Source organism: Collimonas sp. GW821-FHT07E08, from assembly GCF_059418905.1.
Map to the genome: position 1 here is coordinate 346,029 of NZ_JBWKQR010000002.1, position 57,671 is coordinate 403,699.

Consider the following 57,671-nt stretch of genomic DNA (forward strand, 5'->3'; position numbering starts at 1 on the left):
AAAGCCGCCGGGAAAGACAGCGGCGAAGCGCCGGCCCGGCATGAACCGAAATTGTTCGACAGCGAGCTTGACGCCGACGCGCTGCCGCGCGACGACCTGGAGCAGAGCGCGGAGCAGCAGGCCATCGAGCCGCAGCTCGGCAATCCGGCGACTGCCGCGGCGCCTGCGGCACGCAAGGACCTGCCGGTGGACGAACTGATCGATTGCGCGATTCCGCTGGCGCTGGAAGCGCCGGTGCGCGGCGACAAAGCCTTGCCGGCGCTGCAAACCCTGCGCCATGTCGGCAACAAGCCTATCCATTTCATCGGCGAAGACGCCAACGGCGAGTGGGAGCCGGTGGCGCACGGCGGCATCTACAGCACCTTGCTGGCCGGCGTGCAGCTGGCCAACCGCACCAATCCGCTGAACGAAATCGAATATTCCGAGCTGGTCACCCGTTTGCGCCAGATCGCCGACGACCTCGGCGCCGAACCGGATTTGCCGGACATGTCGGAAGTGATGCACACGGCGCGTTCCCTGCATCAGTTCGTGGTGGAACACGATGCCCAGCTGGGCGTGAATATCCAGTCCAACGGCGCCCCGTGGGCCATCAGCACCTTGCTGGCGGCGCTGACCCGCCAGGGTTTCGACGCCCGGCCGGAAGGCCGCATGGTGATGTCGGACGGCGAGGGCGGCTTGCTGTTCTCCTTGTCCACCAATGCCAGCGCGGTGGCGGAAACCACCAGCCGCCTGACCTTGCTGCTCGACGTGCCGCGGGTTGCGCCTGACCGCGACGGCTACGGCGCCATGGTGGCCTGCGCACGTTCGTTGGCTGCGCGCCTTGGCGGCGTGCTGGTCGACGACAGCAACCAGCCGCTGGCCGATGTCCAGCTGGCCGAGATTGCCGGCCAGGTCGATGCCTTTTACCGTGAAATGGATGCCGCTGAAATTCCAGCCGGCTCGATTCGGGCTTTGCGTCTATTCAGTTAACTATGTCTTCACTATCATCACAAGCAGGCGGTCCGGGAAATGCTCCCGAGGCCGCCGAATGGCGTGCGCGCGCGGCCTGGCTGGCGGCCGAGCTGAACCGCCACAACCACTCTTACTACGTGCTCGACAATCCCTCGATTCCGGATGCCGAATACGACCAGCTGTTCCGCGAACTGCAGGCGCTGGAACTGGCGCATCCGGAACTCAATACGCCGGATTCGCCGACCCAGCGCGTAGGCGCCGCGCCGCTGCCGCTGTTTGAGCAGGTGACGCATTCGATCCCCATGCTGTCGCTGGGCAACGGCTTTGAAGACAACGACATCGTCGAGTTCGACCGCCGTGTCAGGGATGGCCTCGATACCCTGGCCGACAGCGACATCGAATACGCCGCCGAGCTGAAGTTCGACGGCCTCGCCATCAACCTGCGCTACGAAGACGGTGTGCTGGTGCAAGCCGCCACCCGCGGCGACGGCACTACCGGCGAAAACGTCACCAGCAACATCCGCACCGTGCGTGCGATCCCGCTGCGGCTGCATGCCGAGCATCCGCCCAAGGTGCTGGACGTGCGCGGCGAAGTGCTGATGTTCAAGGACGATTTCGCCAAACTCAACGCTCGCCAGCGCGAAGCGGAGATGAAGGAGTTCGCCAATCCGCGCAACGCCGCCGCCGGCAGTTTGCGGCAGCTCGATTCGCGCATCACGGCGCAACGCACTCTGCGCTTTTTCGCCTACGGCATCGGTGCGCTGGAAGGCGCCGAAATGCCGCCGTCGCATTCGGCGCTGCTCGACTGGTACAGCCAGCTCGGACTGCCGGTGTGCAAGGAGCGCGGTATCGTCAAAGGCGCCAGCGGCCTGCTGGACTTCTTCCGCGATATCGGCAGCAAGCGCGCGCAGCTGCCCTACGAAATCGACGGCGTGGTCTACAAGGTGAATCGTTTGCTGCAGCAGCAGACGCTGGGGTTCGTGTCGCGCGCGCCGCGTTTTGCGCTGGCGCATAAATTCCCGGCGGAAGAAGCCACCACCCAGGTGCTGGGCATCGAGGTGCAGATCGGCCGTACCGGCGCCGTCACCCCGGTGGCGCGCCTGGCGCCGGTGTTTGTCGGCGGCGTCACGGTGACCAACGCCACCCTGCACAATGAAGACGAGGTACGGCGCAAGGATATCCATATCGGCGACACCGTGATCGTGCGCCGTGCCGGCGACGTGATTCCGGAAGTGGTTTCCTTTGTGCCGGAACTGCGGCCGGCGGATGCGCAGCCGTTCGTCATGCCGAGCGAGTGCCCGATTTGCGGTTCCGCCATCGTCAAGCTGGAGGATGAAGCCATCGCGCGCTGTTCTGGCGGCTGGGTGAAATGCGCGGCGCAGCGCAAGGGCGGCTTGCAGCACTTTGCATCGCGCCGGGCGATGGATATCGAAGGCTTGGGTGACCAGCTGATCGAACAGCTGGTTGACCGCGATATCATCCATACTGCGGCCGACCTGTACAAGCTGGGCCTGGTGAAGCTGGCGGCGCTGGACCGCATGGCCGACAAGTCGGCGCAGAATGTCATGTTCGCGCTGGAAAAGTCGAAATCGACGACCCTGGGCCGTTTCATTTATGCATTGGGCATCCGGCACGTCGGCGAGGCGACGGCGAAAGAGCTGGCGGCGCATTTCGGCAATATCGACGGCTTGCTGCAGGCTTCCGAAGAGCAGTTGCTGGAGGTTGCCGATATCGGTCCTGTGGTGGCACGGTCATTGCTGGCTTTCTTTGCCGATCCGCTCAACCGGGAACTGGTCGAGCAGCTGCGGGCGGCCGGTATCCACTGGCCGGAGAACTTGCCGGCTGCCGGCGGGTCCAAGTTCTTGTTAGGCAAGACCTTCGTGCTGACCGGCAGCCTGCCGACCCTGACGCGCGATGCGGCCGCTGCCATGATTGAGGCGGCAGGCGGCAAAGTGACAGGTTCGGTTTCCAAGAAGACCAGCTATGTGGTCGCGGGCGCCGAGGCCGGCAGCAAACTGACTAAAGCGGAAGAACTGAACATCCCGATCCTGGATGAGGACGGACTCCGCACTCTTTTGGAAACCGATCAAGGAAACGAAAATGAGTAAGATTAGAAAAGCCGTATTTCCCGTCGCCGGCCTGGGCAGCCGATTCCTGCCGGCCACCAAGGCCCAGCCTAAAGAAATGCTGCCAATCGTCGACAAGCCCTTGATCCAGTATGCGGTGGAAGAAGCGGTCGCCGCCGGCATTACCGACATGGTGTTCATTACCGGCCGCAACAAGCGCGCGATCGAAGATCACTTCGACAAAGCCTACGAACTGGAAACCGAACTGGAAGCGGCCGGCAAGGAACGCTTGCTGGAACTGGTGCAAAACGTCATTCCCAAGCACATCAACTGCATTTTCATCCGCCAGTCGGAAATGCTGGGACTGGGACACGCGGTGCTGTGCGCGCGTCCGGTGGTCGGCGATGATCCGTTTGCGGTGTTGCTGGCCGACGATTTCATGGACGTGGCGGCCGGGCACCAGCCTGTGCTGGCGCAGATGACCGATATCTTCGCCACCGAAAAGTCGAGCTTGCTGGCGGTGCAGGACGTGCCGCGCGCCGATACCAGGCAATACGGGATCGTCAGCATCGATGCCTATAAAAAAGACCTGGAAAAGGTCAACAGCATCGTTGAAAAACCGCAGCCTGACCAGGCGCCGTCCACCCTGGCGGTGGTCGGACGCTACGTGCTGACCAATGGCATTTTCGATTGCCTGGAAGGATTGGGCAAGGGCGCCGGCGGCGAGATCCAGCTGACCGACGGCATTGCCGCGCTGATGAAAAAGGAACGCGTGCTGGCCTATCGCTACGCCGGCCAGCGCTATGATTGCGGCTCCAAGCTGGGTTACCTGAAAGCGACGCTGGCGATGGGCCTGAAGCATCCGGAAACCGGCGCCGAATTTGCCGAGTACCTGAAGCAGTTTGAATAACCACCGCCCTAGACTAACCAGAGACCGCATCATGACCGTTCGTGAAATCCTGAAAATGGGCGATCCGCGCCTGCTGCGGCAAGCCGAGCCTGTTGCCGCTTTTGGCACGCCGGAGCTGGAGGCGCTGGTCGCCGACATGTTCGACACCATGCATGCGGTCAACGGCGCCGGCCTGGCGGCGCCGCAGATCGGCGTCAACCTGCAGCTGGTGATTTTCGGCTTCAAGAACAACGTGCGCTACCCGGATGCACCGGCGGTGCCGGAAACGGTGCTGATCAATCCGGTGCTGCGTCCGCTTTCCGATGAAATCGAAGACGGCTGGGAAGGCTGCCTGTCTGTGCCAGGGCTGCGCGGCGTGGTGCCGCGCTGGGCCAGTTTGCACTATGAAGGCTTCGACCAGTCTGGCGCCCTCATCAGCCGCGACGTCGACGGTTTCCATGCACGTGTCGTGCAGCATGAATGCGATCACCTGAACGGCATCCTGTATCCGATGCGGATCAAGGATTTCACACGCTTCGGCTTCACCGAAGTGCTGTTCCCCGAGCTGGATCCCGGCCACGACGATTGAGCCGCCGCTTTTACCGCGCCAGGTAAGCGGCAAGCCTGCATCCGGCGCCGAGGAATTCAATACGGCGTCGGCGATCGCCATCAATATATAATTGCAAGAAAACCAAGCGCGGCGGGGTTGCTGGCTGCCGTGCCGGGTCCATCGCAGCCTTGCATCGCGGCGCGTCTCCGCCGCTGCTGTTTGTGCGTCTCTCCAATTCGCTTACTTCGGAAACCCATCCATGCACCATGCGGTAGAAACGTTTATCCAGGACCTGGCCGTGATCATGCTGATCGCTGGCGTCGTGACAGTGCTGTTCAACCGTTTCAAGCAGCCGGTGGTGCTTGGCTACATCGTCGCCGGCGTCATCATCGGGCCGCATACGCCGCCGTTCTCACTGATCACGGATGAGCGCACGATCCAGATCCTGGCCGAACTGGGCGTGATCTTCCTGCTGTTTTCGCTGGGCCTGGAATTCAGCCTGAAGAAACTCGGCAAGGTCGGCGCCACGGCTTTTGTGGCGGCCCTGGCGGAGATTACGCTGATGCTGTGGGTCGGTTACGAGATCGGGATCTATTTCGGCTGGAAGACGATGGACGCGGTATTCCTCGGCGCCATGCTATCGGTATCGTCGACCACCATCATCGTCAAGGCGCTCAATGAACTGGGCATGAAACGCGAGAAATTCGCCCAGCTGATTTTCGGCATCCTGATCGTCGAGGACGTGCTGGCGATCGGCATGATCGCCTTGCTGTCGGGCGTCGCGACCAGCGGTTCGGTGGATGCCGGCGACGCCGCGGTCACCATCGGCAAGCTGGTGCTGTTCATGATCGTGTCGCTGGTGGCCGGCATCCTGGTGGTGCCGCGCCTGCTTGATTATGTGGCGCGCTTCAAGAGCAAGGAAATGCTGCTGGTGACGGTGCTCGGCCTGTGTTTCGGCTTTTGCCTGCTGGTCATGAAAATGCAGTACAGCGTGGCGCTGGGCGCTTTCATCATCGGCGCGGTGATGGCCGAATCGCGCCACCTGCACCAGATTGAGCGCCTGATCGAACCGGTGCGCGACATGTTCAGCGCCATCTTTTTCGTCGCCATCGGGCTGCTGTTCAATCCCTCCATCCTGGCCCAGTACTGGCTGCCGATCGGAGTGATCACAGTGGCCGTGGTGCTGGGCAAGGTGGTCAGCTGCGGCCTGGCGACTTTCCTGTCGGGCCATGACGGCCGCACTTCGATGCGGGTCGGCATGGGCCTGTCGCAGATCGGCGAGTTTTCTTTCATCATCGCGGCGCTTGGCGTCAGCCTGAAAGTCACCAGCGATTTCCTCTATCCGACCGTGGTCGCGGTTTCCGCCGTGACCACCCTGCTGACACCCTACCTGATCAAGCTCGCCGATCCGCTGTCCACCCGCCTGGCGCAGGCCATGCCGCAAAAAATGGCGTCGGTATTCGGCATGTATTCAACCTGGCTGGACAGCTTGCAGCCGCAGGGCGATCGCGCCGAACTGTCGCGCATCATCCGCCGCATCCTGCTGCAGGTGGTGGTGAACCTGGCGCTGGTGGTGGCGATTTTCATCATCGGCGGCTATTTCGCCGAGGCGCTCGGCAGCCGCATGTCGGCCTGGGTGGCGGACGCGCAGGTGCAGAACGCGATAGTGTGGGGCGGCGCGCTGCTGGTTTCATTGCCTTTCCTGATCGCCACCTATCGCAAGCTGCATGCGCTGAGCATGCTGCTGGCGGAAATCAGCGTCAGGCCCGAATGGGCCGGGTCCCACAGCCATGCGGTAAGGCGCGTGATCGCCGAGGTAATCCCGGTGGTGTCCATCATCGGCATCATGTTGATGATCGCCGCGCTCAGCAGCCGCATCCTGCCGCCGACCAACCTGCTGATCCTGGTGCTGGTGGCAGCGGCGGCGCTGGTGCTGATGTTATGGCAGCGGTTTGTGAAATTGCACTCGAAACTGCAAATCGCGCTGCGTGAAACGATGGAACAGCAGCCCGACGAAAATCACTGAGACCGGCGGACGAGGGCGCTGTTTTCCGAATCCGCCGCCGCGTTTGGTTAAAATAGCGCCTTTACTTCTTTTTCAAGACAAAGCCATGACTGCCATGACCCAGGACGAACTCAAGCAAGCTGTTGCCCGCGAAGCAATCAAATACGTGGTGGACGGCCAGATTGTCGGTGTCGGCACCGGTTCGACCGCCAATTTTTTCATTGATGAACTGGCCAAGATCAAGCACCGCATCAAGGGCGCGGTGGCTTCTTCGGAAGCGACCGCGGCGCGGCTGCGGGCGCACGACATCGAGGTGTACGACCTGAACCAGGTCGCGACCATGCCCGTCTACATCGACGGCGCCGACGAAATCACCGAGCAGGGCGCCATGATCAAAGGCGGCGGTGCGGCCTTGACGCGTGAAAAGATCGTGGCCTCGGTGGCCGAGAAATTCATATGCATTGCCGACGGCTCCAAGCTGGTCAAGGTGCTTGGCAAGTTTCCCCTGCCGATCGAAGTGATCCCGATGGCGCAGGCGGTAGTGGCGCGCAAGCTGGTCAAGCTGGGCGGCGAACCGCGTTTGCGCTTCAAGGACGGCAAGCCGCTGATTACCGACAACGGCTGCGTGATCATCGACATGGTCGACCTGAAAATCACCGATCCGGTCGAACTGGAGCGGCAGATCAACCAGATCACCGGGGTGGTGACGGTCGGCTTGTTTGCGCAGCAGGGAGCGGATGTCTGCCTGCTGGGAACGCCGGATGGCGTAAAGACGCTGAAATTCTGATCTTGCGGTCGTGCGGTGTTGAGAAGGGCCCGAGTTTCGGGCCCTTTTTCTTTGCAGAGAAACTTCCGGAAGTTCATTGCTTAAAAATACATATCCTGGCTACGATTATTCTTCAAACCATATGTTGGATGGACAATTTATTTCCGAATGGATATACGTAACAGCACGATCATCGGCCATTCCACATCCTGCGCCACGATTCCGGCAATGACCCTGTGCAAACTCAAATAACGCCTATGCTGAGTCATAAATGTCATAAACAACTGCTAAAAAACAACATAAATTGTCAACTTCATCTAAATTTCATTTTTCTTTTTAAGAAACACTTGGAAATCAATGCAATTTTTGTATGAATAGGTATTATCTAGGCCGTTCAGCTTGTAACAATTAGTAACATTGCTAATGCACGTTGCCAAAATATTCAGGCAGGACACCGGGATAAGACAACTTACATATTACAAAGGGTAGAAATGAAAAAGACTGTATTTGCACTGGCCGCCCTCGGCCTGATCGGCGCCAATGCACAAGCACAAACCAACGTCACCATCTATGGCGTGATCGATGCCGGCCTTACTTACACCAGCAAAGTCGGTCCAAAAAACGATAGCCGCATCAGCCTGGATTCCGGCGACATGGCGACTTCCCGCATCGGCTTCCGGGGGACGGAAGACCTGGGCGGCGGCCTGAAAGCGGTTTTCCAGCTGGAAAACGGTTTCAATGTGGACGACGGCTCGCTCGCAACCGCCAATACATTGTTTGACCGTAAAGCGGTAGTCGGCCTGTCCGGCAGTTTCGGCACCGTCACCCTCGGCCGCCAGACCGATTACCTGGACGACATCGGCAGCAAATATACGTCGGTGCAGACATTCGGCAGCAACGGCATCAAAGCCGGCCATTTCAATAACCTGGACCGCGTCGGCGGCGTCCGCGCCAATAATTCGATCCGCTACGACAGCGCGAACCTGAGCGGCTTCACCGGCAGCCTGTTTTACGGTTTCGGCGAAGTCGCCGGCCAAACCTCGGCAGGCCAATCGTTCGGCCTGGCCGGCAACTATGCGAACGGCCCGTTCGGCGTCGGCCTCGGCTACTTCCAGACCAAACTGGCTGCCGATGCGCTGCCAAGCAAGGCTGGCGATACCGACCTCAAGACTTTCACCCTCGGCGCCAGCTACCAGGCAGGCCCGGCCAAGATCTACGGCGCATGGTCGCAAACCAAGCGGCCGCTGGCTTCGGCGCTGGCAGCGACCGGCCTGGTCAACATCACTACCGCGACCAAGGCCAACATTTTCGACCTGGGCGTCGATTATTCGCTGACCGGCAACCTGCATCTGCTGGCCAGCGTGATCTATGACCGTGCCGACCTCAGCCGCAAGACGACCGGTCCGACCAAGGGCAAGACTACCCAGTTGAACCTGGGCGTGGATTACTTCCTGTCGAAACGCACTGACGTGTACGCTTTGTACACCAACCAGCGTGCTAACGACGTCAACAACCCAGGCGTGATCAATGCTGCATACAGCAACGCGCCAGCGGACGACAGCAGCCAGAACGTACTGCGCGTGGGTCTGCGCCACAAGTTCTGATCGCTGGTAAATAAGAAGCCGCCGGGCAGCAACGGCGGATAGCATGGGCGGGGAGGCGGGTGCGCTTCCCCGCCTTTTTTTATCAGGCCAGCCAGCGCAGCACCAGCATGTTGATCAAGGCGCCGCCGGCGATCAGCCAGCCGAACAGCACCGCGGCGAATACCAGCGGCTTGACTCCTGCAGTGCGCAGCGAGGAAAAATGGGTGGATATGCCCAGCGCCGCCATCGCCATTGCCAGCAACACGTTGTCGGCATCGTTGACATGCGACACCAGCGTTGCCGGCAGCAGGCTCAGCGAATTGAACGCCACGATCGCCACAAAGCCGAAGGCAAACCAGGGAATCGCCAGGCCACGGCCTTTCGCTGCGCCGCCTGCCTTGCCTTTCTTTGACAGATAGGCCGACAGCAGCATCAGGAACGGCGCCAGCATCATCACTCTCACCATCTTGGTGATCACCGCCGTATTGGCCGCATCGGGGCTGATAGCGCGGGCTGCGGCCACCACCTGGGCGACTTCGTGCACGGTCGAGCCGGTATAGATGCCGTAGGCTTGCGGCGAGGCCGCCAGGAACTGCCAATGCAGGTTCAACTGGTACAGCAGCGGATAGAGAAAGATCGCCAGCGAACCGAACACCACCACGGTCGCCACGGCCACTGTCACCTGGGCCGGCCTGGCCCGCAGCACCGGCTCGGTAGCCATCACGGCAGCCGCGCCGCAGATCGAACTGCCGGCGCCGATCAGCATGGCGGTCTCGCGATCCAGCTTGAACACGCGGGTGCCGAGCAGCAGCGCCATGCCGAAGGTGGAGCACAGGACCAGCGCGTCGATCAGCACGCCGCTCAGCCCGACGTGGCCGATGTCCTGGAACGTCAGCCGGAAACCGTACAGGATGATGCCCAGCCGCAGCAGGTTTTGCTTGGAAAAATTGACGCCGGCGGCGCAGGAGGGAGCGATCCGCTGATAGCCGAGGTTACCGGCCAGCATGCCGAGCACGATGGCCAGGGTCAATGCGCTGAAGCCGCGCGCCTGCAGCCAGTCGATCCTGGCGGCGGCGATCGCTGCTGCTGCAATCAGGGCGCTCAGGGCCAGTCCGGCCAGCAGGGGCAATGGCGCTTTGGCCGGGCGGGTTGCGGTTAATGTAGGGGTATTCACCAGGATGTCCAATTCAGATGCGGCCGTGCCGCCATGGAAACCACTATAGCGATTTGATATCTAAAAGAAAAACAGATTAATTTTGTATAATCTACCTGTTTTATAAGTAGATAACAGATTGGTTGATATTTCCCCTCAGCGATGCTCGCTGTTTCAGACAAAGGCCGGCCCAAGATGCGCCTCACTATCAGGCAGTTGCAGATTTTCCTGGCGATAGCCCACTCAGGCAGCACCACTGCCGCCGCCGAACAGGTCGCGTTGTCGCAATCGGCCGCCAGCGCCGCTTTGAACGAGCTGGAAAACCTGCTGGACTGCCGTCTGTTCGACCGCGTCGGCAAGCGCCTGATCCTGAATGACAACGGTCGCCTGCTGTTGCCGCAGGCGGGGCAGGTGGTGGATGCCGCCAAGACCATAGAGCAGCAGTTCCTGATGCCAGGCATGGCGCAGGGCGGCAGCCTGCAGATCGGTTCCAGCACCACCATCGGCAGCTACCTGCTGCCTTCGCTGGTCGCCGCTTACCGCCAGCAGCATGGCGAGTTGCAAGTGCGGGTGACGATCGCCAATACCGCCGACATCGTCGCCGCCGTGGTCAATTTTGAAGTCGATGTCGGCCTGATCGAGGGCCCCAGCCACGCCGCCGACCTGCAGGTGGAGCCATGGATGGTGGATGAATTGCTGGTGGTCGCTTCGCCGCAGCATGCCTTGGCCGTCAGCGACAAGAAAGCCGGCGTGGCGCAGCTGCGCGAGGCTGAATGGCTGTTGCGCGAGCCGGGCTCCGGCACCCGTGAGGCGGTCGAGCAAGCCTTGCTGCCGCATTTGCATTATTTGCGTCAAAGTTACGAATTCGGCAATTCGGAAGCCATCAAGCACGCAACCGCCGCCGGCCTCGGCATCAGCTGCCTGTCGCATGCCGTGGTGGCCGATTTCCTGCAAAGCGGACGACTGGTGGAGCTGAAGACATCGCTGCCGAGATTGCACCGGCATTTCTACCTGGTCCACAGCAAGCACAAGATCCTGTCGCTGCGGCTGATGCAGTTCCTGGCTTACTGCCGCAGCTGGTCCTGAATAAGTGCTGCTTCCAGCCGCCGCCGCCGGCTATTTTCCTGTCATTGATATCCAAATGGATATCGGTTGTGATAAAAAAGTGATTAGTAAGACTAGCCAAGTGTTTTTACACTGGCTTCGGTATTTATTCTCTTGGGATTGGCGGCGGAAAGCCCTCGGTACAATTTTCTTCTCCATCTGATCAATATCTAAAGCGGTATCGAAAATACGAAAAAATTCATTTGTTTGATATCGATGATGTTCGTAAGATAGTGAGGAATTTCATCAGGAAAGGTCTATATTTACTGTTACCCGGCAACGGCGCGGGCAGTCAATGCAAGTGCATCACAATGTTCAGGCGCAAGATCAAAATAACTAAAGGAGACAAGCTGTGAAATTGATTAAAACAACGGTTGTTGGATTGTTGATTGGCGCGTTCGGCCTAGTGTCCCAGGCAGGCGCACAGGAGAAGGGGCCGATCGGCATTTCGATGCCGACCAAATCTTCCGCGCGCTGGATCGCCGACGGCGACAATATGGTCAAGGTGTTCAAGGAAAAAGGCTACAAGACCGACCTGCAATACGCTGAAGACGACATTCCGAACCAGCTGGCGCAGATCGAGAACATGGTGACCAAGGGCGTCAAGGTGCTGGTGATCGCTGCGATTGACGGCACTACCTTGTCCAACGCTTTGCAAAAAGCCGCCGACAAGGGCATCAAGGTCATCGCTTATGACCGCCTGATCCGCGGCTCCAAGAACGTCGACTACTACGCCACCTTCGACAATTTCCAGGTCGGCGTGCTGCAAGCCGGCTATATCGAAAAGACACTGGGCCTGAAGGAAGGCAAAGGACCGTTCAATATCGAACTGTTCGGCGGTTCGGCCGATGACAACAATGCTTTCTTCTTCTACAACGGCGCGATGTCGGTGCTGCAGCCGTATATCGATAAAGGCAAGCTGGTGGTGCGCAGCAAGCAGACCGGCATGGACAAGGTCTCGACCTTGCGCTGGGATGGCGCGGTAGCCCAGGCGCGCATGGACAACCTGCTCAGCGCCTACTACGGCAACGCCCATGTGGATGCAGTGCTGTCGCCGTATGACGGCATCAGCATCGGCATCCTGTCGTCGCTCAAGGGCGTAGGCTACGGCACGCCGAAGTCGCCGATGCCGGTGGTGACCGGGCAGGACGCTGAAGTGCCGTCGGTGAAATCCATCGTGCGCGGCGAACAGCGCCAGACCGTGTTCAAGGACACCCGTGAACTGGCCAAGGTGACGGTCGGCATGGTGGACGCCATGCTGAGCGGCAAAACGCCTGCCATCAACGATACCAAGACTTATAACAACGGCGTCAAGATCGTGCCTTCCTACCTGTTGAAGCCAGTCAGCGTCGATGTCTCCAACTGGAAGCCGGTGCTGGTCGGCAGCGGTTATTACACCGAAGCCCAGATCAAATAAGCGTCGGCTGGGACGTAGCGATACACAGCGATAAAGAGTCTTGTTTGGCCGGGCCTTGCAATGCGCGAGAGCGCGTTGCAAGGCCCCGGAGTCAGGCGCTGGCGAAGGTTTGAGTATGGCCCCGTTAGGGATTAAGTTGAACATTTGGGCGGCCGTAGCTGGCGCGCTGCTGCGTTGCCCACCGCTTGCAGTGCTCGCACTGCGGCGCGTCGTGCGCCTTGCTTCGCACCAGCTACGGCCGCCCAAATGCCCAACTTAATCCCTAACGGACCCTAAGTGAGGTAACAACAGATGGAAACCATCCTGGAAATGCGCGGGATCGGGAAGACATTCCCGGGAGTCAAAGCATTGGACAATGTCAACCTGGCAGTCCGTAACGGCGAGATCCACGCCGTGGTCGGCGAAAACGGCGCCGGAAAATCCACCTTGATGAAAGTGCTGAGCGGGGTTTATCCGCACGGTTCCTATACCGGCGAGATCCGCTTCGAGGGAATGGCGCGCCAATTCGACGGCATCGCCGACAGTGAAAAAATCGGCATCATCATCATCCACCAGGAGCTGGCGCTGGTGCCGCTGCTGTCGATTACAGAGAATATTTTCCTCGGCAACGAGCAAGCTACAAACGGCGTGATCGATTGGGAAGTCTCCTACGCCAAGACCAAGGAATTGCTGGCCAAGGTCGGCCTGAAGGAATCGCCCAGCACGCTGATCACCAACCTCGGCGTCGGCAAGCAGCAGCTGATCGAGATCGCCAAGGCGCTGTCGAAACAGGTCAAGCTGCTGATCCTCGACGAGCCGACCGCAAGCCTGAACGAAAGCGATAGCGACGCCTTGCTGGACTTGCTGCTGGAGCTCAAGGCGCAGGGCATTTCCTCTATCCTGATTTCCCACAAGCTCAATGAAATTTCCAAGGTCGCCGATTCGATCACGATCCTGCGCGACGGCTCCACGGTCGATACCCTGGATTGCCACAAGGAGGTGATCAGCGAAGACCGCATCATCCAGAACATGGTCGGACGCGAGATGGCGGACCGTTATCCGAAACGCCAGCCGGACATCGGCGAGACCATTTTCGAGGTCAGGCAATGGCAGGTGCATCACCCGATACACCCGGAACGGCAGGTCATCAAGGGCGTTGACTTCAATGTCAGGAAGGGCGAGATCGTCGGCATCGCCGGTTTGATGGGCGCCGGCCGCACCGAACTGGCGATGAGCATTTTCGGCCGCGCCTACGGCCAGCGCATCAGCGGCAAGGTGTTCTTGCGCGGCAAGGAGATCGACGTCAGCACGGTGCAGAAAGCCATCGACAACGGCATCGCCTACGTCACCGAAGACCGGAAAGGCTACGGCCTGATCCTGGACCAGGACATCAAGAAGAACATTACGCTGGCCAACCTCGATGGCGTGGCCGACAAGACCGTGATCGACGAAGGGCGCGAATATTCGGTCGCCGCCGATTACCGGCGCCAGCTGAAGATCCGCTGCTCGAACGTGTTCCAGAAAGTGCTGAACCTGTCCGGCGGCAACCAGCAGAAGGTGGTGCTCAGCAAATGGCTGTTTTCCAATCCCGATGTGCTGATCCTGGATGAACCGACGCGCGGCATCGATGTCGGCGCCAAGTACGAGATCTACACCATCATCGACCAGCTGGCCCGCGAAGGAAAATGCATCATCATGATTTCATCGGAAATGCCTGAACTGCTGGGCATGTGCGACCGCATCTATGTCATGAACGAGGGGAAATTCGTCGGCGAAATGACGGCGGCGGAAGCATCCCAGGAAAAAATCATGCGCGCAATAGTGCGGAATGTGAAGAACGGAGACAATTGAAATGAACCACGATATAGCCGCGCCGGCAGCAAGCGAGAACCGGCCCCAGCCCGCAGCCGAAAAGAAGGAATACAACGGCTTCCTGAAGAGCAACATGCGCGAATACGGCATGCTGATGTCGCTGATCGCGATCATGGCGTTTTTCCAGTACATGACCAGCGGCACCCTGATGCAGCCGCTGAACCTGACCAACCTGGTGCTGCAGAACAGCTACATCGTCATCATGGCGCTGGGCATGCTGATGGTCATCGTGGCCGGCCATATCGACTTGTCGGTGGGCTCGGTAGTCGGCTTCATCGGCGCGCTGGCGGCGGTGCTGATCGTCAACCTGCACATGAATTTCGTACTGGCCAGCATCCTCTGCATCCTGGCCGGTGCCGTGATCGGCGCGGCCCAGGGTTATTGGGTAGCGTTTTTCAAGATCCCGTCATTCATCGTTACCCTGGCCGGCATGCTGGTGTTCAAGGGACTGACGCTGGCGTTGCTGCAGGGGCAGTCGATTGGACCGTTCCCTGACGATTTCCAGATGCTGAGCTCGGGTTTCATCCCGGATCTTTTCAGCGCCACCGATTTGCGCATCACTTCCCTGCTGGTGGGCGTCGCGGTTGCGGCCATCATGATTTTCGTCAAGGTGCGCGCCCGCAACAAGCAGGCCAAGCATGGCATGGAAGATGAGCCGTATGTGTTCTTCATCTTGAAGAACGCCGTATTTGCCGCTGTCATCATTTTCTTCAGCTATCTGCTGGCGTCCTATAAAGGCATGCCGAATGTGCTGATCATCATGTTCCTGCTGATGGTGGTGTATACCTTCGTCGCCAACCGCACCACGATCGGCCGCCGCATCTACGCGGTCGGCGGCAACGAAAAGGCGGCCAAGCTGTCCGGCATCAAGACTTCGCGCGTATCGTTTTACACCTTCATCAACATGGGCATGCTGGCTGCGCTGGCAGGATTGATTTTCGCAGCCCGCCTCAACACTGCCACGCCCAAGGCCGGCACCGGTTTCGAGCTGGACGTGATTGCGGCCTGCTTCATCGGCGGCGCTTCGGCTTCCGGCGGCGTCGGCAAGGTCATGGGAGCGGTGATCGGCGCTTTCGTGATGGGCGTGATGAACAACGGCATGTCGATCATGGGCATCGGCATCGACTACCAGCAGGTGATCAAGGGCCTGGTGCTGCTGGCCGCGGTATTTGTCGACGTCTACAACAAGAACAAATAGCAAGGCGGCTGCGGGTTGCCAGTCATCGTTAGCCGCAGCCGGCAATTTTCCAGATTCCAATTTTATAGCAGGCGTCCGTCCCGATGCGGATGGATGCCGCCCCGACAATTTCAAGAGGAAGCCAAAGATGACTGTCGATAAAAAGCGTCCACTCCGTTCCGCCGAATGGTTCGGCAGCAACGACAAGAACGGCATGATGTACCGCAGCTGGATGAAGAACCAGGGGATTCCCGACCACGAGTTCCAGGGCAAGCCCATCATCGGCATCTGCAATACCTGGTCGGAGCTGACGCCATGCAACGCGCATTTCCGCAAGATCGCGGAACACGTCAAGCGCGGCATTTCGGAAGCGGGCGGGTTCCCGGTGGAATTCCCGGTATTTTCCAACGGCGAATCGAACCTGCGGCCGACCGCCATGCTGACCCGCAACCTGGCCAGCATGGATGTGGAAGAGTCGATCCGCGGCAATCCGATGGATGCGGTGGTGCTGCTGGTCGGTTGCGACAAGACTACGCCAGCCTTGCTGATGGGCGCCGCCAGCTGCGACATCCCGGCGATCGTGGTGACCGGCGGTCCCATGCTGAACGGCAAGCATGAAGGCAAGGACCTGGGTTCCGGCACCGCAGTCTGGCAACTCAGCGAGGCAGTCAAGGGCGGTGAAATCAGCATGCACCAGTTCCTGGCAGCCGAAGCCGGCATGTCGCGCTCCGCCGGCACCTGCAACACCATGGGCACGGCTTCCACCATGGCCTGCATGGCCGAGGCGCTGGGCACATCGTTGCCGCACAATGCGGCGATTCCGGCGGTCGATGCGCGCCGTTACGTGCTGGCGCACATGTCGGGCATGCGGATTGTCGACATGGTGTGGGAAGACTTGCGGCTGTCGAAGATCCTGACCCGCGAGGCATTTGAAAATGCGATACGGGTCAATGCTGCGATCGGCGGCTCGACCAACGCCGTGATCCATCTGAAGGCTATCGCTGCCCGCATCGGCGTGCCGCTGGAACTGGAGGACTGGACCCGCATCGGCCGCGGCACGCCGACGCTGGTCGACCTGCAGCCGTCCGGCCGTTTCCTGATGGAAGAATTTTATTACGCCGGCGGTTTGCCTGGCGTGCTGCGCCGCCTGGGCGAAGCCGGCCTGCTGCCGCACAAGGATGCATTGACGGTGAACGGCAAGTCGCTGTGGGAAAACAACCAGGATGCGCCTATCTACAATGACGAAGTGATCCGCGTCATCGACAAGCCATTGATCGCCGACGGCGGCATCTGCATCTTGCGCGGCAACCTGGCGCCGCGCGGCGCCGTGCTCAAGCCGTCCGCCGCCACGCCGGAATTGATGCAGCACCGCGGCAAGGCGGTGGTGTTCGAGGACTTCGCGCATTACAAGGCGCGCATCAACGATCCCGAACTGGAGGTCGACGCCAGCTCGGTGCTGGTGATGAAGAATTGCGGCCCCAAGGGTTATCCCGGCATGGCCGAAGTCGGCAACATGGGCTTGCCGCCGAAACTGCTGGCGCAGGGCATCAAGGACATGGTGCGCATTTCCGACGCCCGCATGAGCGGCACCGCCTACGGCACGGTGGTGCTGCATGTGGCGCCGGAAGCCGCTGCCGGCGGCCCGCTGGGAATCGTGCAGGACGGCGACTGGATCGAACTGGATTGCGCGGGCGGGCGTTTGCACCTCGATATCAGCGATGCCGAAATGGCGCAGCGCCAGGTGGCAAGGGAGGCGGTGAACGCCGCAGCGGTGACGGCGCACAGCGGATACCAGCGCCTGTACATAGACCGCGTATTGCAGGCCGACGAAGGCTGCGATTTCGATTTCCTGGTCGGCTGCCGCGGTTCGGCCGTACCTAAGCATTCCCACTAAGCATTCTGACCAAGTGCAGTTCAGTCACCGGAGAAACACATGTTGTTGATTCAATTCAAGCAGGCCGACGGCCAGCGCCGGATCGGCGTACTGGAAGACGAGGGCCGTAAGATCCATGTGGTGGAAGGTTTTGCCTCGACTTATGCGCTGGCGCAAGCGGCGATTGCCGGCGGTCGTTCATTGCAAGAGCTTGCCGCTGCCGCGCTTGGCGGCGCCGTGCTGGATTACGCCGAGGTAGCGCAAGCGGGGCGCCTGCTGCCGCCGCTGGACCATAGCGACAGCGCCCACTGCTATGTCACCGGCACCGGCCTGACCCACCTGGGCAGCGCCGACGGCCGCGACGCCATGCACAAGAAAATCAGCGACGTCGACAGCCTTACCGACAGCATGAAGATGTTCCGCATGGGCCTGGAAGGCGGCAAGCCGCAGCCTGGGCAGGCGGGCGTGCAGCCGGAATGGTTCTACAAAGGCGACGGCAGCATCGTCTGCGCCGGCGAACAGGCGCTGACGATGCCGCATTTTGCGCTGGATGGCGGCGAAGAGCCGGAGATCGCCGCGTTGTATGTGATTGCGCCGGACGGCACGCCATGCCGGCTCGGTTTCGCGATCGGCAACGAGTTTTCCGATCACGTCACCGAACGCCAGAATTACCTGTACCTGGCGCATTCCAAGCTGCGGGTGTGCGCAGTCGGCCCGGCTTTGCTGCTGGGCGATTTGCCGCCGCACGTGGAAGGCATGTCGCGCATCCGCGACATCAGCGGCCGGGTCCGCTGGGAAAAACCGTTCGTCAGCGGCGAAGAAAACATGTCGCACACGGTGGCTAACCTGGAATACCACCATTTCAAATATCCGCTGTTCCGTCGCCCCGGCGATGTGCATATCCATTTCTTCGGCACCGCGACCCTGAGCTGTTCGGATGGGATCCAGGTCGCACCCGGAGAAACATTCGAGATCGATGTCGCCGCCTTCGGGCCGCCGCTGCGCAACCGGCTGGCGGTAGAGACCTTGCCTGCGCCATCGATCCGCCAGCTGTAGACTATCCGCTGCGGTTCCGCATCCTGCAACCGCAGCCTTTCATTTTTAGGAAAAGCATGGACATTACAGGCGAATCCCTGATTGGCGCTTCTCGCATCAAAGGCGGCGGCGCTGCCTTTTTTGCTTTCAATCCCGCCACCGCAAGCGACATCGAACCGCAGTTCCATACCGCCGGCAAAGCCGAAATCGATTGCGCCTGCGATCTTGCGCGCATCGCTTTCGACCCTTATCGCGCCACCGCTCCGGAAACGCGCGCCCGTTTCCTGGAAAGCATCGCTGCCAATATCCTGGCGCTCGGCGACCAGCTGGTTGAACGTGCGATGAGTGAAAGCGGCTTGCCGCGCGCCCGGCTGGAAGGCGAACGCGGCCGCACCGTGGGCCAGCTCAAGCTGTTTGCCGAAGTGCTGCGCGAAGGTTCCTGGCAGGATGCGCGCATCGATCCGGCGCTGCCGGAGCGCCAGCCTCTGCCGCGTGTCGACCTGCGCCTGCGCATGATCGCCCTGGGGCCGGTCGCAGTGTTCGGCGCCAGCAATTTTCCTTTGGCGTTTTCCGTTGCCGGCGGCGATACCGCAGCAGCGCTGGCGGCAGGCTGTCCAGTGGTGGCCAAGGCTCACCCGGCCCATCCGGGCACCTCGGAACTGGTTGGCCGTGCGATCCAGCAAGCGGTGGCGGCAGCGGGTTTGCCGGAAGGCGTGTTTTCGCTGCTGACCGGGGTCGGCAACGAGCTCGGCATCGCGCTGGTCAGGCAGCCGGCGATCCAGGCGATTGGTTTTACCGGCTCGCGCCAGGGCGGCCTGGCCTTGATGGCCGCCGCCGCCGCACGGCCGCAACCGATCCCGGTGTATGCCGAAATGAGCAGCATCAATCCCGTATTCCTGCTGCCGCAGGCATTGGCCGGCAAGGCTGAAGCGCTGGCCGCGGCGTTTGTCGATTCGCTGGTGCTGGGCGTCGGCCAGTTCTGCACCAATCCCGGCCTGGTGCTGGCGCTGCAAGGACCGGACCTTGAACGCTTCAGCGCCGCCGCTGCCGCCCAGCTGGCACAGCGCAATGCCGCCACCATGCTGACGGCCGGCATCCATCATGCATATCAAGACGGCGTCAGCCGGCTGTCCGCCAATTCCCGGGTGCGCCAGCTGAGCCAGGGCGTCGCCAGCGATGCCGCCGGCAGCGGCGTGCCGGCGTTGTTCCGCACCAGCGCCCAGGATTTCCTGGCCGATCCGCATTTGTCGGAAGAGATATTCGGGCCGGCATCGTTACTGGTCGCCTGCCGCGACATGGGCGAGATGTTTGCCGTGGCGGAGCACCTGGAAGGACAGCTGACCGCGACCTTGCAGATGGCGGACGGCGACCATGAAACCGTGCGCGGATTGCTGCCCATCCTGGAACGCAAGGTTGGCCGGATCCTGGCCAACGGCTTTCCGACCGGGGTCGAGGTATCGTATTCCATGGTTCACGGCGGGCCGTTCCCGGCGACATCGGACAGCCGCGCCACTTCGGTCGGCACGGCGGCGATCCAGCGTTTCCTGCGCCCGGTTTCGTACCAGAACCTGCCGCAAGACCTGTTGCCGGCCGCTGTCCAGGACAGCAATCCGCTGGCGATCTGGCAGCGCATCAACGGTCAATTGAAAAAATAAGCCGGGCTCATCGGCATAATCCAGGAATAATCCAGGAATAAAACAGGCATAACCCAGGAGTTGACATGTCCGCAGTAAAAGATACGCAGCTGGCGCATTTCCCCAGCCTGAAAGACAAGAATGTATTCATCACCGGCGGCGGCAGCGGCATCGGCGCGGAGATTGTCAGCGCGTTTGCCGGACAGGGCGCGCGCGTGGCTTTCGTCGATATCGAGACCGCGGCCAGCGAAGCCTTGTGCGAGCAGCTGGCCGCCGCAGGCTTGCCCAAACCGCTGTTCCGCCATTGCGACATCCGCGACATCGCGGCTTTGCAGTCGACCATGCAGGAGCTGGCGCAAGCGCTGGGCGATTTCGACGTGCTGGTCAACAATGCGGCCAACGACCAGCGCCACCAGTGGCAGGAAGTCACCGTCGATTACTGGAACGACCGCATCGCCATCAACCAGCGTCCGATGTTCTTTACCTGCCAGGCTGTGGCGCCAGGCATGCAAAAGAAGGGCGGCGGTTCAATCATCAACCTCAGCTCGATCAGCTGGCACCTGTCGAACGGCGGCTATCCGGTGTACACCACGGCCAAGGCGGCGGTGGTCGGCCTGACACGCGGCCTGGCGCGCGACCTCGGGCCGCACAATATCCGCGTCAATACCGTGTCGCCGGGCTGGGTCATGACGGAAAGGCAGATCGCCCTGTGGCTCGACGCCGCAGGCGAGGAAGACATCAAGCGCAACCAGTGCCTGCCTGGAAAGCTGCAGCCTTGGCACCTGGCGCGCATGGTGCTGTTCCTGGCGGCGGATGACAGTGCGATGTGCACGGCGCAGGAATTCATCGTTGACGCGGGTTGGGCCTGAGTGGGCCCGGGTGCTTAGCTGCGCGCATCCTTAGGCTTGTCGCCTAGCGGCCAGTCATGTGATTTTCCTTGGTAGACCGGTCGCGGCTGATGAGTGAAAAATGCCGATACATCCACGGCCTCCTGGTCCGTCAGGGTGCCGCCTTGGCCCAGCGGCATATTGTGCTTGACGAACGCCGCTGCCGTGTAGGTGCGGGCCATGCCGGCGCCGTCGTTGAAGGAGTCGGCTCCCCATAGCGGCGGGAAGGTATAACCGTGCTCGCCGTTTTTCATGCCGGATCCGTCCGCACCATGACAGCTGGCGCATTTGTCTGCGTACACCTGCTTGCCATGGTTTGCATCCGCCTCGAGCTTCTGGTCGATCGCTCCGAAACCTCGTCCCGTCACGCTCACGCCAGTCGGCACGCCGGTCGACAGCCACTGCATGTATGCCAGGATATTCGTCATTTCCGTCGACGTATATGGCAGCGGCTTGCCATTCATCGAGCGTTCGAAGCAATCGTTGATCCGTTCCTGCAAGGAGATCAGCTTGCCGCTGCGCGAGCGGTATTCCGGGAAAACTCCCCAGATGCCGACCCAGGGCGAGGCATTCGCCGTGGCGCCGCCGGCCAAATGGCAATTGGTGCAATTGAGGCCGTTCCCGACATTTTTGGGGAGGCGCTGATGCGTCTCGTTCATCAGCTTCCGGCCTTCCTGAATCGCGCTGCCCCTGGGGCCGGCCGGAATGCTGGATTCCGCTGGCGGCCGTACCTCTGGCACGACCGTCTGCGCGCCCGCATTGCACACAAAGAAGGCGGCCGCGAGAAGCGCCGGAAATCGATATTGTTCCAGTTTTGTGAATTTGCTTGACATTGACCACCCCCATTTTTCTGGTTTTTATCGATGGTAGCGATTCACGATGTTTGTTGCCGCCATCAAGGCTACAGTCTAGTAGATTTGCGCCGCGACATCCCGAATCGTTTGCTGCAGGATTTTCGCGCCCGGGGAAAGTATCTGCAAGCGCCGGGTGATGATGCCGAAACCATCCATCTTGCACGGCAATTCGATCGGCAATATCGCCAGCACATTGACCTGGGCGTAAAAGCGCGCCACTTCGGCCGGCATCACATGCAGGAAATCGGTTTGCTGCAGCAGGCTGCTGATCACCAGGATGGCGGTGGTGTCGACTACGTTGGCCGGCGGCGCCAGGCCATCCTTGTGGAACATCATGTCGACCCGGTGGCGCAGGATGCTGCCCTTGGGCGGCAGGATCCAGCCGGCGTCGGCGATATCCTTCAACTGCAGGCTGGAGACGTGGCGCAAGGGATGGTCGACCCGCGCCACCGCGCATACCGGTTCGTCCGACAACTCTTCGTATTCGAGATTGCGGTTGTCTTCCTGGTCCAGGATGCGCGCCACCAGGAAATCGAGCGAGCCGCGCTGCAGCCGTTCCAGCAAGATGTTGCTGCTCTCGACTTCGACCCCGATGCGCAGCATCGGCGCCTGCTGCTTGAGCCGCGCAATCGCCGGCGGCAGCAGCACCATGCCCGGCGACAGGATCGCACCGACATTGACCTGGCCCGACAGTCCCGATTTCAACGCGGTGATGTCGTCGTGCGCATGCGACAGGCTGGTCAGCGCCATGCGTGAATGGCGGATCATCGCTTCGCCGTAGATGGTCGGACGCATGCCGCGCGGCAGCCGCTCGAACAGCTGCACATCCAGCATGTCTTCCAGGTCCTTGAGCTGCTTGGAGGCGGCCGGCTGCGTCATGTTGAGCGCTTCCGCCGCACGGTGGATATTGCGTTCCTCGTCCAGCGCGATCAGCAAGAGCAGCTGGCGGGTTTTCAGGCGTGCGCGCAGAAACCAGTTGGTGTCGTTGGTGGGCATTGTCGTCTCGCTGGTTGAATTTTTTATACGCCGCTTGCTCATTACCGGATTTTCCCGATTTGGCAGGGCTCTCAAAATGATACCAAATACAGTATTGATGTAGTGGAAAAATTCATTGGATCGATATCAATCGAATCCTTACTATGAGCCCACATTCACGCAGGTCTGCGATTTCCGGATATGGAGGGCAGGCCGGCAGTGGATGAATTCATAATAATTTCAAGGAGACGACAACATGATTTTTTCCAGAAGCCTCGCCGCGGCGGGCCTGTTCGGCCTGATCGCCGCCGCCTGCAGTCAAGCGCAAGCGCAGACCAACGTCACCATATACGGGCGCGTCGATGCCGGCATCGATTTCCAGAGCAGCGTTGCATTGAAGGACGCCAACGGCAACCAGACCGGCGCCACCGGCAGCAAATTCGGCACCTCCGGCAACCAGTGGGGCACCAGCATGTTCGGTTTCAAAGGCACGGAAGACCTGGGCGGCGGACTGGGCGCTTTCTTCCTGCTGGAGTCCGGCTTCAATGCGCCGACCGGGCAGACCAACGGCAGCGCATTGTTCAACCGCCGTTCTTATGTCGGCCTGAGCGGCAGCGCCGGTTCCATCAAGTTCGGCAAGAACCTGTTCATCGTCAACGATGTCTGGTACCTGGATCCGACCGGCCAGCAATTCATCGGCACCGCCAACCTGGTCAAGGGCCGCAACTGGCCGGGCGCCAACAATGTGATCGAATACCAGACCCCGACCTGGAGCGGTTTTAACGCTACCGTGCAAACCAGCCTGGGCGAGCAGGCAGGCTCGACCCGCAACGGCCGCAGCGACGGCGTGTCGCTGGTGTACACCAACGCCGGGCTGGAACTGCGCGCCATCTATGACGTGATCCGCGACGTCAACGGCAAGTACAGCGATATCTATGCGGCGTCCAAGGACCTGATCGTGGGCGGCACTTACACTATCGATGCCTTGAAGCTGTTCGCCGCCTACGAAAACGTTTCGGCGCCAGACAGCATTGCCGGCAGCCCAGACAAGATCCAGCATTACTGGATCGGCGCCAACTACATGCTGACGCCGGCGCTGACCCTGATCGGCGGCGCTTTCCACGCCAAGCTCAACAATGACGGCGGCAGCGGCAACCTGTTCATGCTGGGCGCCAACTACAACCTGTCCAAGCGTACCTTGCTGTACGCCAGCGTCGGCACCGTGCGCAACAAGGGCAACGCCAATTTCTCGGTCGAAATGAGCGGCGACAATCCGCTGGCCGGACATAGCCAGAACGGCGGCTACCTTGGCGTCAGCCATTCTTTCTAGGGCCTGGCTTTGAGGTAAGCTGTCGGTTCTGCTGTAGTACCGCAACGAGGTCGTCAAGACCTCGTTTGCATTTCACGGAGGATGGAGACATGAGCACCGAGATAGCCACCGCCAGCCTGCTGTTCGACGGCAAGCATCTGCTGGGAGAGGGCGTGCTGTGGTGCGGCCGCACGCAACGCCTGTTCTGGACCGATATCCTCGGCGCCAGCCTGTGGTGCCACGATCCGGCCGCAGGCGCCACCCGCAACTGGCCGATGCCGGAGCGGCTGGCGACGTTTGCCTTGACCGAAGACGACGACCGCCTGCTGCTGGGGCTGGCCTCGCAGCTGGCCTGGTTCAGTTTTTCCAACAATGCAGTGACGCCGATTTGCGCGGTCGAAGCAGACCTGCCGCACACGCGGCTGAACGACGGCCGCTGCGATCGTTTCGGCCGCTTCGTGTTCGGCACCAAGAACGATGCTCCCGGCCTGGCGCGCTGCTGCGGTTTCTACCGGCTCAACGCCGACCTGACGCTGGAACGCCTGGCGTTGCCGCAGGTCGCCATCAGCAACAGCATTTGCTTCAGTCCCGACGGCCGCACCATGTATTACTGCGATTCGCCGAGCAAGACGATACGCTGCTGCGACTATGACACCGTCGCCGGCACGATCAGCAATGACCGCCAGTTCGCCAGCTTGCAAGGGCAGCCGGGCGAGCCTGACGGTTCAACCGTCGATAGCGAGGGTTACCTGTGGAATGCCCAATGGGGCGGCCATCGCGTGCTGCGTTTCGCGCCGGACGGCAGTATCGACCGCATGGTCCGGGTGCCGGTGGCGCAGCCCAGCTGTGTGGCGCTCGGCGGAGCAGGCCTGGATACCCTGTACGTGACCAGCGCGCGCGAATCGCTGTCGGCGGCAGCCTTGCTGGCCGAGCCGGCAGCGGGCGGCGTATTCCAGCTGCGCTTGCCCGGTGTGCGCGGTTTGCCGGAAGCCCGCTTCGGCGGCTGACTTTACAGATAGCTGATGGTCATGACCACCGGGCTGACGGTGGCGCCGGCGGCTTGTGGCGCAACGCGCAGGCCGAGCTGGCTGTCGCCTTGCAAGGCCATGCGGTAGGCGGTGGCTTGCTGGTTTCCCAGCGCCTTGCCGTCGCGCGTCAAGGTAACAATGGCCGCGGCCGAACTGGCAGCGGGACCGACGCGCTGGAATGAAACTGCAACGGCGCTGGATTTATCGCAGTGAATGTCAAGTTTTCCGGCATCGAAGCTGCCGGTGCTGCAAGGCGGCTCGACGATATTGCCGGTGAAGTGGATGATGCCGCCGTTGGCGCCGGCCATGGCGCTTGGGGCCAGGGAAAGCAGGGCGGATGCGGCGGCGAGTTTTAACAGGAAGATGTTCATTGTTACCCCTTTAAAGATAGTAAAACCCGCAAATAAATTTCCATGAAGAAATGGTACTACATGGAAATATCAGTTGTCAGTGTTTAACTTGTCTTTATTGAGAGAAACAATAAATCTTGTCTTGAAAAGTCCTTGCCAGAACAATGCCGCGTCCGGCATCTGCCGTCACGCGGCCAGGATGCGCCCGATCGCCGCGCTGTTGACGGCGATTTTTTCACTGTCCTGGTACAGCAGTTCCACCCGCTGCTGCAACGGATGCCAGGCCGGCCATTGCTCTGCCTGGTTGCCTGCCGATGTTTGCGCCGTGAACGGAGCCGCCTCGGAAGGCGGCAAGGGCGCCTTCGGGTCGAGCACCTGTTCCGCCAGTCCCAAGGTCCTGCTGACGCGCGCGGTGGCTGCATCCAGTTCGCCATTGACCGCATCCTGCGGCAAGCCTTCGGCGTTACGCCGCAACAGCATCCGCAGCGCCGCGACGTGGGCGATCACCAGGTAGTTCTGCACGATGAACTGGTTCAGGTTTTCCACCGCGCGATGCTTGCTGGCCGGCTCGTCGAGCATGCGCACCAGGGTCGACACCAGTTCCGAAATGCTGTCGAGGAAACGCTTGCGGCAGACGCGGTAGATGAAGTCGTCGCGCACCTTGCCTTGCAACAGGTTGTTGCCGGCTTCCAGGAAGCGCTGGTTGCTTTTCAAGACATTGCGGATCAGCTGCGGCAGCGTGCGGTATTCCCAGCTCGGCAAGACGAAACTGAACGCGGTGGCGATGGCGGCGCCGATCAGGGTGTCGATCAGGCGCTCGCCGATGACGTGGCCGCTGCTCGGGATCACCAGGTTGATCTGCAGCAGGATCTGCATGCTGGCGGCAATCGCCGTGTAGCGGTACTTGACGTAGATGAAGGCCGGCGCCGCCACGGTCGCCATGAACAGGAAGCCGAGCAGGGCCACCGGTTCGTGCACGAAGCGCAATATCAGCGCGGTCGCCACGCAGCCTATCAGGGTGCCTACCAGGCGGTCGCTGCGGCGTTGCTTGGTCTGGCTGAAGCTGGGTTTGAGGATGATGGCGATGGTCAGCACGATCCAGTAGCCGTGGCCGGCATACGGCAAGGCATCCGCCGCCAGCAGGCCGCAGGAGATCGCCAGGGCCGCACGCACCGCAAAACGGAAAGTCGGCGATTGCCAACGCAGGTTGGAGACCAGCACGCCCAGCTGGTATTTCTGCTGGGTCAGGAACGGCGTCATGTCCTTGCCCATCAGCACCGGCAGCGGCCCCTGCACGCTCTGGGTGGCATGGTGCAGCTGGCCGATCATGTCGATCGCATCGCAGATCTTGGTATACGTGGCGCGCAGGATATCCAAGGCCTCCTCGGACACCTTGCCGGCCAGGCTGTCTTGCTGCAGCTGCTGCAGTTCGCTTTCGATGGAGCGCATCTCGGCCTTGTAGCTGATGCTGGCGAACGAAGCGCGCTTGCGGGTGATGGCGTAGGCGATGGTTTCGATATCCTTGGCCGCCTTGCTGACCAGGTCGCGCAGGTAGGTCAGGACTTCGGCGTCGGCCAGGTGGCGGCGCAGGATGACGTAGTCGGTATGGGTCGACAGGATGTGCTCATACAGGTCGAACATGCCGAAGTGGACCTGCACCAGAATCGCATCTTCCTGGTTCTTCGGATCGCGCAGGATCAGGTCGCGCGAAGCCTGCTGCTTCTCGGCCAGCACGATCTGCTGGCGCACCAGCGTATTGAACTGGCTGTTGAGGTCGACGTGCATGTCGTAGAAATCGGCCTTGATGTTGATATAGCGCGCCAGCTCGAACAAGGCTTCGGCCAGCACCTGCTGCTTGATGCGGCTGCGCAGGAACCACGACACGGTCATCGAATAAGCCAGGTAAGCCAGGCCGCCGCCCAGGAACAGGCCGGTATGGAAAAATGCCTGCTCCACGTTCATCGCGTTTTCCATCGACAGGGTCATCACGAACAGCGCGGAAAACTGCAGGGGCATGGCTTTTTTGCCATACACCACCATCATGCTGGCGAGGAAGGTGACCACCACCAGCATCAGGCTCAGCAGCCAGTGGAACGGCGCGCACAGGCTGATCACCAGGGTGACCACGGTGCATAGCAGCACGCTGGACAGCATTTCATTGAACTTGTGGCGCAGCGTGCTCGGCAGGTCCATCAGGCTGGTCGACAGGGCGCCGATGCAGACCGTCATCGCGGTCGGCAGGTCGCTGAACTGCAGCACCAGCAGGGTCAGCCCCACCACGCCCGTGGCGATCCGCAAACCCGTATAGAAATAATGACTAAAAATAAAGGTGCGCAGATCTAGAGCGTAGTGCATGAGGGGTGTCTTTGCGATAGCCGGCAAGGCTGAAAGTGTACCGCGTTTGCAACAGGAAATCGGGCCGGAAGGTGCAAAAAAGGCATGAGGCCGGGCAGGGCTCCGGGCAGCAGGGTTTTCCTGCGGATTTTTACGGCTTTTTTACACTTTGTTTACACCCCCGCCACGTCTCTTTACGACATTTTTAGAAGCTTCTCTATAGCCTGTCGGTACCGCAACTAATCTGTAACGAGGGTAATGATGGAGCTGGTAATGGATGGAATTTATGTCGGCGCGGTGGTGGCGATGTTTGTCGTCACCTGGGCGCTGGCGGTGGGATGCAAGAAGCTGGAGGATAAGCAATGAACCCGTTTTATGTACTCGGTGCGCTGGTCACCGTGGCGCTGCTGGCGTACCTGGTGGTGGCCTTGTTAAAAGCGGAGGATTTCTGACATGACCTCCCAATCCATCATGTTGCTGATCGCTTTCCTGGCGGTGCTGCTGGTGCTGAGCTATCCGCTCGGCAAATTCATCGTGCAGGTCGCCGCCGGGTCGTCCGACCATGCCCCGGTGCCTGGCTTCGGCTGGTTCAACCGGATCGAGCAATGGCTGTACCGTTGCGCCGGCATTCAGGCCAAATCTGAAATGAACTGGAAGTACTACGCTCTGGCACTGCTGCTGTTCAACACCATCGGCGCGCTGGCGACTTACGGCCTGCAACGCTTTCAGGTCTGGCTGCCGCTGAATCCGCAGCATTTTGCCAACGTCAGTCCCGACTCCTCATTCAACACCGCGGTCAGTTTCATCTCCAATACCAACTGGCAGGGATATGCCGGCGAAGGCACGATGAGCTACCTGACCCAGATGCTGGTGCTGGCAGTGCAGAATTTCTTTTCCGCAGCGACCGGCATCGCCGTTGCGTTTGCCCTGATCCGCGGCTTTTCGCGTCATTCGGCGCAGTCTATCGGCAATTTCTGGACCGACGTCACGCGTTCCACCGTGTATGTATTGCTGCCGCTGTCGGTGATTTTCTCGGTATTCCTGATCAGCCAGGGCGTGATCCAGAATTTCGATTCGTATAAAGACGCCAGCATCGTGCAGTCGCTGGACTATCAGCAGCCGAAAGTCGGCGCCGACGGCCAGCCGGTCAATGACGCAGCGGGCAAGCCGGTGATGGAAGCCGCCAGCACCAAGGTGCAGACTTTGGCGATGGGTCCGGTGGCGTCGCAGGAAGCGATCAAGATGATAGGCACCAACGGCGGCGGTTTCTTCAACGCCAACTCGGCCCATCCTTATGAAAATCCGACACCGCTGTCGAATTTCATGCAGATGCTGGCGATCTTCCTGATCCCGGCGGCGCTGTGCTTCACGTTCGGCTTCATGGTCGGCGACATCCGCCAGGGCTGGGCGGTGCTGGCGGCGATGACGATCATCTTCGTCATCATGACCGCGGTAGTCATGTATGCGGAACAGCAGTCGCATCCCGGCCTGACCGCGATGGGCATCGACCAGGGCCACAGCCTGCTGCAGTCCGGCGGCAACATGGAAGGGAAGGAAACCCGCTTCGGCATCAGCGCTTCAGCCCTGTTTGCAGCGATCACCACGGCGGCATCCTGCGGTGCGGTCAATGCCATGCACGATTCGTTTACCGCATTGGGCGGCATGGTGCCGATGGCCTTGATACAAATGGGCGAAGTGGTGTTCGGCGGCGTCGGTTCCGGCCTGTACGGCATGCTGGTGTTCGCGATCATGGCGGTGTTCATCGCCGGCCTGATGATCGGCCGCACCCCGGAATACCTGGGCAAGAAGATCCAGTCATTCGAGATGAAGATGACGTCGATCGCGATCCTGGCGACGCCGATGCTGGTATTGGGCGGCACCGCGATTGCGGTGATGGCGACGGCCGGCGTGGCGGGCATCCTGAATCCGGGCGCCCATGGCTTCAGCGAAATCCTGTATGCATTTTCTTCCGCAGCCAACAACAACGGCAGCGCGTTCGGCGGCCTGTCGGCCAACACGCCGTTCTATAACGTGATGCTGGCGATAGCCATGTGGTTCGGGCGTTTCATCATCATCGTCACGATCCTGGCGATGGCCGGTTCGTTCGCGGCCAAAAAACGGCTGGAACCGAACTCCGGCACCATGCCTACACACGGCCCGCTGTTTATTGTCTTGCTGATCGGCGTTGTAGTGCTGGTGGGCGTACTGAACTACGTGCCGGCCCTGGCGCTTGGCCCGGTGGTTGAACATTTGCAGATGTTTGCACGGTAAAAATATTTGCGGGACAGAGTTTAAGAGCCACCGCAGCGTGGCGCATTACTCTGTCCTCAACTGATCAAGAGGAACATCATGTCTCGCACTAATCTGACGCTCTTCGATTCCGCGCTCATGGGCCCGGCCATCGTTGCATCGTTCAAAAAACTGGCGCCGCAAACGCAATTGCGCAACCCGGTCATGTTCGTGGTTTATATCGGCAGCATCCTGACCACCTTGCTGTATTTCCAGGCCCTGGCCGGCAAGGGCGAAGCCAGCCCGGCCTTCATCCTGGCGATCTCGGTCTGGCTCTGGTTCACCGTCCTGTTCGCCAATTTCGCCGAAGCGCTGGCGGAAGGGCGCAGCAAGGCGCAGGCGGAATCGCTGCGGGCCTTGAAGCAGACCGTTTCCGCCAAAAAGCTGGAAAACGGCAACAAGCCCAAGGGCCAGCTCAGCAATTGGGCGGCCACCCCGGCCAGCAACCTGCGCAAGGGCGACGTCGTGCTGGTGGAAGCCGGCGACGTGATCCCGGTCGACGGTGAAGTGATCGAAGGCGTGGCCTCGGTTGACGAAAGCGCCATCACCGGCGAATCGGCGCCCGTGATCCGTGAATCCGGCGGCGATTTTTCCGCCGTCACCGGCGGCACCCGGGTGCTGTCGGACTGGCTGGTGGTGCGGGTCTCGGTCAATCCAGGCGAAGCCTTCCTTGACCGCATGATCTCGATGGTGGAAAGCGCCAAGCGGCAAAAGACGCCGAACGAGATCGCGCTGACCATCCTGCTGGTGGCGCTGACCATCGTGTTCCTGCTGGTGACCGTGACGTTGCTGCCGTTCTCGCTGTTTAGCGTGGCCGCAGCCAAGTTCGGCTCCCCGATCACCATCACGGTGCTGGTCGCCTTGCTGGTGTGCCTGATCCCGACTACCATCGGCGCCTTGCTGTCCGCCATCGGCGTGGCAGGCATGAGCCGCATGATGCAGGCCAATGTGATCGCCACTTCCGGCCGCGCGGTGGAAGCCGCCGGCGACGTCGACGTGCTGTTGCTGGACAAGACCGGCACCATCACGCTCGGCAATCGCCAGGCTTCGGCATTCATCCCGGCGCCAGGCATCACCGAACAGCAATTGGCGGACGTGGCTCAGCTGGCGTCGCTGGCGGATGAAACGCCGGAAGGGCGCAGCATCGTGGTGCTGGCCAAGCAGCGTTTCAATATCCGTGAACGCGAGATGAACTCGCTGCACGCCACCTTTGTGCCGTTCACCGCGCAGACCCGCATGAGCGGCATCGATATCGGCGAAGCCGGCAGCGCAGTCGGCAAAGTTCGCGCGATCCGCAAGGGTTCGTCCGAGGCGCTCAAGAACTACCTGCAGGAACTGGGGCAGCCGTTCCCGGCGGAAGTCGCGCACAACGTCGACGACGTCGCCCGCCGCGGCAGCACGCCGCTGGTGGTGGTGGACGAGGGCGTGGTGATGGGCGTGGTCGAGCTGAAGGATATCGTCAAGGGCGGCATCAAGGAGCGTTTTGCCGAGTTGCGCCGGATGGGCATCAAGACCGTCATGATCACCGGCGACAACCGCCTGACAGCGGCATCGATCGCCGCCGAAGCCGGCGTCGACGACTTCCTGGCGGAAGCGACGCCGGAAGACAAGCTCAAGCTGATCCGCAGCTACCAGTCGGAAGGCCGGCTGGTGGCGATGACCGGCGACGGCACCAACGACGCGCCGGCGCTGGCCCAGGCCGACGTCGCGGTGGCGATGAACAGCGGCACGCAGGCGGCGAAGGAAGCCGGCAACATGGTCGATCTCGATTCGAACCCGACCAAGCTGCTGGAGATCGTCGAGATCGGCAAGCAGATGCTGATGACGCGCGGCGCCTTGTCGACCTTTTCGATCGCCAACGATATCGCCAAGTATTTCGCGATTATCCCGGCCGCCTTCATCACCACTTATCCGCAGCTCGCGGCGCTTAACGTGATGCGCCTGGCCAGCCCGTCGTCGGCCATCATGTCGGCAGTGATCTTCAACGCCCTGATCATCGTGGTGCTGATTCCGCTGGCGTTGAAAGGGGTGCGCTACCGCGCAGTCGGCGCCGCTTCGCTGCTGCGCCGCAACCTGCTGATCTACGGCCTGGGCGGCATCATATTGCCCTTTATCGGCATCAAACTGATCGACATGATTCTGTCGGTCATGCACCTGGTGTAATTAGGAGTATAGAAATGAAATCCGCATCCACAACAACGCTGCCGCCGGCAAAACTGACGGTCAATTCAAAAACGGCTTCGTCGCAAGCGGCTTCGCAAGGCGTATTGCGTCCGGCACTGGTGCTGTTCGCCAGCCTGACAGTCCTGTGCGGCGTGATCTATCCGCTGGCCGTGACCGGCATCGGCAAGGCCGTCTTCCCCGACCAGGCGTCAGGCAGTCTGATCGTGCAAAACGGCAAGCTGGTCGGTTCGCGCCTGATCGGCCAGGAATTTTCCGCTCCCAACTATTTCTGGGGACGCCTGTCGGCCACCAGCCCGATGCCATATAACGCCCAGTCTTCCGGCGGCTCCAATTTCGGGCCTAGCAACCCGGCTTTGATCGACGCGGTCAGGGGCAGGGCCGATGCCTTGAAAGCTGCCGATCCTGGCAATGCGCTGCCGATCCCGGTGGACCTGGTGACTGCTTCGGGCAGCGGCCTGGACCCGGAAATCAGCCTGGCGGCCGCCTACTACCAGGCCGGGCGCATTGCACGCGAGCGCAAGCTCAATGTCGATACGGTGCATGCCCTGATCGACAGCCTGCAGCTGCAGCGCAGCCTGGGTTTCTTCGGCGAGCCGCGCGTCAACGTCCTGGCGTTGAACCTGGCGCTCGACCGGCAGCATCCGGCCGCAAACTAAGTTTCACCACCCATTTCATTCCAGAAAGGATAGTGCCTGCAAGGCTGGCCGTACGGCGTGCGGTCGGCTTTCACACGTCCATGTTTCCTCTGGTTTGAAATACACCGCCACCACGCTGTTTTTGTCTTGGAAAACATGAAGAAAATCATCTATTTTGCTGGCCTGCTGACCGTCATCGGCGTTACCGCCTTCACTGCAAACTGCTCGCAGGCCGAAGAAGCGGTTCCGGACAATTCCCTGACGTTCAATGCCAGTGTCGTCTCCGACTATCGCTTCCGCGGCATTTCCCAGACACGCCTGAAGCCGGCCCTGCAAGGCGGCGCCGACTATGGCAACAATCCTACCGGGCTATATGCGGGCACCTGGCTGTCGACGCTCAAATGGGTCAAGGACGGCGGCGGCGACGGCAATATCGAATGGGATATCTATGCCGGCAAGAAAGGTAACTTCACCCAGGACCTGAGCTACGATTTCGGCGTGCTGTCGTATGTCTATCCATCCAACGACCTGCATCCGGATGCCAATACGACGGAGCTGTATGGCCAGCTAGGCTATGGTCCGGCATACATCAAGTATTCGCAGTCGCTGACCAATCTGTTCGGCGCCGCCGACAGCAAGAACAGCGGCTACCTGGACATCGGCGCCAATATCGATGTCAGCAACGGCTATACGGTCAACCTGCATGCCGGCCACCAGACCGTCAAAAACAATTCGTCGCTGAGCTATAACGACTGGAAAGTCGGCTTGACCAAGGATTTCGGCTTCCTGTCCGGCAGCGTGGCCGTGATCGGCACCGACACCAAGAATTATGTGGGCCCGGCGCCGGATCGCAAGAACCTGGGGAAAACCGCGCTGGTAGTATCGGCGACCAAGACATTCTAAGGATTGCCGGCCGGCGGTTCCAATGGTACGGGTCGGAAGGCGCAGAGCCTTCCGGCCTGTAGCCATTGAAGGGCCGATACCGATACCGGGACCGGGACCGATACACGGACCGGCGAGGAGTTCATGTGGATTTCGGTATATCGTAGCGATAGCTGGATTCCATCTACAATTAACGCTACGATTTTACACAACCGTCTTATCGATGGCTTTCACAAGGCAACCAGTGTCTTCACCCTATTCAAACGATAACCTGCGCCCCGATCCGGATGCCTTGCTGGCGCAGCTGCAGGTGCAGGAAAGCCTGGCCGGGCGGGGCAAGCTGCGCATCTATTTCGGCGCTTCGGCAGGCGTCGGCAAGACCTACGCCATGCTCAGCGCCGCGCATAAGCTGCATAGCGAAGGGCGCGAGGTGCTGGCCGGCGTGATCGAGAGCCACGGCCGGGCGGAGACGGCGGCACTGCTGAACGGACTGGAAGTGCTGCCTTTGAAGCTGGTAAGCTACCGCGACAAGCAATTGCCGGAATTCGACCTGGACGCCGCCCTGCGGCGCAAGCCATCGCTGATACTGGTCGATGAACTCGCGCATTCCAATGCCTCCGGCTCACGCCATCCGAAGCGCTGGCAAGATGTGGAAGAGTTGCTGAACGCCGGCATCGATGTCTTCACCACACTGAATGTCCAGCACCTGGAAAGCCTGAACGACGTCGTCGGCGGCATCACCGGCATCCGCGTCGCGGAAACCTTGCCGGACACCGTCTTCGACGCCGCCGATGAGGTGGTGCTGGTAGACCTGCCTGCCGATGAATTGCTGAACCGGCTGAAACTCGGCAAGGTGTATCAGCTGCCGCAGGCCGAGCGCGCCTCGCGCAATTTTTTCCGCAAAGGCAACCTGATCGCGCTGCGCGAACTGGCTTTGCGGCGCACCGCGGATCGCCTGCAGGGCGATGTCCAGGCATACCGGATCGAAAAATCCATCGGCGCGGTATGGCAGACCGACGCCGCCTTGCTGGCCTGCGTCGGTCCCTCGCCCGGCGCGGAACACGTCATCCGCAGCACTGCGCGGCTGGCGACCCAGCTCAATGCCGAATGGCATGCGGTGTATGTCGAGACGCCGAAACTGCAGCGCCTTCCTTCCGCCAAGCGCGAACGCATCCTGAAGACGCTCAAGCTGGCGCAGGACCTGGGAGCGACCACCGCCGTGCTGGCCGGCAGCGAAGTGGGCGAGGTTGTGGCCGGGTATGCCCGCAGCCACAATTTCTCGAAGATCATCATCGGCCGCAGCCGGCGCCGCTTTCCCTGGCTAGCCAGCCATTCCGCGCGGATCGCGGCCCATGCCCGCGACATCGACCTGATCGCCATCGGCGCAAATTCGGCCAGCGCGGTGGAAAAGCCGGAAGCGGCCGGCTCCATCCTGCCGCGCCATTTGCCGATGCAGAGCCGGATCGAATGGTGGGGTTATGCCTGGGCGCTGGCGGTGTGCGTGCTGGTGACGCTGCTGGCGACGCCGATATTGCCGTTTTTCGACCTGGCCAACATCGTCATGCTGTACCTGCTGGCGGAAGTCCTGATCGCTATCCGCTATGGCCGCGGGCCGGCGATTTTTGTCGCCTTGCTGAGCATCGCTTCCTTCGATTTCTTTTTTGTGCCGCCGCGTTTTTCTTTTGCCGTCAGCGATTTCCAGTACCTGCTGACTTTCGGCGTGATGCTGGCGGTCGGCCTGACCATTACCCACCTGACCTCCGGCCTGCGCTACCAGGCCCGGATTGCCTCGGACCGTGAAGCGCGCTCGCGCGCCTTGTTCGAATTCGCCCGCGCCTTGTCGGGGGTGCTGCAGACGGAACAGATCTTCGAGACCAGCGGGCTGTTCCTGCAGCGCAGCTTCCAGGCCAAGACCTTGCTGCTGCTGCCCGACGAGGCCGGCCGGCTGCACCTGCCGGGCGTGATACCGGAGGACGTGGCCCATGTCGCCGCGGCGCTCGACATGGGCATCGCCCAGTGGGCTTTCGACAATGCCAGCAGCGCTGGCATCGGCACCGATACCCTGCCGGCCAGCAATTACCTGTACCTGCCTTTGGTGGCGCCGATGCGCACCCGCGGCGTGCTGGTGATCCTGCCGCACAACCGGCGCTGGATCCTGATCCCGGAGCAGCAGCAACAGTTGTATACCTTCGCTACCCTGACCGCGATTGCGCTGGAGCGCGTGCATTATGTCGAAGTGGCGCAAGACGCCCTGGTGCGCATGGAGTCGGAGCGTTTGCGCAATTCCCTGCTGTCGGCGCTGTCGCACGATTTGCGCACGCCGCTGACGGCCTTGATCGGCTTGTCCGAGTCGCTGGTGCTGTCGAAACCGCCGCTGCAGCAGAACCAGCAGGCGCTGGCTGCCGCGCTGCACAGCGAGATGCTGCGCATGAGCGCGCTGGTGACCAATTTGCTGGACATGGCGCGCATCCAGAGCGGCGAGGTCAAGCTGAACCTGCAGTGGCAGCCGTTCGAGGAAGTGGTCGGCAGCGCATTGCGCGCCAGCGGCTCAGCGCTGCATGGGCACCAGGTCGAGATCAGGGTGGCGCACGAATTGCCGCTGGTTCATTTTGACGCGGTGCTGATCGAACGCGTGCTGTGCAACCTGCTGGAGAACGCCGCCAAGTACACGCCGGCCGGCTCCCGCATCGTCCTGGCGGCGGTGGCGAACGCGCGCGTCCTGACGGTCACCGTCGCCGATGACGGCCCGGGGCTGCCGAGCGGCATGGAAGATACGATATTTGAAAAATTCACGCGCGGCGAGCGCGAATCAGCCAAGCCCGGCGTTGGACTCGGGCTGGCGATCTGCCGCGCCATCGTGGAAGCCCACGGCGGCAGCATCCATGCCCGCAGCGGCCGCCACGGCGAAAGCGGCGCTGAATTCATCTTCACCATTCCGCTCGGCGCGCCGCCCAGCATGCCGGACCTGGAAGAACACGAAGCGGGCGCCGGCGACGATACGGAGAAAGCATGACGATACAACCCACACCCATCGCGCTGCTGGTCGAGGACGAACCGCAGATCCGCCGTTTTGTACGCGCCGCCCTGGAAGATGAAGGCTGGCAGATTTTTGAAGCGGCCACCATGCAGCGCGGCCTGATCGATTGCGGCACCCGCAAGCCGAACCTGGTGATCCTCGATCTCGGCCTGCCGGATGGCGACGGCGTCGATTTCATCCTGGATGTCAGGAAGTGGTCGCGGGTGCCGATCATCGTGCTGTCGGCGCGCGTCAATGAAACCGACAAGATCAAGGCGCTCGACGCCGGCGCCGACGATTACCTGAGCAAACCTTTCGGCGTCGGCGAGCTGCTGGCGCGGGTACGCGCCACGCTGCGCCGCCAGCACCAGCCGCTGGCCGGCGATGACGGCCTGATCCGCTTCGGCGACGTCACGCTGGACCTGCAGGCGCGGCTGGTCACCAAGGCGCAGCAGCAGGTGCACCTGACGCCGACCGAGTATCGGCTGCTGTCGGTGCTGGTGGCCAACGCCGGACGGGTGGTGACCAATCCGCAGCTGCTCAAGGAAGTGTGGGGGCCGTCGCATTCGGAGAGCGGCCACTACCTGCGGATCTACATGGGACACTTGCGGCAGAAGCTGGAAGACGATCCGGCCCAGCCCAAGCACCTGCTGACCGAGACCGCGGTCGGCTACCGGATCCTGCTATCCCAATGACAGCCAACAAGAGGAGAAGAGCATGACCAGGCCGGACTGCATCAAGCATTGGCAAGAGATCCAAGGCGCGGACGATTCCAGTTATCCCGGCAGCGCCGAGCTGATGGCCATAGGTTCGCCGTTCGGCCGCGTGTTCGGCCTGAACCGGCTCGGCATCCACCATGAACTGCTGCCGCCGGGACGGCGCACGTCCTGGCCGCATGCGGAGAAGACCGAGGAAGAATTCGTCTATGTCATCGAAGGCGCGCCGGATGTCTGGCTGGACGGCCACCTGCACCGGCTGGCGCCGGGAGACGGCGTCGGCTTTGCACCCGGCACCGGCCTTGCGCATACCTTCATCAACAATACCGAGACCGATGTGCGGCTGCTGGTGGTGGGCGACCGCTTCCGCGCCGACAACCAGGTTTATTACGCCTTGCATGCGCAGCGCAACGCCGAGATCGGCGAGCAGCTTTGGCTGGATGCGCCGAAACAGCCGCTTGGTCCGCACGACGGCTTGCCGGACAAATTGCGGGAGTCCAACGGACCGTTCTGAAGGCGGGTATAGTCTTCACTCCTATCCACGCTTACAGGACCGATCCATGCCAAGTCGAGAACACGTTGAAAGTTTTATCGCGCTGGTTGTGCAAGGGAAGTACGTAGAGGCAATCCAGGAATTTTATACGGAAGATGCATCCATGCAGGAAAACCTGGAGCCGCCGCGCACCGGGCTGCAGGCGCTGGTGGCCGGAGAAGAAAAGGCGCTGGCGGCGTTCAAGGAAATCCGCACCGTGGCCGCCAAGTCTTTCCTGGTTGACGGCGACCGGGTCGCCATCAACTGGCTGTTCGAAATGGTCGCCCACGACGGCCGCAGTTTCCGGCTGGACGAAATCGCCTACCAGCTTTGGCGCGGCGACAAGATAAGCGAAGAACGTTTTTATTACGATCCTGGACAACGCAAGCTGGCCTGAAAACAGGGTGGTCGTCGTACATCCTGCCAAGTTGCAGGAATAGGTGTAAACTAGCGGACAGACAGATGCAACACTGCGTGCATCTGTCTTTTTGTTTACCCTACGGTTATCGGCAGTGTCACGTACTCTTCTCATTCCGCTCATTGTCGCCTGCGCGCTGTTCATGGAAAACATGGACGCGACGGTGATTGCCACCTCGCTGCCGGTATTGGCGCGTGACCTCGGCCAAGATCCCCTTACCCTGAAACTGGCGTTGACCTCATATGTGGTCGGCCTCGGCGTGTTCATTCCGATCAGCGGCTGGGTCGCCGACCGTTTCGGCGCGCGCACCGTGTTCCGTGCCGCCATCCTGGTGTTCCTGACCGGCTCGCTGATGTGCGCAGCCTCGAGCTCGCTGGCGGCCTTTGTCGCGGCGCGCTTCTTGCAGGGCATAGGCGGCGCCATGATGGTGCCGGTGGGACGTATCGTCATTTTCCGTTCGGTGCCGCGCACCGAGCTGGTCAAAGCCATCAGCTACCTGACCATTCCCTCCCAGCTGGGACCGGTGATCGGGCCGCCGCTGGGCGGCTTCATCACGACTTACTTCCACTGGCGCTGGATTTTCCTGATCAATGTTCCCATCAGCATCCTCGGCATGTACCTGGCCAGCCGCTACATAGAAAACTACCGTTCCGACGAATTGCAGCCGCTCGACATGAAGGGTTTCTTCTTGTCGGCCATCGGCAGCACCCTGCTGATGCTTGGCTTGTCGCTGATCGACGGCGAGCTGCTGGCGCCGGGGTGGGCGTTCGCCATGTGCTTGCTGGGCGGCCTGACCTTGTACGTGTATCTGCTGCATGCGAGGCGCGAACCGTTCCCGCTGCTGGACCTGCGCCTGTTGCGGATCCCGACTTTCCGCGCCAGCGTCATCGGCGGTTCGCTGTTCCGCATCGGCCTGGGGGCGGTGCCGTTCCTGCTGCCGCTGGCGCTGCAGGTGGGTTTTGGCATGAATGCCTTCCATGCCGGCACCATCACTTGCGCCTCGGCCTTCGGCGCGATCTTCATGAAAGCCATCGGCACTTCGGTCCTGCGCCGCTATGGTTTCCGTTCGGTGCTGATCTGGAACGCCTTGCTGGCCGGGCTGGCGCTGGCCTCGTATGGTTTGTTTACACCGACCACGCCTTACCTGGTGATGATGGCGGTGGTGCTGCTGGGCGGGTTTTTCCCTTCCATGCAGTTCACCTGCCTCAATACCATGGCTTACGCCGACCTTGACAGCGCCGACGTCAGCCGGGCGACCAGCCTGGCCAGCGTGGTGCAGCAGATTTCCTTGGGTTTGGGAGTGACCATCGGCGGCCTGGCGGTGCACCTGTCGAGCCGCCTGCAGGGGCACGCGACTATCGTGGCGGGGGATTTCTGGCCGGCCTTCATTGTCATCGGCCTGTTTTCGCTGGCGTCGATCCCGGTGACGCGGCGCTTGCCGTTGAATGCCGGCTCCGCCTTGACCGGGCACAAGCCGGCTTAAGTCCGCCGCCGCTACCGGAATACCGAGGTATCCGATAGCGGCTGCGGCTTCTACATCAGACTTCAGCAATACGCTTGGCGATATGCGCCAGCGCTTCTTCCACCTGGTCGACCAGGATCAGGCAAAGATCTCCCGGCGCCAGGTGCGACAGCGCGGTATCGATGGCGACGAATTCGCCGTTGATTTCTTCGGTCGACGTGGTGCGGCGGGCGTTCTGCAAACCTTCGCGCAGCAAGCCCAGCACTTCGCCGTCGGCGCGGCCGCGCTGGCACTGGTCCTGGTACAGGATCACCTGGTCGAATGCATCGCCCAGGATTTCGGTCTGGTGGCGGATGTCGATGTCGCGCCGGTCGCCGGCGCCGCTGATGACCACCGAGCGGCGTTTGGCGGGCATGCTGTCGATGGCCTTTACCAGCGCCTTGATTGCATCCGGGTTGTGGCCGTAGTCGGCAATCAGGGTTGCGCCGCGATAATCGAATACGTTGAAGCGGCCTGGCGCGGTGGCGGCATCGTTGACGAAGCTGCCGAGGCCGGCGCGGATCACGTCCCAGTCCAGGTCCAGGGCCCAGGCCGCGGCAATCGAGGCCATGGCGTTTTCGACCTGGAAGCCGATGGCGCCGTTGCGCGTCAGCGGGATGTCCTGCAGCAGGATCCGATGTTCCTGCTTGCCCTTGGCGGCGACGATGGCGTTGCCATCCTGGTACACCACCCGGTGGCCTTGCGCGCGATGGGTGGTCATCAGCGGGTGATGGAAATCGTGCGCGAAAAAGGTCACTGAGCCAGGGCAGGATTTGGCCATGCCGGCGACCATCGGATCGGCCGCGTTGAGGACGGCATGGCCGCCCGGAGCAACGTTTTCGACGATCACGCGTTTGACCACGCTCAAGTCTTCCACCGTGCTGATATAACTCAGGCCGAGATGGTCGCCCATGCCGATATTGGTGACCACGGCGACGTCGCAGCGGTCGAAGCCGAGGCCCTCGCGCAAGATGCCGCCGCGCGCGGTTTCAAACACGGCGGCGTCGACGTCAGGGTGCATCAGGACATTGCGGGCGCTGCGCGGACCGCTGCAATCGCCGGTATCGATGCGCTGTTTTTCGATATAGACGCCATCGGAATTGGTCATGCCGACGCGCAGTCCCTTGCGGCCCAGCAGGTGGGCGATCAGGCGCACGGTAGTGGTCTTGCCGTTGGTGCCGGCGACCGCTACCAGCGGGATGCGGCCGTTGTCGCCGCTGGCGAACATGGTCGACATGATGGCGGCGCCGACCGCGCGGCCCTTGCCGTAGGAAGGGCTGATGTGCATGCGCAAGCCGGGCGCGGCGTTGACTTCGACCACGCCGCCTTCCTGTTCTTCCAGCGGCTGGTGGACGTTGTTGCAGACGACGTCGACGCCGCAGATATCGAGCCCGACCATTTGCGCCGCGGCTACCGCGCGCGCCGCCAGTTCAGGGTGGACATCTTCGGTGACATCGGTGGCGGTGCCGCCGGTGCTCAGGTTGGCGTTGTTGCGCAACACCACGCGCACGCCTTGCTGCGGGATCGAATCCGCGGCGTAATTCTGCTTGGCTAGCGTCGCCAGGGCGATCGCATCGAAGCGGATCTTGGTCAGCGTGGTGGCATGGCCGTCGCCGCGCAGCGGGTCGCTGTTGACCTGGTCCACCAGCTGGCGGATGGTGCGTACGCCGTCGCCGATGACTTGCGGCGGATCGCGGCGGGCAGCGGCGATCAGCTGGTTGCCGACTACCAGCAGGCGGAAGTCATGCCCCGGCAGGTAGCGCTCGACGATCACTTCCGAACAGATCTTGGCGGCCACTTCGAACGCCGCCATGACCTGCTCGCGGGCGGTGATGTTGACCGCCACGCCCTTGCCCTGGTTGCCGTCGCGCGGCTTGAGCACCACCGGCCCGGCGATCTCCTGGGTCGCGGCCCATGCTTCTTCCGCGCTGGAGACCACCCGGCCCATCGGCACCGGGACGCCGGCCGCGTTCAGCAGCTTCTTGGTCAGGTCCTTGTCCTGGGCGATCGATTCCGCGATCGCGCTGGTGTGGTTGGTTTCCGCGGCCTGGATGCGGCGCTGGCGGCTGCCCCAGCCGAACTGCACCATGCTGCCGCTGGTCAGGCGCCGGAATGGAATCCCGCGCATGACCGCCGCCTGCACGATGGAGCCGGTGCTGGGCCCGAGGCGGATGTCTTCATCCAGTTCATGCAGGCTGGCCAGCGCGCCGGCGAGATCGAAGGGTTTGTCTTCCAGCGCCGCCAGGCACAGTTTCTGCGCCAGCTGGAACGCCATCCTGCCGACTTCTTCTTCGGTGTATTCGACGATGACCTGGTAGACGCCGCCTTCCAGGGTCGGCACGGTGCGGCTGAAGGTGACCGGGCAGCCGGCCTCCGATTGCAGGCCGAGCGCCGCTATCTCGAGCGCGTGCGCCATCGACACCACGTCGTTCTTGCTGCCGGCTTCCAGAAAGCCGATTTTCGGAAAGCGTTCACGCAACCTGGATTCGAAACCAGCGATGCCTGCAATGGCGCGTTCGGCATCGGTGCAAGACACGATGGCTTCGATAGCGGTATGTCGACTCCACAGATTGGGGCCGCGAAGTACTCGGATACGTGATACGTCCATCAACAGGTTTTCCTATTTATTACTGATAAAAAAAGCAGGAGGGCAGCGGCCCGTCCTGCTTAGATTTTTTAAGCCATCTCGAACGTTTCTATCCCTGCACGCATCAGGTCGTGAGAGATGTCCAGCGCCCAGGCGGCGGCAACCGCCGCCAATACGTTTTCAACCTGGAAGCCGTCCTTGCTGCGCGCGATCAGCGGCACGGTGGTGATGTCTGCCAGCAGCATTTCGTTTTTGCCGATCGCCAGCATGATCTGGTCGTTGCGCACGAACACGGCGCGCCGGTCTTGTTCCAGCTGTTCGGCGATCACCGGCAGGGTAGGGGAGATGCCAAAAAAGATCACTTCGCCGTCGCACAGCGGCGCCATGCCCGCCACCAGCGGATCGGCGGCATTCAGCACGGCGACGCCGCTAGGCAGCACGACGTCGACCTGGGTGCGCGTGACCTTGACCATTTCCTCGGCATCGCCGATGTAGTACTGCGGCGAGCTGTCGCCAGGATCGATATTGGTGACGACGCCGACCTGGCAGCGGTCATAGACCAGGCCTTCCGAGAGGATGGTGTCGTGGCTGTTCTCGAATACCGCCGCCTGGACCGCGCGGTTGATCAGCACCCGTTGCGCCGACTCCCAATTGGCGCGGTCGCCCTTTTCAACCCGGCGCTGGGCAAAATAAAGGCCGTCGCCGCAAGCCAGGCCGACATGGTTGCCGCTCAAATGCAGCTGCCAGGCGATCAGGCGCGAAACGGTGGTCTTGCCGTGGGTGCCGGTGACGCCGACGATGGGGATGCGGCCATTGTCGGCCGCGGCGAACAGGTGTTCGATGATGGCGCGGCCGACCGGGCGCGGCCTGCCTTCGGCCGGCTTGAGATGCATCAGCAGGCCGGGGCCGGCGTTGACTTCGACGATCGCCCCGCGCTGTTCTTCCAGCGGCCGGGAAATATCCTCGGCCACCAGGTCGACGCCGGCGATATCCAGGCCCACCACGCGCGCGGCGAGCGAGGCCGCTGCGGCGACGCTGGGGTGGACCAGGTCGGTGACGTCGATGGAAACGTTGCCGTTGCGCTGGATCAGCACCTGCTTGCCTGCAGGCGGGATCGATTCGCCGTTGAAGCCTTGCCGTTCCAGCTCCACCCGCACCACCGGTTCTTCATCCAGCAGCACCAGGCTCAGCGGGCACTCTTCGAGTTCGCCGCGGCGCGGATCGGAATTGATCTGGCTGTCTATCAGCTGGCGGATGGTCGATTTGCCATCGGCGCTGATCGACAGCGGCTCGCCGCGCGCGGCAGCCGCCAGGCGGCCGCCGACAATCAGCAGCCGGTGTTCGTTGCCGCGGATGAAACGTTCGACGATCACGCTGCTGCCTTCTTCCAGCGCCAGGGCGTAGGCGGTTTCGATTTCAGCCTGGGTATTGAGGTCGATGAAGACGCCGCGTCCATGGTTCGCATCGGAAGGCTTGACCACCACCGGCAAGCCGATATCTTCAGCGGCTTCCCAGGCTTCGGCGGCGCTTTCCACCAGTTGTCCTTCCGGCACCGGCACGCCGCAAGCCTGCAGCAGGCTCTTGGTCAGGTCCTTGTCGCTGGAGATGCTTTCGGCGATGGCGCTGGTCTGGTCGGTTTCCGCGGTCCAGATGCGGCGCTGGCGGATACCGTGGCCGAGCTGCACCAGGTTGCCTTCGGTGAGGCGGAACGAGGGGATGCGCCGTTCTTCCGCGGCTTCCACGATGCAGGCCGTGCTCGGCCCCAGGCAACGCGAATCCACCATGCTGCGCAGTTCGACGATAGTGGCAGGGACGTCGAACGGTTTGTCTTCAATCGCCGCCATGACCAGGTCGCGTGCGGCATGCAGGGCGGCGCGGGTAACCTGCTCGTGGCGCGCGCGCACCGCAACCTTGTAGACGCCGCGCACTGAAGTGCTGCGCGCCTTGCCGAAACCGCCGGGCATGCCGGCCAGGTTTTGCAGTTCCAGGGTGACGTGTTCGAGGATGTGGCCGGGCCAGGTGCCGTCTTGCAGGCGTTGGACAAAACCGCCGCGTTCGCCATAGCTGCAGCGGTGCTCGATCAGGGTAGGCAGCCAGCTGGTCAGGCGCTGGTTGAAGCCGGGCAATGTATTCGACGGGAAATCTTCCAGTTCGCCAATATCGATCCACGCCTCAAGGGTTGACCGGTACGTCCAGATGTTTGGTCCGCGTAGCGACATGATGCGGAGAATTTCAATGTTTTTCATGAGTGAGCAATGAGGCTATGCAATAGGGCTGCGTTCGTGCTGAAAATTTTTTTCTTGTTTTCTGGTGCCGGTTCAACACCCTGCAACTATCTGTAACGCGCTAATGCACGAATCGGTTTACAGAAGCTCACTTAAAATAGCAAAATGATAGGGTTATGGTAACGAAATGTAACGTTTCCGAAAAACACGATAGGATATAATACTTGCGGCAGACGATGTGCGCCATTTGAGGCGATTTCACACAAAATTCAATCCGATCCGTGCATGCATGCGGACACACCATGCCGTTTAGATGAAAAGCAACCCTTTATCCCCTGTGCCTACTCCCGGTAATTATTTATCCCATATCCTGCCCGCCGATTTGCGTGCTGAAATAGCAACTTTACTGGTTCCGGACGAAGAAGTGCTAGCGTCGCTGGAGATTGATCTCAACGCTTCACTGCATTTTGCGCGCGGCACGGTATTGCTCACCAATCGCCGCCTGCTGGCCAAGATGGAGCAGGACAGCAGCTGGCGCGAATGGGCTTACCGGCCAGGCCTGACGCTGGGCCACCACGACCATGCCGGCGTCGGCAGCCTGGAACTGTGCGACGAGCAGCGGCAGCTGGCTTGCTGGCGCTACACGCTTGGCCTCAACCTGGAAGCGCTGCGCCTGATCAAGCTGTTCGAGCAGCAGCGCGACGATTACCTGGCCGGGCGTTCCGCCGCGCGCCAGGAGCAGGCGCTTTGCCCGCAGTGCCAGGCGCCGCTGCCGCCGGGCAGCGACGAATGCCTGATCTGCCCGGAAAAAGGCGAAGCACCGTCGTCGACCTGGGCCTTGTTCCGGCTGGCGCGTTTTGCCAAGCCGTACAAGGGCATGCTGCTGCTGGGTTTTATCCTGATGCTGATCTCGACCGCGGCCACCCTGGTGCCGCCGTACCTGATGGGGCCGCTGATGGATAACGTGCTGATTCCTTACCAGAACGGCAAGCCGATCAATTACGACCTGGTCAAGCTCTACCTGTCCGGCCTGCTGGCTTCCGCCCTGGTGGCCTGGAGCCTGGGCTGGGCCCGCACCTATATCCTGGCCCTGGTCAGCGAGCGCATCGGCGCCAATCTGCGCACCACCACCTATGAACATCTGCTGCGCCTGTCGCAGGAGTATTTCGGCGGCAAGCGCACCGGCGACCTGATGGCGCGCATCGGCTCCGAAAGCGACCGCATCTGCGTGTTCCTGTCCTTGCACCTGCTGGATTTCGCGATCGACGTGCTGATGATCGTCATGACCGCGGTGATCCTGTTCTCGATCAATCCCTGGCTGGCGCTGGTGACCCTGGTGCCGCTGCCGTTCATCGCCTGGATGATCCACCTGGTGCGCGACCGGCTCAAGCACGGCTTTGAAAAGATCGACCGCATCTGGGCCGAAGTGACCAATGTCCTGGCCGACACCATCCCGGGGATCCGCGTAGTCAAGGCGTTTGCCCAGGAAAAACGCGAAGCCGCGCGTTTCCGCGACGCCAACCAGCACAACCTGCTGGTCAACGACCGCGTCAACAAGATCTGGTCCCTGTTCTCGCCGACGGTCACCTTGCTGACGGAAGTCGGGCTGCTGGTGGTCTGGGTGTTCGGCATCTGGCAGGTCTCGAAAAACGAAATCACGGTCGGTGTGCTGGCCTCGTTCCTGGCTTACATCAGCCGCTTCTATACCCGTCTCGATTCGATGAGCCGTATCGTGTCGGTGACGCAAAAGGCGGCGGTCGGCGCCAAGCGCATCTTTGAAATCCTGGACCACGTATCGAGCGTGCCGGAACCGGCCAACCCGGTGCACCTGGAGCATGTGAAAGGCGCCATCGAATTGCGCAACATCGGTTTCCGCTACGGCAACCGGGCGGTGATGCGCGACGTCAACCTGACCATTGCGCCGGGCGAGATGATCGGCCTGGTGGGCCATAGCGGCTCCGGCAAGAGCACGCTGGTCAACCTGATCTGCCGTTTCTACGATGTATCGGAAGGATCGATACGGATCGACGGCGTCGATATCCGTTCCATGCCGATCTCGGAATACCGCCGCAACATCGGCCTGGTGCTGCAAGAGCCGTTCCTGTTCTTCGGCACCATCGCGGAGAATATCTGCTACGGCAAGCCGGAAGCCACGCGCGAAGAAATCGTCGCCGCCGCGCGCGCCGCCCATGCCCACGAATTCATCCTGCGCCTGCCGCAAGGCTACGACTCGCTGGTAGGCGAGCGCGGCCAGGCGCTGTCCGGCGGGGAGCGCCAGCGCATCTCGATTGCGCGCGCCTTGCTGATCGATCCGCGTATCCTGATCATGGACGAGGCTACCTCGTCGGTCGACACCACCACCGAAAAGGAAATCCAGAAAGCGCTGGACAACCTGGTGCAGGGCCGCACCACGATTGCGATTGCGCACCGCCTGTCGACCTTGCGCAAGGCTGACCGGCTGGTGGTGCTGGACCGCGGCCAGATCGTCGAAGTCGGCAGCCATGACGAACTGATGCTGCGCGAAGGCGCTTATTACCGCCTCTACCAGGCGCAGCTGCGCAATGCCGATACCGAGCCGACCCTGGTCGATGAAGACAGCGAAGACAGTGACGAGAGGGCAGCATGACAAGCCATGATTTCAAACTCAGCCGCAATGCCTTCGGCCGCCTGGTGTACACCGCGGTCAACGGCGAGGTGCATGAAGGCGTGGTGCCGGTGCGCGCCTTCCCTATCGGCGCGCCGGACGACGGTATTTCGCTGGTGAACGGCGACGGCCAGGAACTGGCCTGGATTTCACGCTTGAGCGATTTGCCCGGCGAAACCCGGGCGATGGTTGAAAAAGAACTGGCGAGCCGCGAATTCATGCCGGAAATCCGGCGTATCCAGCGGGTTTCCAGCTTCACCGCGCCGAGCACCTGGTATGTGGAAACCAACCGCGGCGATGCTTCTTTCACGCTGAAAGGCGAAGAGGACATCCGGCGCATCGTGGCGACCAGCCTGCTGATCGCCGACAGCCATGGCGTGCAGTTCCTGATCCGCGACACCCAGGCGCTGGACAAGGCCAGCCGCAAGATACTGGATCGTTTCCTGTAAGCGGCAGCGGCCCTCGCGGGCCGCGTTCCCTCAGAACTGTTCGTCCGCGCCCAGGTAGCGCCATTGCCCCTCAGGCAAATTCCCCAGCTTCACGCCGCCGATACGCACCCGTTTCAATCCCAGCACCTTGAGGCCGACCATGTCGCACATGCGGCGGATCTGGCGTTTTTTGCCTTCGCGCAAAGTAAAGCTCAGCTGGTCGTCGTTCTGCCATTTGACGATGGCCGGCTTGAGCTTCTTGCCGTCCAGCGTCAGGCCGTGGTTGAGGCGGCGCAGTTCGGCGTCGGGCAGCTTGTCGCCCTTGGTGTAGCGTACCCGCACCAGGTATTCCTTGTCGACGCTGGTTTCTTCGCCGATCAGGTGCTTGGCGATGCGGCCGTCCTGGGTCAGCACCAGCAAGCCGACCGAGTCGATGTCGAGGCGGCCGGCCGGCACCAGGCTGCGCAGCTGGGTCGGATGGAACAAAGTCGGCGAGCGGTCCTCGCTCCAGCGGTTGGCTTCCTTGACCAGCGCCACCGCCGGCTGGTAGCCGTCTTCGGCCTGGCCGCTGACATAGCCGACCGGCTTGTTTATCAGGATGGTGACGCGTTTCGATTGTTCGGCCGCTGCCTGGCGTTCCACGCTGATGCGCTGGCTGGGCAGGACTTTGCTGCCGAGTTCCGATACGACGACGCCGTCGACCCGGACCCAGCCGCGTGCGATCCATTCGTCGGCTTCGCGGCGCGAGCACAGCCCGAGTTCTGACATGCGTTTGGAAAGGCGTAATGGTTCGGTCATGAGAGGCAAGAAATAAAAAGGATAAAAAAACAAAAACAGGATGGATCAGATATGCAGCGCATCCAGCAGGTCGGTTTCCAGCTGGATCTGCAGGCGCGCGTGGTTGAGCGCGTTGCCGTCGACCAGGAACACGTCTTCGACCCGTTCGCCGAGCGTCATGATCTTGGCCGTATGCAAGTTGATCTTGTGCTTGGCCAGCACGCTGGCGACTGAAAACAGCAGCCCGGTGCGGTCGTTGGCCGTGATCGACAGCAGGTAATACTGGCCGCGCTCGTCGGGGCGCAGGTCGACCGTCGGCGTCACCGGGAAGGTGCGCGACAGGCGCGACAGGCGTCCCTTGGACGGCGCCGGCAGGGGGCTGTCGGCTTGCAGCAGCAGGGTCAGTTCATGCTCGATCAGGTTGATGATGTCGCGGTAGTGCTTGGCGAACAGCGGTGCGCTGATCAGGAAAGAATCGAGCGCGTAGCCTTGCTTGGTCGTCTGGATCTTGGCGTCCAGGATGCTGAAATTCTTGCTGTCGAAATAGCTGCAGATGCGGATGAACAGGTCGCTCCGGTCCTTGGTGTAGACCGCGACCTGCAGGCCCTCGCCGATCGGCGCCAGGCGGCATTTGACGATCGGGCTGGCGCTGTCGGTCTGGTTGTAGAAGGAACGGGTCTGCCAGGCGATGTCGGACGCGTCGTGGCGCAGGAAATAGGCAACGTCGAGCTGGCGCCACAGGGTTTCATGGGCGTCTTCCGCCAGGCCGTACAGGCGCAGCGTTTTCAGCGCTTCTTCCTGGCGGTTTTTCAGCTCGCGGTCAGCCGACGGCGTTTCGCCGCCGAGCACGCGCAAGGTCATGCGGTACAGGTCTTCCAGCAGCTTGCCTTTCCAGGCGTTCCATACCTTGGGACTGGTGCCGCGGATGTCGGCCACGGTCAGCAGGTAGAGCGCGGTCAGGTGCCGTTCGTCCTTGACCGTATTGGCAAAATTAAGGATCACTTCGGGATCCGACAGGTCCTGTTTCTGCGCTACCTGCGACATGGTCAGGTGGTGCTCGACCAGGAACACCACCAGCGCGGTATCTGCCGGCGCCAAACCGTGCTGCTGGCAGAAATGCAGGGCGTCGGTCATGCCCAGCTTGGAGTGGTCGCCGCCGCGGCCCTTGGCGATGTCGTGGAACAGGGCGGCGACATACAGCAGCCAGGAGCGCGGGAAGTTGGCGATCAGCTGGCTGCAGAACGGATATTCATGCGCATGCTCGCTCATCGTGAAGCGGCGCACGTTGCGCACCACCATCAGGATGTGCTGGTCCACGGTGTAGACATGGAACAGGTCGTGCTGCATCTGGCCGACGATGCGGCGGAAGTTCGGCAGGTAGCGGCCGAGGATGCTGGTCTGGTTCATGCCGCGCAGCGCGTGGGTAATCCCTTGCGGCGCCTGGATGATCTGGATGAACAGCGAGCGGTTGTGCGGATCGCGGCGGAAGCTGTTGTCGATCTTGACGCGGGCGTGCCACAGGGCGCGTCTGGTGCGCGCGGTCATGTCCTTCAGCTCGCTGTGCTGGGCCAGCAGCAGGAACAGTTCCAGCATTGCCGACGGCGTGGTCTTGAACAGGTCGTCGTGGGCGATGTCGATCAGGCGGTTCAGGTGGTTGAAGCGGTCGTTGATGCGTTGCGGCACCATCGGCTGCGGGAACAACTGCACTTCGATGTTCTGCAGCAGGATGGTGTTGAGCTGGGTTACCGCCTTGGCCGCCCAGTAATAACGCTGCATCAGGTATTCGCTGGCGCGCCGGGTTTCCGTGGTCTGGAAGCCGAGCGCTTCGGCGATCGGGGTCTGGACGTCGAATACCAGCCGGTCTTCGCGGCGGTTGGTATAGATGTGCAGGCGAATCCGGATATCCTTGAAAGCGCGCTCCTGGCGCGCCAGCTGGCGCGCCTCGGCAGCCGTGATCAGGCCGCGCTGGGCCAGCTTGGGCCAGGATTCGCCAAGGCCGGCAGCCTTCGCCACCCACAGGATCACTTGCAGGTCGCGCAGGCCGCCCGGGCTTTCCTTGCAGTTCGGCTCCAGGCTGTACGGCGTGTCTTCATATTTGACGTGGCGCTGCTGCATTTCCAGGATCTTTCCCTGGAAAAAGGCGCAGGCGTCCATGGCGGCGCTGCAGCGTTCCTGCAGCTGCAGGAACAGCGGGTGGCTGCCGCTCACCAGCCGTGCTTCCAGCAGGCTGGTCTGGACCGTGATGTCGGCGGCGGATTCGCTCAGGCACTCGTCCACGGTGCGGATGCTGTGGCCGATTTCCAGGCCGATATCCCAGAACAGCTGCACCAGCTGCTCCAGCGTGGCTTTCAGCGCGGCATCCGGGCTGGCCTCGAGCAGGATCAGGACGTCGACGTCGGAATGCGGAAACAGTTCGCCGCGGCCGTAACCGCCGACCGCCACCAGCGCTGCGCTGGACGGCAGTTCCAGCATTTTCCAGGCTTGCGTCAGGGCGATGTCGACGCTGCGCCGCAGCGCGGTCAGCAGTTCGCCGGGTTTACCGTCCGCCAGAAAGGCTGAGATGATGGTTTGCCGCTCGGTCCTAAGCTGTTTTTTGAGTGTGGCGGCAAGTGTCGTCATGTCTTAAGCGGCGGCAGTCGCTTGCTGGATAAAGGCGGGCGGGGGCGGAGTGTCCTTGGAGACGGTCAATACTTCGTAGCCGGTTTCAGTCACCAGTACGGTATGTTCCCATTGTGCGGACAGGCTGCGATCCTTGGTCTTGATGGTCCAGCCGTCGCCCATTTCGCGGATGTCGCGGCGGCCGGCGTTGATCATCGGCTCGACCGTGAAAATCATGCCCGCTTCCAGCCGCTCCAGCGTGCCTGGACGGCCGTAATGCAATACTTGCGGCTCTTCATGGAACACCTTGCCGATGCCATGGCCGCAGAATTCGCGGACCACGCTGTAGCCGGCTTTTTCAGCGTGCTGCTGGATCACATGGCCGATATCGCCCAGATGCGCGCCGGGTTTGATCTTGGCGATGCCCAGCCACATGCACTCATAGGTGATGTCGCCCAGGCGCTTGGCCATGATCGACGGTTCGCCGACATAAAACATGCGGCTGGTGTCGCCATGGTAGCCATTCTTGATGACGGTAATGTCGAGGTTCACCACGTCGCCGTTTTTCAGCACCTTGTCGCCCGGGATGCCGTGGCAGATGACGTCGTTGACCGAGGTGCAGATGGCTTTCGGGTACGGGGTGTAGCCAGGCGGGCAATAATTCAGCGGGGCAGGGATGGTGCCTTGCACATTTGTCATGTATTCGTGGCACAGGCGGTCCAGCTCGCCGGTGGTGACGCCGGCCTTGACGAATGGCGTGATGTAATCGAGCACTTCCGAGGCCAGCCTGCCGGCGACGCGCATGCCGGCGATATCCTCGGCGGTTTTAATGGAGATGGAGGTCATAAGATAGGAAAAATCGAGAAAATTCGGTGAATTCTTTAGCAAAAGGCGCAAAAAACGCCCGGATTCAGTTAGATGTCGATTATAAACGAGGCCACGCAGATGCGCTGAAAGATATGCCTCGCGGCGCTTGAAGAAGTCTGGGGTTTTGGGGTACAATCTTGGGTTAGCTCGAATTGCTATTCGGCTATATCGATGTTTGTGTAGTTTATTTGATGTTTAAATCGGTTTTAAAAGCGCGAATCCGCTCGAAAAGGGTGCTGTTTTTTGCCTGGCTGCAATGCTGGCGTCAACAGTGACTGAGCGGGTTCCAGACCTAACCCTGGAGAAAATTATGTCCGTAACAATGCGTGAAATGCTGGAAGCCGGTGTCCACTTCGGTCACCAAACCCGTTTCTGGAACCCAAAGATGGCGCCGTTCATCTTCGGTCACCGCAACAAGATTCATATCGTCAACCTGGAAAAGACCCTGGGCATGTACCAGGAGGCGATGAAGTACATCCGCCAGCTGTCGTCCAACCGCGGCAACATCCTGTTTGTCGGCACCAAGCGCCAAGCGCGCGAAATCGTGGCAGCTGAAGCAGCACGTTCGGGTTCGCCTTTCGTCGACCAGCGTTGGCTGGGCGGCATGCTGACCAACTTCAAGACCATCAAGACCTCGATCAAGCGCCTGAAAGAAATGGAAGCTTCGATCGAAGACGGTTCGGTTGAGAAGCTGAGCAAAAAAGAAGGCCTGATGTTCCAGCGCGAGCTGATCAAGCTGCAAAAAGCCATCGGCGGCATCAAGGACATGGGCGGCATTCCTGACGCCATCTTCGTGATCGACGTCGGCTACCACAAGGGCGCCATCACTGAAGCGGCCAAGCTGGGCATCCCGGTTATCGGCGTGGTTGACACCAACCACTCGCCAGACGGCGTGACTTACGTCATCCCTGGCAACGACGACTCGTCCAAGGCAATCGCCCTGTACGCCCGCGGTGTTGCCGATGCAATCCTGGAAGGCCGCGCCAATGCAGTGAACGACGTGGTTGAAGCAATCAAAGGCGCAGCCGGCGATGAATTCGTTGAAGTCAACGACCAGGCTTAAGCCCTGAATCTGAGGTCTCATACTTCAGAATAAAAAGGGGGCGTGGTTGCCCCTTTTTTTGTATCACTTGCATGTGTTTTACCCGAATTTATACCTGGATATATTTTGAATGATGGCGCTGGAAGGCTGGTTGCCGACTGGGCTGCGCTTGCACCGCAAGGCAGCCGCGGATTACCGGCACGGCGTCAACTGTTAGGAGAATAGTATGGCGGCAATTACAGCAGCACTGGTAGGCGAACTGCGCGCAAAGACTGATGCGCCAATGATGGAATGCAAGAAGGCGCTGACCGAAGCCGGCGGCGACATGGACAAGGCAGAAGAAATCCTGCGCGTGAAACTGGGCGGCAAGGCTTCCAAGGCTGCTTCCCGCGTGACCGCTGAAGGCGTGGTCGCAGCTTATATCGCCGGCGGCGTTGGCGCCCTGGTGGAAGTCAACTGCGAAACCGACTTCGTGACCAAGAACGACGATTTCCTGGCCTTGGCAAATGCCTGCGCCAAGCTGGTGGCAGAGAACAACCCGGCCGACGTCGCCGCCTTGTCGGCCCTGCCGCTCGACGGCAGCACCGTTGAAGCGACCCGCGCTGCCCTGATCGGCCGTATCGGCGAAAACATGTCGATCCGCCGTTTCACGCGTTTCGATACTGCCGCCAAGCTGGTTTCCTACCTGCACGGCACACGCATCGGCGTGATGGTCGAGTTCGACGGCGCTGACGAACAAGTCGGCAAAGACGTGGCGATGCACATTGCCGCGATGAAGCCGGTTTCCCTGTCTTCGGACCAGGTGCCTGCCGACCTGATCGAGAAAGAGCGTTCGGTAGCGACCCTGAAGGCGGCCGAATCCGGCAAGCCTGCCGATATCGCAACCAAGATGATCGAAGGTTCGGTACAGAAATTCCTGAAGGAAGTTTCCCTGCTGAACCAGACTTTCGTCAAGAACGACAAGCAAACCGTTGAACAGATGCTGAAGGCAACCAACACCAGCGTCAAATCGTTCACCATGTTCGTGGTCGGCGAAGGCATCGAGAAGAAACAGGATGACTTTGCTGCAGAAGTTGCAGCAACAGTTGCTGCGGCCAAGCAGGCGTAAGCAAGAATACGGGCCGAAAGGCCCGTTTTTTTGGCTCTGAGGAATTTTCTTCCCAAGCCACGGACTAAGGGATGCCTTGCTGAATTGCTGCCTCGTATCCAGGGGCAGGGAAAAGCCGCAGGAACCGGCGCCGCGCACTCTCGCTGTGTATGCTAAATAGCGCCGGTAGTGGATTTTGCTGCGGTTTGGCCTGACAATGGCGCTGCAGTCCCTCAGCAATACGCAAAGCATTGACCAATATTTATATCAATCGGAAAGCCATAAGGGGCCCAGACCATGACAAAACCAGCTTATAAGCGTGTTCTCCTGAAACTCTCCGGTGAGGCCCTGATGGGCGATGACGCCTACGGCATCAATCGTGCAACGATTGAGCGCATGGTGGCCGATGTTGCCGAAGTGGCCAAGTTGGGCGTTGAACTGGCGATCGTGATCGGCGGCGGCAATATTTTCCGCGGCGTGGCGCCCGGCGCCCAGGGCATGGACCGCGCTACCGCTGACTATATGGGGATGCTGGCAACGGTGATGAACTCGCTGGCGCTGGCGGACGCCATGCGCCAGGTTGGCATCACGGCCCGCGTGATGTCGGCCATCAGCATCGAACAGGTAGTCGAACCCTACGTGCGGCCTAAGGCGCTGCAATACCTGGAAGAAGACAAGATTGTCATTTTCGCAGCAGGTACCGGCAATCCGTTTTTCACCACCGACACTGCAGCGGCGTTGCGCGGTTCGGAAATCGGTGCGGAAATCGTCCTCAAGGCGACCAAGGTTGACGGCGTCTACAGCGCCGACCCAAATAAAGATCCAACGGCGACACGTTATTCGCACATCACGTTCGATGAAGCGATCACCAAGCATCTGCAAGTCATGGATGCTACCGCGTTTGCCTTGTGCCGCGACCAGAAACTGCCGATCAAGGTGTTTTCCATCATCAAGCCGGGTGCGCTGAGGCGCGTCATCCTGGGTGAAGATGAAGGCACTTTGGTACACGTTTAAATTGTTTGCCTGATTTGCAATGTTTGTGCAAACGGCTTGCACAAATTGCTGGCGCAAATCGTTGGCATAAATAATTATTACTTAATTTAAAAAACACCCGTTTTCGAAGAGGAGAACAGCATGAGCATTGCTGACGTTAAAAAGAATACCGATCTGAGAATGCAAAAGTCGCTTGAGACTTTGCGCGCCGACCTGGCGAAAGTACGCACCGGCCGCGCCCATACCGGGATTCTCGACCACATCATGGTGGAATACTACGGTAGCCCGACCAACCTGAGCCAGGTTGCCAATGTGACCCTGATCGACGCGCGCACCATCGGCGTGCAGCCGTTTGAAAAGAAAATGATTGCAGTGGTCGAGAAGGCTATCCGCGAATCCGACCTCGGCCTTAACCCGTCCACCCAGGGCGAAATGATCCGGGTGCCGACGCCGCCGCTGACGGAAGAGCGCCGCAAGGAAATGGTAAAGCTGGTCAAGGGCGAAGCGGAAGATGCAAAAATTGCAATCCGCAATATCCGCCGCGACGCCAACGAAGGCTTGAAGAAACTGGTCAAGGACAAGGAATGCTCGGAAGACGACGAGCGTCGCGCGCAGGACGAGATCCAGAAGCTGACCGACAAGTTCGTGGCTGAAATCGACAAGCAAGTGATCGATAAAGAAAAAGAGATCCTGACGGTGTAGTCGGGGCCGGTCTGTCGCTCTTCCTTTCCTTATTTCATTATCTATGGCCCATACAAGTTCAACGCAAACGCTACCAGCAATTCCGACGGTGCCGCGGCACGTTGCCATCATCATGGACGGCAACGGCCGCTGGGCGACCAAGCGCTTTTTGCCGCGTGTCGCCGGCCATGGCAAGGGCGTTGAAGCAGTGCGGGCAGTGGTCGAAGCCTGTGTTGTGCGTGGCGTCGAATACCTGACGCTGTTTGCCTTCAGCTCGGAAAACTGGCGCCGGCCGGCGGACGAGGTGTCCTTGCTGATGCGTTTGTTCGTGGTGGCGCTGGAACGCGAAGTCAGCAAGATGCACGCCAACGGCATCCGCCTGAAAGTTGTCGGCGACCTGAGCCGCTTCGACGCCAAGCTGCAGCAAATGATCGATAGCGCCGAGCGCAAGACGGCCGGCAATACGACCCTGACCGTGACCATCTGCGCCAACTACGGCGGCCGCTGGGACGTGATGCAGGCAGTGCAGAAAATGATGGCGGCGCGCAGCGCGGCAGGCGCCGCGCAGGATCCGGCGGCATTTTCCGAAGAAGAGCTGGCGCAGTACCTGGCGATGGCGTATGCGCCCGAGCCGGACCTGTTCATCCGCACCGGCGGCGAGCAGCGCATCTCGAATTTCCTGCTCTGGCAGCTGGCGTACAGCGAACTCTATTTCACCGATACCTATTGGCCGGATTTCGGCGCTGACGATCTGGACCAGGCGATTGCCTCCTACCAGCAGCGCGAGCGCCGTTTCGGGCGCACCAGCGCACAGCTGCTGGAACAGGCTTCCTGATGTTAAGAACGCGTGTCATCACGGCCTTGCTGTTGCTGGCAGTCTTGCTGCCGATCCTGTACTTCAATTATTTCCCCGCATTCGCCGTTGTCTCGACGCTCTTTTTTGCCGCCGCCATCTGGGAAAGCGCCAGGATCTTCGGCGCCGGCTCTAAAGCGGCCTTGGCCTGGGGACTGCTTGCACTGATCCTGTTTGCCGCTATCATGTACTTCGGCAGCGGCCCCGATATCCGCCTGCTGTTCATGTTATGCGTGGCAATCTGGGGTTTGCGGTTCGTGCCGGCGCTGGGTTTTGGCTTGCCGCCGCTGGCCAGCTTCGCCAACCGCATGGTCGCCGGCACCTACGCCATTGCCATTTTCGGCTGTTTCCTGGCGATCGTGGTGCTGTTCCACCGCTCTCCTTTGTATCTGCTGTCGGTGCTGGTGATCGTCTGGGTGGCGGACATAGGGGCTTATTTTTCCGGCAAGGCGTTCGGCCGCCATAAGCTTGCGCCGTCGATTTCTCCCGGCAAGTCCTGGGAAGGCGCGCTTGGCGGCTGGGTCCTGGTGCTGGCCATGATGTTCGGGTTCAGCCTGGCGCCGGCGCTGGCCGAGACTTTCCCGGCGCGCCTGCTGGCAAGCTGGGGCTGGGCCGGATTGCTGGCGGCGGCGACGGTGCTGGTAGCCGCCAGCGTGGTCGGCGATCTGTTCGAGTCGCTGCTGAAGCGGCGCGCCGGCATCAAGGACAGCAGCAACCTGCTGCCTGGCCACGGCGGCGTGCTGGATCGCGTCGATGCCCTGATCCCGGTATTGCCGCTGGCTGCTTTATTGAGTTTCTGGTTCTAGGTCGTATGCAAAATATCACTATTCTTGGCTCCACCGGTTCGATCGGCATGTCGACGCTGGATGTTCTGGCGCGCCATCCGGAACGCTATTCAGTCTACGCCCTGACCGCGCACAGCCGG

Annotated in this window: 46 protein-coding genes (2 of these 46 cut by a window edge); 36 read left to right on the forward strand and 10 right to left on the reverse strand. The window is 61.1% G+C overall.

Features of this window, described 5'->3' with window-relative positions; translation table 11 throughout:
• From AC07RZ_RS04075 to AC07RZ_RS04105, 7 genes are all read left to right on the forward strand, one after another.
• A protein-coding gene (locus AC07RZ_RS04075; protein WP_144738805.1) for a cell division protein ZipA C-terminal FtsZ-binding domain-containing protein crosses the window boundary here: on the forward strand, nucleotides 1-969 show its 3' portion. The gene continues 150 nt to the left of window position 1, outside the view; the window shows 969 of its 1,119 coding nt (coding positions 151-1,119); its start codon lies beyond the left edge, outside the window; its stop codon occupies nucleotides 967-969.
• A gap of 2 nt (nucleotides 970-971) precedes the next feature.
• On the forward strand, nucleotides 972-3,059 hold the full coding sequence (ligA, locus tag AC07RZ_RS04080; RefSeq protein ID WP_494666989.1) for an NAD-dependent DNA ligase LigA: 2,088 nt from the start codon (nucleotides 972-974) through the stop codon (nucleotides 3,057-3,059).
• On the forward strand, nucleotides 3,052-3,927 hold the full coding sequence (gene galU, locus AC07RZ_RS04085) for a UTP--glucose-1-phosphate uridylyltransferase GalU (protein WP_494666990.1): 876 nt from the start codon (nucleotides 3,052-3,054) through the stop codon (nucleotides 3,925-3,927). The genes ligA and galU overlap by 8 nt, the downstream gene beginning before the upstream one ends.
• A 31-nt stretch (nucleotides 3,928-3,958) precedes the next feature.
• Complete coding sequence (gene def, locus AC07RZ_RS04090) at nucleotides 3,959-4,495, forward strand: peptide deformylase (RefSeq protein ID WP_144738808.1); 537 nt, start codon at nucleotides 3,959-3,961, stop codon at nucleotides 4,493-4,495.
• Between the two features lie 220 nt (nucleotides 4,496-4,715).
• Entirely contained in the window at nucleotides 4,716-6,482 is a 1,767-nt protein-coding gene (locus AC07RZ_RS04095) for a cation:proton antiporter (RefSeq protein ID WP_494666991.1), read from the forward strand.
• A gap of 94 nt (nucleotides 6,483-6,576) precedes the next feature.
• Nucleotides 6,577-7,248, forward strand: coding sequence for a ribose-5-phosphate isomerase RpiA (rpiA, locus tag AC07RZ_RS04100; RefSeq protein WP_144738860.1), 672 nt, complete (start codon nucleotides 6,577-6,579; stop codon nucleotides 7,246-7,248).
• Nucleotides 7,249-7,718: 470 nt separating this feature from the next.
• The gene (locus tag AC07RZ_RS04105) at nucleotides 7,719-8,831 is read left to right on the forward strand and encodes a porin (protein ID WP_494666992.1); all 1,113 of its coding nucleotides are present in this window, start codon (nucleotides 7,719-7,721) and stop codon (nucleotides 8,829-8,831) included.
• Between the two features lie 82 nt (nucleotides 8,832-8,913).
• Here AC07RZ_RS04105 and AC07RZ_RS04110 read toward each other — a convergent pair whose 3' ends face one another.
• Nucleotides 8,914-9,984 (reverse strand): YeiH family protein, encoded by a 1,071-nt coding sequence (locus AC07RZ_RS04110; protein WP_494666993.1) that lies wholly within the window; start codon nucleotides 9,982-9,984, stop codon nucleotides 8,914-8,916.
• Between the two features lie 174 nt (nucleotides 9,985-10,158).
• Between AC07RZ_RS04110 and AC07RZ_RS04115 the strand changes: the two genes are divergently transcribed.
• The 8 genes from AC07RZ_RS04115 (at nucleotide 10,159) to AC07RZ_RS04150 (ending at nucleotide 20,923) form a co-directional block, all read left to right on the forward strand.
• Nucleotides 10,159-11,049, forward strand: a complete 891-nt coding sequence (locus AC07RZ_RS04115; RefSeq protein WP_494666994.1) for a LysR family transcriptional regulator — start codon at nucleotides 10,159-10,161, stop codon at nucleotides 11,047-11,049.
• A gap of 376 nt (nucleotides 11,050-11,425) precedes the next feature.
• Nucleotides 11,426-12,484, forward strand: a complete 1,059-nt coding sequence (gene chvE, locus AC07RZ_RS04120; RefSeq protein WP_494667041.1) for a multiple monosaccharide ABC transporter substrate-binding protein — start codon at nucleotides 11,426-11,428, stop codon at nucleotides 12,482-12,484.
• Between the two features lie 291 nt (nucleotides 12,485-12,775).
• On the forward strand, nucleotides 12,776-14,314 hold the full coding sequence (mmsA, locus tag AC07RZ_RS04125; protein ID WP_144738813.1) for a multiple monosaccharide ABC transporter ATP-binding protein: 1,539 nt from the start codon (nucleotides 12,776-12,778) through the stop codon (nucleotides 14,312-14,314).
• A 1-nt stretch (nucleotide 14,315) separates the two neighbouring features.
• Complete coding sequence (gene mmsB, locus AC07RZ_RS04130) at nucleotides 14,316-15,533, forward strand: multiple monosaccharide ABC transporter permease (protein ID WP_144738814.1); 1,218 nt, start codon at nucleotides 14,316-14,318, stop codon at nucleotides 15,531-15,533.
• A gap of 127 nt (nucleotides 15,534-15,660) precedes the next feature.
• On the forward strand, nucleotides 15,661-17,406 hold the full coding sequence (locus AC07RZ_RS04135; RefSeq protein WP_092396406.1) for an IlvD/Edd family dehydratase: 1,746 nt from the start codon (nucleotides 15,661-15,663) through the stop codon (nucleotides 17,404-17,406).
• A 39-nt stretch (nucleotides 17,407-17,445) separates the two neighbouring features.
• The gene (araD1, locus tag AC07RZ_RS04140) at nucleotides 17,446-18,441 is read left to right on the forward strand and encodes an AraD1 family protein (protein WP_494666995.1); all 996 of its coding nucleotides are present in this window, start codon (nucleotides 17,446-17,448) and stop codon (nucleotides 18,439-18,441) included.
• A gap of 56 nt (nucleotides 18,442-18,497) precedes the next feature.
• Nucleotides 18,498-20,075, forward strand: coding sequence for an aldehyde dehydrogenase (NADP(+)) (locus AC07RZ_RS04145; protein ID WP_494666996.1), 1,578 nt, complete (start codon nucleotides 18,498-18,500; stop codon nucleotides 20,073-20,075).
• 65 nt (nucleotides 20,076-20,140) lie between these two features.
• On the forward strand, nucleotides 20,141-20,923 hold the full coding sequence (locus AC07RZ_RS04150) for an SDR family NAD(P)-dependent oxidoreductase (protein ID WP_494666997.1): 783 nt from the start codon (nucleotides 20,141-20,143) through the stop codon (nucleotides 20,921-20,923).
• Between the two features lie 14 nt (nucleotides 20,924-20,937).
• Here the strand turns inward: AC07RZ_RS04150 and AC07RZ_RS04155 are convergent, their stop codons facing one another.
• Complete coding sequence (locus AC07RZ_RS04155; RefSeq protein ID WP_494666998.1) at nucleotides 20,938-21,774, reverse strand: c-type cytochrome; 837 nt, start codon at nucleotides 21,772-21,774, stop codon at nucleotides 20,938-20,940.
• 75 nt (nucleotides 21,775-21,849) lie between these two features.
• Entirely contained in the window at nucleotides 21,850-22,791 is a 942-nt protein-coding gene (locus AC07RZ_RS04160; RefSeq protein ID WP_092396532.1) for a LysR family transcriptional regulator, read from the reverse strand.
• 235 nt (nucleotides 22,792-23,026) lie between these two features.
• On the opposite strand from AC07RZ_RS04160, the gene AC07RZ_RS04165 reads away from it, so the two are divergent.
• Both AC07RZ_RS04165 and AC07RZ_RS04170 read left to right on the forward strand, forming a co-directional pair.
• Nucleotides 23,027-24,100 (forward strand): porin, encoded by a 1,074-nt coding sequence (locus AC07RZ_RS04165; protein WP_494666999.1) that lies wholly within the window; start codon nucleotides 23,027-23,029, stop codon nucleotides 24,098-24,100.
• An 89-nt stretch (nucleotides 24,101-24,189) separates the two neighbouring features.
• Nucleotides 24,190-25,086, forward strand: coding sequence for an SMP-30/gluconolactonase/LRE family protein (locus tag AC07RZ_RS04170; RefSeq protein WP_494667000.1), 897 nt, complete (start codon nucleotides 24,190-24,192; stop codon nucleotides 25,084-25,086).
• 2 nt (nucleotides 25,087-25,088) lie between these two features.
• Here AC07RZ_RS04170 and AC07RZ_RS04175 read toward each other — a convergent pair whose 3' ends face one another.
• Nucleotides 25,089-25,478, reverse strand: coding sequence for a hypothetical protein (locus tag AC07RZ_RS04175; RefSeq protein ID WP_494667001.1), 390 nt, complete (start codon nucleotides 25,476-25,478; stop codon nucleotides 25,089-25,091).
• Between the two features lie 165 nt (nucleotides 25,479-25,643).
• A complete protein-coding gene (locus AC07RZ_RS04180; protein WP_494667002.1) occupies nucleotides 25,644-27,812 on the reverse strand; it encodes an FUSC family membrane protein in 2,169 nt (722 codons plus the stop codon).
• 341 nt (nucleotides 27,813-28,153) lie between these two features.
• Here AC07RZ_RS04180 and kdpF point away from each other — a divergent pair, with 341 nt between their 5' ends.
• The 10 genes from kdpF to AC07RZ_RS04230 all read left to right on the forward strand — a co-directional run bounded on the left by kdpF (nucleotide 28,154) and on the right by AC07RZ_RS04230 (nucleotide 39,946).
• Nucleotides 28,154-28,243, forward strand: a complete 90-nt coding sequence (gene kdpF, locus AC07RZ_RS04185) for a K(+)-transporting ATPase subunit F (RefSeq protein WP_494667003.1) — start codon at nucleotides 28,154-28,156, stop codon at nucleotides 28,241-28,243.
• Nucleotide 28,244: 1 nt separating this feature from the next.
• Nucleotides 28,245-30,062 (forward strand): potassium-transporting ATPase subunit KdpA, encoded by a 1,818-nt coding sequence (kdpA, locus tag AC07RZ_RS04190; RefSeq protein WP_494667004.1) that lies wholly within the window; start codon nucleotides 28,245-28,247, stop codon nucleotides 30,060-30,062.
• A gap of 78 nt (nucleotides 30,063-30,140) precedes the next feature.
• Complete coding sequence (gene kdpB, locus AC07RZ_RS04195; RefSeq protein WP_494667005.1) at nucleotides 30,141-32,243, forward strand: potassium-transporting ATPase subunit KdpB; 2,103 nt, start codon at nucleotides 30,141-30,143, stop codon at nucleotides 32,241-32,243.
• Nucleotides 32,244-32,257: 14 nt separating this feature from the next.
• Nucleotides 32,258-32,920 carry a potassium-transporting ATPase subunit KdpC gene (gene kdpC, locus AC07RZ_RS04200; protein WP_494667006.1) on the forward strand — a complete coding sequence of 221 codons (663 nt, stop codon included), beginning with the start codon at nucleotides 32,258-32,260 and terminating at the stop codon, nucleotides 32,918-32,920.
• A gap of 135 nt (nucleotides 32,921-33,055) precedes the next feature.
• Nucleotides 33,056-33,802, forward strand: coding sequence for a TorF family putative porin (locus AC07RZ_RS04205; protein ID WP_494667007.1), 747 nt, complete (start codon nucleotides 33,056-33,058; stop codon nucleotides 33,800-33,802).
• 223 nt (nucleotides 33,803-34,025) lie between these two features.
• Complete coding sequence (gene kdpD, locus AC07RZ_RS04210) at nucleotides 34,026-36,794, forward strand: two-component system sensor histidine kinase KdpD (protein ID WP_494667008.1); 2,769 nt, start codon at nucleotides 34,026-34,028, stop codon at nucleotides 36,792-36,794.
• Nucleotides 36,791-37,492 carry a two-component system response regulator KdpE gene (kdpE, locus tag AC07RZ_RS04215; RefSeq protein WP_175500952.1) on the forward strand — a complete coding sequence of 234 codons (702 nt, stop codon included), beginning with the start codon at nucleotides 36,791-36,793 and terminating at the stop codon, nucleotides 37,490-37,492. Before kdpD ends, kdpE begins: the two co-directional genes overlap by 4 nt.
• Before the next feature lie 22 nt (nucleotides 37,493-37,514).
• Nucleotides 37,515-38,027, forward strand: a complete 513-nt coding sequence (locus tag AC07RZ_RS04220) for a cupin domain-containing protein (RefSeq protein WP_144738828.1) — start codon at nucleotides 37,515-37,517, stop codon at nucleotides 38,025-38,027.
• A 46-nt stretch (nucleotides 38,028-38,073) separates the two neighbouring features.
• Nucleotides 38,074-38,442, forward strand: a complete 369-nt coding sequence (locus tag AC07RZ_RS04225; protein ID WP_144738829.1) for a nuclear transport factor 2 family protein — start codon at nucleotides 38,074-38,076, stop codon at nucleotides 38,440-38,442.
• Between the two features lie 115 nt (nucleotides 38,443-38,557).
• On the forward strand, nucleotides 38,558-39,946 hold the full coding sequence (locus AC07RZ_RS04230) for an MFS transporter (protein WP_494667009.1): 1,389 nt from the start codon (nucleotides 38,558-38,560) through the stop codon (nucleotides 39,944-39,946).
• 55 nt (nucleotides 39,947-40,001) lie between these two features.
• Here the strand turns inward: AC07RZ_RS04230 and cphA are convergent, their stop codons facing one another.
• Entirely contained in the window at nucleotides 40,002-42,572 is a 2,571-nt protein-coding gene (cphA, locus tag AC07RZ_RS04235; protein ID WP_494667010.1) for a cyanophycin synthetase, read from the reverse strand.
• A 68-nt stretch (nucleotides 42,573-42,640) separates the two neighbouring features.
• On the reverse strand, nucleotides 42,641-44,797 hold the full coding sequence (locus tag AC07RZ_RS04240; protein ID WP_494667011.1) for a cyanophycin synthetase: 2,157 nt from the start codon (nucleotides 44,795-44,797) through the stop codon (nucleotides 42,641-42,643).
• A 292-nt stretch (nucleotides 44,798-45,089) separates the two neighbouring features.
• Between AC07RZ_RS04240 and AC07RZ_RS04245 the strand changes: the two genes are divergently transcribed.
• Nucleotides 45,090-47,402 (forward strand): cyanophycin metabolism-associated ABC transporter, encoded by a 2,313-nt coding sequence (locus AC07RZ_RS04245; RefSeq protein WP_494667012.1) that lies wholly within the window; start codon nucleotides 45,090-45,092, stop codon nucleotides 47,400-47,402.
• Nucleotides 47,399-47,869, forward strand: coding sequence for a cyanophycin metabolism-associated DUF1854 family protein (locus tag AC07RZ_RS04250; protein ID WP_092396446.1), 471 nt, complete (start codon nucleotides 47,399-47,401; stop codon nucleotides 47,867-47,869). The genes AC07RZ_RS04245 and AC07RZ_RS04250 overlap by 4 nt, the downstream gene beginning before the upstream one ends.
• 30 nt (nucleotides 47,870-47,899) lie before the next feature.
• On the opposite strand, the gene AC07RZ_RS04255 is transcribed toward AC07RZ_RS04250, so the two are convergent.
• Genes AC07RZ_RS04255 through map form a run of 3 tightly spaced genes read right to left on the reverse strand, consistent with a single transcriptional unit; the run spans nucleotide 47,900 to nucleotide 52,069 of the window.
• A complete protein-coding gene (locus AC07RZ_RS04255) occupies nucleotides 47,900-48,646 on the reverse strand; it encodes a pseudouridine synthase (protein ID WP_144738835.1) in 747 nt (248 codons plus the stop codon).
• Between the two features lie 45 nt (nucleotides 48,647-48,691).
• Nucleotides 48,692-51,244 carry a [protein-PII] uridylyltransferase gene (locus tag AC07RZ_RS04260; RefSeq protein ID WP_494667013.1) on the reverse strand — a complete coding sequence of 851 codons (2,553 nt, stop codon included), beginning with the start codon at nucleotides 51,242-51,244 and terminating at the stop codon, nucleotides 48,692-48,694.
• A gap of 3 nt (nucleotides 51,245-51,247) precedes the next feature.
• Nucleotides 51,248-52,069 carry a type I methionyl aminopeptidase gene (gene map, locus AC07RZ_RS04265; RefSeq protein ID WP_144738837.1) on the reverse strand — a complete coding sequence of 274 codons (822 nt, stop codon included), beginning with the start codon at nucleotides 52,067-52,069 and terminating at the stop codon, nucleotides 51,248-51,250.
• Between the two features lie 331 nt (nucleotides 52,070-52,400).
• Here map and rpsB point away from each other — a divergent pair, with 331 nt between their 5' ends.
• The 7 genes from rpsB to ispC form a co-directional block, all read left to right on the forward strand.
• On the forward strand, nucleotides 52,401-53,153 hold the full coding sequence (gene rpsB / locus AC07RZ_RS04270; protein ID WP_014005317.1) for a 30S ribosomal protein S2: 753 nt from the start codon (nucleotides 52,401-52,403) through the stop codon (nucleotides 53,151-53,153).
• 205 nt (nucleotides 53,154-53,358) lie between these two features.
• Nucleotides 53,359-54,240, forward strand: a complete 882-nt coding sequence (tsf, locus tag AC07RZ_RS04275; RefSeq protein WP_092396454.1) for a translation elongation factor Ts — start codon at nucleotides 53,359-53,361, stop codon at nucleotides 54,238-54,240.
• Between the two features lie 276 nt (nucleotides 54,241-54,516).
• A complete protein-coding gene (pyrH, locus tag AC07RZ_RS04280; RefSeq protein ID WP_092396456.1) occupies nucleotides 54,517-55,233 on the forward strand; it encodes a UMP kinase in 717 nt (238 codons plus the stop codon).
• A 120-nt stretch (nucleotides 55,234-55,353) separates the two neighbouring features.
• A complete protein-coding gene (gene frr / locus AC07RZ_RS04285; protein WP_092396458.1) occupies nucleotides 55,354-55,914 on the forward strand; it encodes a ribosome recycling factor in 561 nt (186 codons plus the stop codon).
• Nucleotides 55,915-55,957: 43 nt separating this feature from the next.
• Nucleotides 55,958-56,728: a polyprenyl diphosphate synthase gene (uppS, locus tag AC07RZ_RS04290; RefSeq protein WP_494667014.1), complete on the forward strand. Its 771-nt coding sequence runs from the start codon at nucleotides 55,958-55,960 to the stop codon at nucleotides 56,726-56,728.
• The gene (locus AC07RZ_RS04295; protein WP_494667015.1) at nucleotides 56,728-57,552 is read left to right on the forward strand and encodes a phosphatidate cytidylyltransferase; all 825 of its coding nucleotides are present in this window, start codon (nucleotides 56,728-56,730) and stop codon (nucleotides 57,550-57,552) included. The genes uppS and AC07RZ_RS04295 overlap by 1 nt, the downstream gene beginning before the upstream one ends.
• 5 nt (nucleotides 57,553-57,557) lie before the next feature.
• Nucleotides 57,558-57,671 carry the start of a 1-deoxy-D-xylulose-5-phosphate reductoisomerase gene (gene ispC, locus AC07RZ_RS04300; protein WP_144738840.1) on the forward strand. 1,059 nt of this gene lie beyond the right edge of the window, so only the first 114 of its 1,173 coding nucleotides appear in the window; it begins with the start codon at nucleotides 57,558-57,560; its stop codon lies off the right edge, out of view.

Excerpts from the sequence above, each read along its gene's own strand:
- ligA (WP_494666989.1), top strand. The coding sequence starts at position 972 with ATGTCTTCACTATCATCACAAGCAGGCGGTCCGGGAAATGCTCCCGAG.
- galU (WP_494666990.1), top strand. The coding sequence starts at position 3,052 with ATGAGTAAGATTAGAAAAGCCGTATTTCCCGTCGCCGGCCTGGGCAGC.
- def (WP_144738808.1), top strand. The coding sequence starts at position 3,959 with ATGACCGTTCGTGAAATCCTGAAAATGGGCGATCCGCGCCTGCTGCGG.
- AC07RZ_RS04095 (WP_494666991.1), top strand. The coding sequence starts at position 4,716 with ATGCACCATGCGGTAGAAACGTTTATCCAGGACCTGGCCGTGATCATG.
- rpiA (WP_144738860.1), top strand. The coding sequence starts at position 6,577 with ATGACCCAGGACGAACTCAAGCAAGCTGTTGCCCGCGAAGCAATCAAA.
- AC07RZ_RS04105 (WP_494666992.1), top strand. The coding sequence starts at position 7,719 with ATGAAAAAGACTGTATTTGCACTGGCCGCCCTCGGCCTGATCGGCGCC.
- AC07RZ_RS04115 (WP_494666994.1), top strand. The coding sequence starts at position 10,159 with ATGCGCCTCACTATCAGGCAGTTGCAGATTTTCCTGGCGATAGCCCAC.
- mmsA (WP_144738813.1), top strand. The coding sequence starts at position 12,776 with ATGGAAACCATCCTGGAAATGCGCGGGATCGGGAAGACATTCCCGGGA.
- mmsB (WP_144738814.1), top strand. The coding sequence starts at position 14,316 with ATGAACCACGATATAGCCGCGCCGGCAGCAAGCGAGAACCGGCCCCAG.
- AC07RZ_RS04135 (WP_092396406.1), top strand. The coding sequence starts at position 15,661 with ATGACTGTCGATAAAAAGCGTCCACTCCGTTCCGCCGAATGGTTCGGC.
- araD1 (WP_494666995.1), top strand. The coding sequence starts at position 17,446 with ATGTTGTTGATTCAATTCAAGCAGGCCGACGGCCAGCGCCGGATCGGC.
- AC07RZ_RS04145 (WP_494666996.1), top strand. The coding sequence starts at position 18,498 with ATGGACATTACAGGCGAATCCCTGATTGGCGCTTCTCGCATCAAAGGC.
- AC07RZ_RS04150 (WP_494666997.1), top strand. The coding sequence starts at position 20,141 with ATGTCCGCAGTAAAAGATACGCAGCTGGCGCATTTCCCCAGCCTGAAA.
- AC07RZ_RS04155 (WP_494666998.1), bottom strand. The coding sequence starts at position 21,774 with ATGTCAAGCAAATTCACAAAACTGGAACAATATCGATTTCCGGCGCTT.
- AC07RZ_RS04160 (WP_092396532.1), bottom strand. The coding sequence starts at position 22,791 with ATGCCCACCAACGACACCAACTGGTTTCTGCGCGCACGCCTGAAAACC.
- AC07RZ_RS04165 (WP_494666999.1), top strand. The coding sequence starts at position 23,027 with ATGATTTTTTCCAGAAGCCTCGCCGCGGCGGGCCTGTTCGGCCTGATC.
- AC07RZ_RS04170 (WP_494667000.1), top strand. The coding sequence starts at position 24,190 with ATGAGCACCGAGATAGCCACCGCCAGCCTGCTGTTCGACGGCAAGCAT.
- AC07RZ_RS04175 (WP_494667001.1), bottom strand. The coding sequence starts at position 25,478 with ATGAACATCTTCCTGTTAAAACTCGCCGCCGCATCCGCCCTGCTTTCC.
- AC07RZ_RS04180 (WP_494667002.1), bottom strand. The coding sequence starts at position 27,812 with ATGCACTACGCTCTAGATCTGCGCACCTTTATTTTTAGTCATTATTTC.
- kdpF (WP_494667003.1), top strand. The coding sequence starts at position 28,154 with ATGAACCCGTTTTATGTACTCGGTGCGCTGGTCACCGTGGCGCTGCTG.
- kdpA (WP_494667004.1), top strand. The coding sequence starts at position 28,245 with ATGACCTCCCAATCCATCATGTTGCTGATCGCTTTCCTGGCGGTGCTG.
- kdpB (WP_494667005.1), top strand. The coding sequence starts at position 30,141 with ATGTCTCGCACTAATCTGACGCTCTTCGATTCCGCGCTCATGGGCCCG.
- kdpC (WP_494667006.1), top strand. The coding sequence starts at position 32,258 with ATGAAATCCGCATCCACAACAACGCTGCCGCCGGCAAAACTGACGGTC.
- AC07RZ_RS04205 (WP_494667007.1), top strand. The coding sequence starts at position 33,056 with ATGAAGAAAATCATCTATTTTGCTGGCCTGCTGACCGTCATCGGCGTT.
- kdpE (WP_175500952.1), top strand. The coding sequence starts at position 36,791 with ATGACGATACAACCCACACCCATCGCGCTGCTGGTCGAGGACGAACCG.
- AC07RZ_RS04220 (WP_144738828.1), top strand. The coding sequence starts at position 37,515 with ATGACCAGGCCGGACTGCATCAAGCATTGGCAAGAGATCCAAGGCGCG.
- AC07RZ_RS04225 (WP_144738829.1), top strand. The coding sequence starts at position 38,074 with ATGCCAAGTCGAGAACACGTTGAAAGTTTTATCGCGCTGGTTGTGCAA.
- cphA (WP_494667010.1), bottom strand. The coding sequence starts at position 42,572 with ATGGACGTATCACGTATCCGAGTACTTCGCGGCCCCAATCTGTGGAGT.
- AC07RZ_RS04240 (WP_494667011.1), bottom strand. The coding sequence starts at position 44,797 with ATGAAAAACATTGAAATTCTCCGCATCATGTCGCTACGCGGACCAAAC.
- AC07RZ_RS04245 (WP_494667012.1), top strand. The coding sequence starts at position 45,090 with ATGAAAAGCAACCCTTTATCCCCTGTGCCTACTCCCGGTAATTATTTA.
- AC07RZ_RS04250 (WP_092396446.1), top strand. The coding sequence starts at position 47,399 with ATGACAAGCCATGATTTCAAACTCAGCCGCAATGCCTTCGGCCGCCTG.
- AC07RZ_RS04255 (WP_144738835.1), bottom strand. The coding sequence starts at position 48,646 with ATGACCGAACCATTACGCCTTTCCAAACGCATGTCAGAACTCGGGCTG.
- AC07RZ_RS04260 (WP_494667013.1), bottom strand. The coding sequence starts at position 51,244 with ATGACGACACTTGCCGCCACACTCAAAAAACAGCTTAGGACCGAGCGG.
- map (WP_144738837.1), bottom strand. The coding sequence starts at position 52,069 with ATGACCTCCATCTCCATTAAAACCGCCGAGGATATCGCCGGCATGCGC.
- rpsB (WP_014005317.1), top strand. The coding sequence starts at position 52,401 with ATGTCCGTAACAATGCGTGAAATGCTGGAAGCCGGTGTCCACTTCGGT.
- tsf (WP_092396454.1), top strand. The coding sequence starts at position 53,359 with ATGGCGGCAATTACAGCAGCACTGGTAGGCGAACTGCGCGCAAAGACT.
- pyrH (WP_092396456.1), top strand. The coding sequence starts at position 54,517 with ATGACAAAACCAGCTTATAAGCGTGTTCTCCTGAAACTCTCCGGTGAG.
- frr (WP_092396458.1), top strand. The coding sequence starts at position 55,354 with ATGAGCATTGCTGACGTTAAAAAGAATACCGATCTGAGAATGCAAAAG.
- uppS (WP_494667014.1), top strand. The coding sequence starts at position 55,958 with ATGGCCCATACAAGTTCAACGCAAACGCTACCAGCAATTCCGACGGTG.
- AC07RZ_RS04295 (WP_494667015.1), top strand. The coding sequence starts at position 56,728 with ATGTTAAGAACGCGTGTCATCACGGCCTTGCTGTTGCTGGCAGTCTTG.